The organism is Nostoc sp. ChiVER01 (assembly GCF_034531155.1).
Taxonomy (GTDB): Bacteria; Cyanobacteriota; Cyanobacteriia; order Cyanobacteriales; family Nostocaceae; genus Nostoc.
In genome coordinates this window covers 57,672-108,522 of sequence record NZ_JAVRBS010000002.1, presented here as the reverse complement: position 1 = coordinate 108,522, position 50,851 = coordinate 57,672, and the positions used below count along the sequence as shown (strand labels likewise).

Annotated in this window: 50 protein-coding genes (1 of these 50 running past the window's edge); 26 read left to right on the top strand and 24 right to left on the bottom strand. The window is 41.1% G+C overall.

From position 1 onward, the window contains the following. Nucleotides 1-237: 237 nt before the first annotated feature. From RMY00_RS02780 to RMY00_RS02765, 4 genes are all read right to left on the bottom strand, one after another. Nucleotides 238-507, bottom strand: coding sequence for a hypothetical protein (locus tag RMY00_RS02780; RefSeq protein ID WP_322646114.1), 270 nt, complete (start codon nucleotides 505-507; stop codon nucleotides 238-240). Nucleotides 508-623: 116 nt separating this feature from the next. Then, a complete protein-coding gene (locus RMY00_RS02775; RefSeq protein ID WP_322646113.1) occupies nucleotides 624-1,943 on the bottom strand; it encodes a hypothetical protein in 1,320 nt (439 codons plus the stop codon). 139 nt (nucleotides 1,944-2,082) lie between these two features. Next, nucleotides 2,083-2,211, bottom strand: coding sequence for a hypothetical protein (locus RMY00_RS02770; protein ID WP_322646112.1), 129 nt, complete (start codon nucleotides 2,209-2,211; stop codon nucleotides 2,083-2,085). 80 nt (nucleotides 2,212-2,291) lie between these two features. After that, nucleotides 2,292-2,417: a hypothetical protein gene (locus RMY00_RS02765; RefSeq protein ID WP_322646111.1), complete on the bottom strand. Its 126-nt coding sequence runs from the start codon at nucleotides 2,415-2,417 to the stop codon at nucleotides 2,292-2,294. A 21-nt stretch (nucleotides 2,418-2,438) separates the two neighbouring features. Between RMY00_RS02765 and RMY00_RS02760 the strand changes: the two genes are divergently transcribed. Next, nucleotides 2,439-2,702, top strand: coding sequence for a hypothetical protein (locus RMY00_RS02760; RefSeq protein WP_322646110.1), 264 nt, complete (start codon nucleotides 2,439-2,441; stop codon nucleotides 2,700-2,702). Nucleotides 2,703-2,895: 193 nt separating this feature from the next. Here RMY00_RS02760 and RMY00_RS02755 read toward each other — a convergent pair whose 3' ends face one another. Both RMY00_RS02755 and RMY00_RS02750 read right to left on the bottom strand, forming a co-directional pair. Continuing rightward, the gene (locus RMY00_RS02755; RefSeq protein ID WP_322646109.1) at nucleotides 2,896-3,162 is read right to left on the bottom strand and encodes a hypothetical protein; all 267 of its coding nucleotides are present in this window, start codon (nucleotides 3,160-3,162) and stop codon (nucleotides 2,896-2,898) included. A 135-nt stretch (nucleotides 3,163-3,297) separates the two neighbouring features. Then, nucleotides 3,298-3,420, bottom strand: coding sequence for a hypothetical protein (locus RMY00_RS02750; protein ID WP_322646108.1), 123 nt, complete (start codon nucleotides 3,418-3,420; stop codon nucleotides 3,298-3,300). Nucleotides 3,421-3,519: 99 nt separating this feature from the next. On the opposite strand from RMY00_RS02750, the gene RMY00_RS02745 reads away from it, so the two are divergent. Continuing rightward, entirely contained in the window at nucleotides 3,520-4,113 is a 594-nt protein-coding gene (locus RMY00_RS02745; protein WP_322646107.1) for a hypothetical protein, read from the top strand. Between the two features lie 579 nt (nucleotides 4,114-4,692). Here RMY00_RS02745 and RMY00_RS02740 read toward each other — a convergent pair. The 3 genes from RMY00_RS02740 to RMY00_RS02730 form a co-directional block, all read right to left on the bottom strand. Continuing rightward, on the bottom strand, nucleotides 4,693-5,016 hold the full coding sequence (locus RMY00_RS02740) for a hypothetical protein (protein ID WP_322646106.1): 324 nt from the start codon (nucleotides 5,014-5,016) through the stop codon (nucleotides 4,693-4,695). 273 nt (nucleotides 5,017-5,289) lie between these two features. Then, nucleotides 5,290-5,469, bottom strand: a complete 180-nt coding sequence (locus tag RMY00_RS02735) for a chlorophyll a/b-binding protein (protein WP_012407782.1) — start codon at nucleotides 5,467-5,469, stop codon at nucleotides 5,290-5,292. A 499-nt stretch (nucleotides 5,470-5,968) separates the two neighbouring features. Then, nucleotides 5,969-6,841, bottom strand: a complete 873-nt coding sequence (locus tag RMY00_RS02730; RefSeq protein WP_322646105.1) for an MBL fold metallo-hydrolase — start codon at nucleotides 6,839-6,841, stop codon at nucleotides 5,969-5,971. Between the two features lie 227 nt (nucleotides 6,842-7,068). Between RMY00_RS02730 and RMY00_RS02725 the strand changes: the two genes are divergently transcribed. After that, nucleotides 7,069-7,335 (top strand): Precorrin-3B methylase, encoded by a 267-nt coding sequence (locus RMY00_RS02725; RefSeq protein ID WP_109007230.1) that lies wholly within the window; start codon nucleotides 7,069-7,071, stop codon nucleotides 7,333-7,335. A gap of 181 nt (nucleotides 7,336-7,516) precedes the next feature. Then, the gene (locus RMY00_RS02720) at nucleotides 7,517-8,368 is read left to right on the top strand and encodes an alpha/beta hydrolase (RefSeq protein ID WP_322646104.1); all 852 of its coding nucleotides are present in this window, start codon (nucleotides 7,517-7,519) and stop codon (nucleotides 8,366-8,368) included. A gap of 38 nt (nucleotides 8,369-8,406) precedes the next feature. Here RMY00_RS02720 and RMY00_RS02715 read toward each other — a convergent pair whose 3' ends face one another. Continuing rightward, nucleotides 8,407-9,483 carry a WD40 repeat domain-containing protein gene (locus tag RMY00_RS02715; protein WP_322646103.1) on the bottom strand — a complete coding sequence of 359 codons (1,077 nt, stop codon included), beginning with the start codon at nucleotides 9,481-9,483 and terminating at the stop codon, nucleotides 8,407-8,409. A 255-nt stretch (nucleotides 9,484-9,738) separates the two neighbouring features. Between RMY00_RS02715 and RMY00_RS02710 the strand changes: the two genes are divergently transcribed. Together RMY00_RS02710 and RMY00_RS02705 are read left to right on the top strand one after the other, a co-directional pair. After that, nucleotides 9,739-9,921 carry a hypothetical protein gene (locus tag RMY00_RS02710; protein WP_109007232.1) on the top strand — a complete coding sequence of 61 codons (183 nt, stop codon included), beginning with the start codon at nucleotides 9,739-9,741 and terminating at the stop codon, nucleotides 9,919-9,921. Between the two features lie 278 nt (nucleotides 9,922-10,199). Then, entirely contained in the window at nucleotides 10,200-10,895 is a 696-nt protein-coding gene (locus tag RMY00_RS02705) for a pentapeptide repeat-containing protein (protein WP_322646102.1), read from the top strand. Nucleotides 10,896-10,941: 46 nt separating this feature from the next. Here the strand turns inward: RMY00_RS02705 and RMY00_RS02700 are convergent, their stop codons facing one another. After that, nucleotides 10,942-11,919, bottom strand: coding sequence for an aldo/keto reductase (locus RMY00_RS02700; protein ID WP_322646101.1), 978 nt, complete (start codon nucleotides 11,917-11,919; stop codon nucleotides 10,942-10,944). Between the two features lie 306 nt (nucleotides 11,920-12,225). Between RMY00_RS02700 and ilvA the strand changes: the two genes are divergently transcribed. Next, a complete protein-coding gene (ilvA, locus tag RMY00_RS02695; RefSeq protein WP_322646100.1) occupies nucleotides 12,226-13,737 on the top strand; it encodes a threonine ammonia-lyase, biosynthetic in 1,512 nt (503 codons plus the stop codon). A gap of 73 nt (nucleotides 13,738-13,810) precedes the next feature. Here the strand turns inward: ilvA and RMY00_RS02690 are convergent, their stop codons facing one another. The 4 genes from RMY00_RS02690 to RMY00_RS02675 all read right to left on the bottom strand — a co-directional run bounded on the left by RMY00_RS02690 (nucleotide 13,811) and on the right by RMY00_RS02675 (nucleotide 16,889). After that, on the bottom strand, nucleotides 13,811-14,848 hold the full coding sequence (locus RMY00_RS02690) for a hypothetical protein (RefSeq protein ID WP_322646099.1): 1,038 nt from the start codon (nucleotides 14,846-14,848) through the stop codon (nucleotides 13,811-13,813). Nucleotides 14,849-14,858: 10 nt separating this feature from the next. Next, nucleotides 14,859-15,104: a hypothetical protein gene (locus RMY00_RS02685; protein ID WP_094352238.1), complete on the bottom strand. Its 246-nt coding sequence runs from the start codon at nucleotides 15,102-15,104 to the stop codon at nucleotides 14,859-14,861. 354 nt (nucleotides 15,105-15,458) lie between these two features. After that, nucleotides 15,459-15,668: a hypothetical protein gene (locus RMY00_RS02680; RefSeq protein WP_322646098.1), complete on the bottom strand. Its 210-nt coding sequence runs from the start codon at nucleotides 15,666-15,668 to the stop codon at nucleotides 15,459-15,461. Between the two features lie 330 nt (nucleotides 15,669-15,998). Next, a complete protein-coding gene (locus tag RMY00_RS02675) occupies nucleotides 15,999-16,889 on the bottom strand; it encodes a hypothetical protein (RefSeq protein ID WP_322646097.1) in 891 nt (296 codons plus the stop codon). Nucleotides 16,890-17,167: 278 nt separating this feature from the next. Between RMY00_RS02675 and RMY00_RS02670 the strand changes: the two genes are divergently transcribed. Then, complete coding sequence (locus RMY00_RS02670; RefSeq protein ID WP_322646096.1) at nucleotides 17,168-17,698, top strand: pentapeptide repeat-containing protein; 531 nt, start codon at nucleotides 17,168-17,170, stop codon at nucleotides 17,696-17,698. Between the two features lie 845 nt (nucleotides 17,699-18,543). Next, on the top strand, nucleotides 18,544-19,308 hold the full coding sequence (locus tag RMY00_RS02665) for a hypothetical protein (RefSeq protein ID WP_322646095.1): 765 nt from the start codon (nucleotides 18,544-18,546) through the stop codon (nucleotides 19,306-19,308). 80 nt (nucleotides 19,309-19,388) lie between these two features. Here RMY00_RS02665 and RMY00_RS02660 read toward each other — a convergent pair whose 3' ends face one another. Further along, nucleotides 19,389-21,512 (bottom strand): tetratricopeptide repeat protein, encoded by a 2,124-nt coding sequence (locus RMY00_RS02660; RefSeq protein ID WP_322646094.1) that lies wholly within the window; start codon nucleotides 21,510-21,512, stop codon nucleotides 19,389-19,391. 431 nt (nucleotides 21,513-21,943) lie between these two features. Here RMY00_RS02660 and RMY00_RS02655 point away from each other — a divergent pair, with 431 nt between their 5' ends. Further along, on the top strand, nucleotides 21,944-22,204 hold the full coding sequence (locus RMY00_RS02655) for a hypothetical protein (protein WP_322646093.1): 261 nt from the start codon (nucleotides 21,944-21,946) through the stop codon (nucleotides 22,202-22,204). A 110-nt stretch (nucleotides 22,205-22,314) separates the two neighbouring features. On the opposite strand, the gene RMY00_RS02650 is transcribed toward RMY00_RS02655, so the two are convergent. The 3 genes from RMY00_RS02650 to RMY00_RS02645 form a co-directional block, all read right to left on the bottom strand. Continuing rightward, nucleotides 22,315-23,058, bottom strand: a complete 744-nt coding sequence (locus tag RMY00_RS02650) for a hypothetical protein (protein ID WP_322646092.1) — start codon at nucleotides 23,056-23,058, stop codon at nucleotides 22,315-22,317. A gap of 35 nt (nucleotides 23,059-23,093) precedes the next feature. Beyond that, nucleotides 23,094-23,279, bottom strand: coding sequence for a DUF262 domain-containing protein (locus tag RMY00_RS36045; RefSeq protein ID WP_416212026.1), 186 nt, complete (start codon nucleotides 23,277-23,279; stop codon nucleotides 23,094-23,096). Between the two features lie 108 nt (nucleotides 23,280-23,387). Beyond that, nucleotides 23,388-24,326, bottom strand: a complete 939-nt coding sequence (locus RMY00_RS02645; RefSeq protein WP_322646091.1) for a 1-aminocyclopropane-1-carboxylate deaminase/D-cysteine desulfhydrase — start codon at nucleotides 24,324-24,326, stop codon at nucleotides 23,388-23,390. 211 nt (nucleotides 24,327-24,537) lie between these two features. Between RMY00_RS02645 and RMY00_RS02640 the strand changes: the two genes are divergently transcribed. From RMY00_RS02640 to purU, 8 genes are all read left to right on the top strand, one after another. Further along, nucleotides 24,538-26,268, top strand: a complete 1,731-nt coding sequence (locus tag RMY00_RS02640) for a diflavin flavoprotein (RefSeq protein ID WP_322646090.1) — start codon at nucleotides 24,538-24,540, stop codon at nucleotides 26,266-26,268. Between the two features lie 123 nt (nucleotides 26,269-26,391). Beyond that, nucleotides 26,392-26,904, top strand: a complete 513-nt coding sequence (locus tag RMY00_RS02635) for a phosphate-starvation-inducible PsiE family protein (protein ID WP_322646089.1) — start codon at nucleotides 26,392-26,394, stop codon at nucleotides 26,902-26,904. 177 nt (nucleotides 26,905-27,081) lie between these two features. Continuing rightward, a complete protein-coding gene (locus tag RMY00_RS02630; RefSeq protein ID WP_322646088.1) occupies nucleotides 27,082-28,818 on the top strand; it encodes a diflavin flavoprotein in 1,737 nt (578 codons plus the stop codon). 643 nt (nucleotides 28,819-29,461) lie between these two features. Next, nucleotides 29,462-30,466, top strand: a complete 1,005-nt coding sequence (locus RMY00_RS02625; RefSeq protein ID WP_322646087.1) for an ABC transporter ATP-binding protein — start codon at nucleotides 29,462-29,464, stop codon at nucleotides 30,464-30,466. Beyond that, complete coding sequence (locus RMY00_RS02620; RefSeq protein WP_322646086.1) at nucleotides 30,467-31,279, top strand: ABC transporter permease; 813 nt, start codon at nucleotides 30,467-30,469, stop codon at nucleotides 31,277-31,279. A gap of 193 nt (nucleotides 31,280-31,472) precedes the next feature. After that, complete coding sequence (locus RMY00_RS02615; RefSeq protein ID WP_322646085.1) at nucleotides 31,473-33,212, top strand: GldG family protein; 1,740 nt, start codon at nucleotides 31,473-31,475, stop codon at nucleotides 33,210-33,212. Nucleotides 33,213-33,282: 70 nt separating this feature from the next. Next, nucleotides 33,283-33,906 (top strand): DUF4340 domain-containing protein, encoded by a 624-nt coding sequence (locus tag RMY00_RS02610; protein WP_322646084.1) that lies wholly within the window; start codon nucleotides 33,283-33,285, stop codon nucleotides 33,904-33,906. A gap of 26 nt (nucleotides 33,907-33,932) precedes the next feature. After that, nucleotides 33,933-34,787: a formyltetrahydrofolate deformylase gene (purU, locus tag RMY00_RS02605; RefSeq protein WP_322646083.1), complete on the top strand. Its 855-nt coding sequence runs from the start codon at nucleotides 33,933-33,935 to the stop codon at nucleotides 34,785-34,787. Between the two features lie 152 nt (nucleotides 34,788-34,939). On the opposite strand, the gene RMY00_RS02600 is transcribed toward purU, so the two are convergent. Further along, nucleotides 34,940-35,320, bottom strand: coding sequence for a signal peptidase I (locus RMY00_RS02600; RefSeq protein ID WP_118169937.1), 381 nt, complete (start codon nucleotides 35,318-35,320; stop codon nucleotides 34,940-34,942). Nucleotides 35,321-35,513: 193 nt separating this feature from the next. Continuing rightward, nucleotides 35,514-37,007, bottom strand: coding sequence for an energy transducer TonB (locus RMY00_RS02595; protein ID WP_322646082.1), 1,494 nt, complete (start codon nucleotides 37,005-37,007; stop codon nucleotides 35,514-35,516). A gap of 342 nt (nucleotides 37,008-37,349) precedes the next feature. Here RMY00_RS02595 and RMY00_RS02590 point away from each other — a divergent pair, with 342 nt between their 5' ends. Further along, nucleotides 37,350-38,003 carry a MotA/TolQ/ExbB proton channel family protein gene (locus RMY00_RS02590; protein WP_322646081.1) on the top strand — a complete coding sequence of 218 codons (654 nt, stop codon included), beginning with the start codon at nucleotides 37,350-37,352 and terminating at the stop codon, nucleotides 38,001-38,003. Further along, nucleotides 37,987-38,391 carry a biopolymer transporter ExbD gene (locus RMY00_RS02585; RefSeq protein WP_322646080.1) on the top strand — a complete coding sequence of 135 codons (405 nt, stop codon included), beginning with the start codon at nucleotides 37,987-37,989 and terminating at the stop codon, nucleotides 38,389-38,391. Before RMY00_RS02590 ends, RMY00_RS02585 begins: the two co-directional genes overlap by 17 nt. Nucleotides 38,392-38,520: 129 nt before the next feature. Here the strand turns inward: RMY00_RS02585 and RMY00_RS02580 are convergent, their stop codons facing one another. Continuing rightward, nucleotides 38,521-39,285 carry a thioesterase II family protein gene (locus RMY00_RS02580; RefSeq protein ID WP_322646079.1) on the bottom strand — a complete coding sequence of 255 codons (765 nt, stop codon included), beginning with the start codon at nucleotides 39,283-39,285 and terminating at the stop codon, nucleotides 38,521-38,523. 172 nt (nucleotides 39,286-39,457) lie between these two features. Here RMY00_RS02580 and RMY00_RS02575 point away from each other — a divergent pair, with 172 nt between their 5' ends. The 3 genes from RMY00_RS02575 to RMY00_RS02565 are packed head-to-tail and all read left to right on the top strand — an operon-like array spanning nucleotide 39,458 to nucleotide 43,457. Beyond that, on the top strand, nucleotides 39,458-40,762 hold the full coding sequence (locus RMY00_RS02575) for a S8 family peptidase (protein WP_322646078.1): 1,305 nt from the start codon (nucleotides 39,458-39,460) through the stop codon (nucleotides 40,760-40,762). Beyond that, complete coding sequence (locus RMY00_RS02570) at nucleotides 40,759-43,218, top strand: NACHT C-terminal helical domain 2-containing protein (protein WP_322646077.1); 2,460 nt, start codon at nucleotides 40,759-40,761, stop codon at nucleotides 43,216-43,218. Before RMY00_RS02575 ends, RMY00_RS02570 begins: the two co-directional genes overlap by 4 nt. A 41-nt stretch (nucleotides 43,219-43,259) precedes the next feature. Further along, complete coding sequence (locus RMY00_RS02565) at nucleotides 43,260-43,457, top strand: type II toxin-antitoxin system HicB family antitoxin (RefSeq protein WP_322646076.1); 198 nt, start codon at nucleotides 43,260-43,262, stop codon at nucleotides 43,455-43,457. Between the two features lie 354 nt (nucleotides 43,458-43,811). Here RMY00_RS02565 and RMY00_RS02560 read toward each other — a convergent pair whose 3' ends face one another. After that, nucleotides 43,812-44,285 (bottom strand): globin domain-containing protein, encoded by a 474-nt coding sequence (locus RMY00_RS02560; protein WP_322646075.1) that lies wholly within the window; start codon nucleotides 44,283-44,285, stop codon nucleotides 43,812-43,814. Nucleotides 44,286-44,476: 191 nt separating this feature from the next. Here RMY00_RS02560 and RMY00_RS02555 point away from each other — a divergent pair, with 191 nt between their 5' ends. The 3 genes from RMY00_RS02555 to RMY00_RS02545 all read left to right on the top strand — a co-directional run bounded on the left by RMY00_RS02555 (nucleotide 44,477) and on the right by RMY00_RS02545 (nucleotide 48,117). Continuing rightward, nucleotides 44,477-45,910, top strand: coding sequence for a carotenoid oxygenase family protein (locus RMY00_RS02555; protein WP_322646074.1), 1,434 nt, complete (start codon nucleotides 44,477-44,479; stop codon nucleotides 45,908-45,910). A 136-nt stretch (nucleotides 45,911-46,046) separates the two neighbouring features. Then, the gene (gene miaB / locus RMY00_RS02550) at nucleotides 46,047-47,411 is read left to right on the top strand and encodes a tRNA (N6-isopentenyl adenosine(37)-C2)-methylthiotransferase MiaB (RefSeq protein ID WP_322646073.1); all 1,365 of its coding nucleotides are present in this window, start codon (nucleotides 46,047-46,049) and stop codon (nucleotides 47,409-47,411) included. Nucleotides 47,412-47,547: 136 nt separating this feature from the next. Further along, a complete protein-coding gene (locus tag RMY00_RS02545) occupies nucleotides 47,548-48,117 on the top strand; it encodes a Uma2 family endonuclease (RefSeq protein WP_322646072.1) in 570 nt (189 codons plus the stop codon). Between the two features lie 111 nt (nucleotides 48,118-48,228). Here RMY00_RS02545 and RMY00_RS02540 read toward each other — a convergent pair whose 3' ends face one another. Then, nucleotides 48,229-50,851, bottom strand: partial view of a beta strand repeat-containing protein gene (locus RMY00_RS02540; RefSeq protein ID WP_322646071.1) — the 3' portion only. 167 nt of this gene lie beyond the right edge of the window; only the last 2,623 of its 2,790 coding nucleotides appear in the window; its start codon lies off the right edge, out of view; the stop codon is at nucleotides 48,229-48,231.

Genomic DNA, 50,851 nt, shown 5'->3' with positions numbered 1-50,851 from the left:
ATGAGCATGCCGAAATAACAAATGGGTACGCCGAAATAACAAATGGGTACGCCGAAATAACAAATGAGTATGCCGAAATAACAAATGAGTATGCCGAAATAACAAATGAGTATGCCAACCTACTCAACTAAAAACAGCTATAAGCATCATTTACTCAAATACTACTGTCCTATTACCATAGACTAATACACGATTTTGCAAGTGCGATAAGCAAAGATAAGTCTGTAAGCAAGGCGATTAAACAATGGCGCATTTACTGAGAATGACTTCTAGCCCATTCTGTACCTGCTCAAGTTCTTGGCGCTTTTGGTAAATCCACATCTTTTCAGCCTCACGTTGTTCCAGGGTTTCGTTGTGAGCTTTTTCCTGCTGTTCGAGGAGATTTTCGTAAAGTGCGATCGCTTCTGCAATTACTCTACTGGATGATTCAACTCGGCTATTAAAATCTGATACCAATTCTGTATGAAGATGCGCGGATAGTGCAAGAAATAAAGAACGTAGACGCAAACACGAGAGCGCCAAGTACGCCAAGAAATAATAAATTAAGAGATTTGGCGCAGCTTCATAAAGAAAGGGATAACAAGATAGTGCAGGTAGGCAACCAAAAATTCAACGTCTAGAAGTTAGGGAGCAGGAATCGATGAATCGTTCTGTGGTGGATTAGCTTGTTCTGGTGGAAGCGGTTGTGCAGAAGAATTATCTTCTATGGATGTAGATTCTGGCTCTTTAATCATACCATGCTGCTCTTGCCCTCTAAGCCCAAGATATGTTGCGGCACTAATTCCTTGTAGTGTAAGAAGTGTGTCATCGAATTCCGGCATTGCCAGATTTTTAAAGACTTCCCAAACAAAAAATAGTCCGAGCGCAAGTGTCCAAATAAATGTTTGGAAGCGATGAAAGTTGACTCCATTAATGTCCGATAATATATCGTAGAAAAAACCTTCAGAAACGCGTTGACTACCTTTTTTATTCTTCTCATTCCCCTGCCCATCAATTAACGAAGTACCAACGGTAGTTACAGAATTGATTCCCAATAATATTAGTGATTGTTGAGTCAAAATATTCGTATAGTCTCCTGTTATGCCATAGATAATCAGGTAAGAACCAAAAATTATAAATGTCCAAAAAGCAAGTTGAGAGATCGATAAACTGAACGGATTTCTATTCAGTTTTTTTCTGCCAAGAAAAAATTGAGCAATTCGACTTTGACGATATTCGTTTTTAAGAGCAACCTTTTTAAGATCAACCTTTTCTGTGGTCAATCGTTCCTGTCCACCAATCACCTCTATTTCAGAGTAAACCCCTTCTATTCCAGAGCTACGAAGAGTGTTTCGGCAATACCTAATGAACATTAATACAACAGCTATAAGTAGAAGTAGACACAGCCAAAATCGCCACGAAAACAGAACTATTGTTAATTGAGGAGGTGGAAAGCGATCGCTCACCGGAATTGCAATCTTTTTGGGACAGCCTACTCCTGCTATCACTTTAATACTGTATTTGCTTCCTCTACCAAGAAGCGCATTCCATGCAGCTTGAGACGAGTCGGTGCGTTCAAGTCGAAAGGCTAACCAATCATCCTCAAGAACTGTCTTTTGATCTTTACCCGAAACATTGACGATGACTGGTTCTCCGTGGACATCCTCTAGCTCATAGCCATCCAGGTACAACACTAATTGTCGAGGATCAAATGAATTGGTTGCATTAACCGTTGCTTTTCTGGTCGCTGCTGATAATCCTTCAACTTTTATCCTAATGCGATCGCCCATTTTGACTTGGTTACGATCATCGTCGGCAATGACTTGTTGAGTTTTCAGTCCAGCAGGCACTGAACATAGCTGAGGCGCAAAATTTACAGAAGGGCCATCTGAACTATCTTGAGCAATTACTGCAAAGTTGATAGTAACAATCAACAGAAAAACCAACAGAAAAATAGCAGTCAATCTTTTAGCATTTCTATACATCGCTCGGTATTCCACCAACAGTTATTACTATGTCGGTAGTGTAACCACACTTGAGTCACTCCGGGTAACTGAAAGTTTAAAAGTTTAGGTTTCAAAATCCTTCGTTTGGTGTCGCCAGCTATACGGCGAACTGTGATTTCCCCATTTTTGCGATCGCATCACGGTAAAAGCAGGAGTTGGAGATTGCGATCGCTGCAATAGCAATTTTGACTCGCTTAAATTCTTTAGGATGAGGCTTTAGACTCAATTTTTTAGTAGTTTAGCCCAGTTTGTGCCGATTTATCTTGCCATTCTTGCTTACAATAACGTAATCAAGCCAAAAAGTGACTAATCATTCAGATTTTCATTGACTACGAACCGACAATCATTAGCAGGAGTTGCTACTGCATTTCCTGGTGATTCCAGCTTTGACTTTGAAGAATTGGCTGGTATCGACTTTGTTATGGTCTTCATTTTAAAGTTTGATGGTTGTAGATGAATATAGGAATAATCCAGCCTTACAGTAACGGGTTTTTAGAAATTGTACCAGAGAGCGATTATTGGCAAATTGCAGCTATACACATCAATGGTCAAGCCTACTGCCCTACTCCTCGGCTTTATCGATCAGAAAAAGTGGCATTAGCAAAAGCTGCACTAATTTATGATTGGCTAGCTGACCACGAAGGAGAAATTAGTAGTGGGGGTTGCTACTGCTCTGAATTGAAACTCATTCTATGGCAACAACCGAAAGTATCTTAGTTGGTCTTGTATAACCTGAGTTTGGGATAAACTGAAACCTTGATTATGTCGTTAGTTTTGACAGGGTGAAAGCCTTATTATTTCGTCCAAGTAATCAAATTTGAGTCCTTAACCCGAACTGACGTTAATAGGAATTTTAGGTAATTGCAATATAAATCTCGTTGCATTCCAAACTCTCATTCATTGGACAAACTTAGTTTCTGTCAGTTGGCTCAGAGCCTGGGGTTTGAACTTGCAAGTTCTCTCCTTGCTTCCTCACTGAAAAGTCAGGCTCATTTTTGCTACTCTGAGCAAGACCAGCAGCACCAGCGATCGCCGTTCCAGCCAGTCCAAGCCCAGCAGACCATTTGGCATCAGTGATTTTTGGCGAGACTAAAACAGCAACACCAATAACAGCTCCAATAGTTGCCATAAACATGGGAGTTATAGCCCGAATTATTTCTGGGGTGGAAGATTTCATAGAGGTAGATTATAAAATTGGTTTGTTCGTGAGGTAAATACACGGCGTCAAATTCCAATTCCAGAAATCGCTATTAGATAAAAACTTCTATAAATAGCCTTTGGGGAATATAACGCCATCCAAAGCCCAGTTATCTTAACTGGGTTTTTGGTAATAGAGCGATGCTTGCAGCCGGTAAACTACGCTCATTGACCAAGACACGCGACGCCGATAGCGTAGCGTTAGCGAGGTACGAGCGTCATAGCCCGTCGCAGACATTGCCTTTTTTAATTAAGCATTAACCAAAATTTACCAAAAATATTTCTTGTTTCTGTATATTCTAAGTAGAGTTTCATAAATTCTTTACTACTGTTTATCATGAAAATTTGTAAAACTTTGCTTGGATTAACAATTGGTGTACTTTCCACAGCGAGCATTTTGGATATTTGCAACATTCAAAAAGTGAAAGCTGACTCTTTAATTAATAGCAATCCTGAACTGTCTTTAATTAATAGCAATCCTGAACTGTCTTTAATTAATAGCAATCCTGAACTGAAAGTTTGCAGTAAATTTGTCGCTGGTACATACCTCACGACAATTAAAGACAAAGCAGGAAAGTTTGCTTCACGCGCGCTTATCACTCTTACTGAAGAAGGGAACTTGATTAGTAGTGACTCAAACCAAGGTGGTGTTACGGGTCAGTTTGATCCCTTTACCGCTTCTCAGGGTACTTGGGCGTGTAATGGGAAGAAGGCGATTACAGGTAGGGCACTCAACTTTAGTCTCTCAAACAAGGGTGGTAGCGGTATTGCAAGAAATGATTATAGAGCTACTTTTAATCCGATAACTCAAACAGTAGAAGGGACAATTGAGCTTCGTCTGTTTAATAATCTACAAGGGAATCCACTACAGGGTAATGGACAAAATGGAGGGTCATTCTTCTTTACAGGTCAGCTTGTCACTGCTAGATAAGATGATAAGTTAACTTAATATATAGCGTTATTAATGCGATCGCTCATCATCCTCGCTTGAAAATAGGGAAGCGATCGCATCATTCAAATCCCAGTCACGACGACCGGGTTTTTTAGTTTGAGAACAGTTCTCATTTTTTCAAACGTTCATTTAGTGTTTCGTAAAGAGGAAAATACTGAGTCTTAACATCTACCGCCGATACGATTGTGGATTACTTATCAAAATATTATTGTGCAAAACATGGTTTCCTAGAATGGTTTAGAAATGCTTACGCTCTCAAGTTCTTGCATATAGGGCAATTTAGCCATTTTTGGCATCACTCCTTACCGAACACCTACCCATCCGCGCATTCAGCGAAAAAACTAATCTGATGCGAAAGCTGCTTGCTTATAAATATCCTATAGGTTATACCGTTTCACTTTAAGGTTGATACATTTAGGCAAGCAGGGGAGCAGAGGAGCAGGGGAGCAGAGGGGAAAGAATTTGTATCAGGATTTTAGTGAAATGGTATTAGCTGACTTCAGGACGATGCCTGGATTAGGCTACGCTTACGCAATACCAGCACCCTCATAACCAACCTTACTTGCCAGCGTCTTCAAAGTCTGTTATTGCACAAGCAAACTCTCTAAAAGCTGTTTTAATCAAAACCTCTTTCGTTGCCCTTTCCAACGATGAATTGCGTATGAGGTCTGTTAATTCTATGAACAACAAAGAAAACATAAAACGATCTTGGCGGTCAACTTGTTTCAAACAAGACGATATAAACTGATAAAGCTCTGTTTTTCTGGGTTTAGTTTGTTCTTCCCATATTTGTAACCCAAGCCGAAAAGTTCTCAAACGGATTTCATTACTGTTGAAGGACGCGTCTTTGTAGCGGACTGATACGCGTTGGGGTATATCCATGAGTTTTAGCTATACATATTCAATGTAAAGTAATTATTCACTTATATTTTGACTCAACCGGAAAAATCTAATATTTTGCACCAATTCCAACAAATACCATAGGTTAGGGACTTCCAACCTATCGCGGTGTAGGCAGCAGGGAGCAGGGGAAAAAGAAAAATATTATCTGAGTAAATTGGATAATTTATTTTCTGTGAAGTTCCTTAGAAACGAATGACTTGCGTAAACTTCCAGCTAAGGGTAGCACGGGTGTGCTACCCTCCTAGCATCAATTTAGAGGATGCCCCAGAAATGGAGTAAGCCTTGACCAGAAAAAGCTTCAATTAAAATCGCAGATAAAAAACCAATCATTGCAAGACGACCGTTCCAGTTTTCACTCTGAGGAGTGAAGCCAAAACGCACAGCATTAGGATCTTCTGAAACAATAGGCGCAGGATTCTTAAAACCTGTCATCAGTAAAACTCCAAAATTCAAGTGTTGTAGCAGTTATAACTGTCTGTAAAGTAATGTAACAGATGTTAAAAAAAATGCAACATTGAGTGAATAAAGAAAATCTGAAGAAAATCTGCTCAACATTTTTTCATTTCGATTCACGTTGTAGAGTAAAAATGCTTTCTGAAATTTTGCGTAGGCGTAACCCATAACAGGCATCGCCCATAGCACAAATTCTGCTGTTTCTTGCTCTTAATGCTTATTGAAATCCACTTGAGTAGGTTAGGACTTACGCACACTCTACGAATTCTCGGCGCTCTTGGCGTCTTCTCTGCGAGACGCGAAGCGCGATGGCGGTTCGAGAAATTAAGCTTTTTAGCAATTTTTGCGTAAGTCCTATAGGTATTAAAAGCTTGACAAGCTTAAGCAAGATATTTTACTTTGAATTAAAACTCATCGACGCATCTCAGCAGAACCTTAAAAACCCCATAATTCCGTTGAGATGCATTGAGTTTTTGAGCTAATTAGAAGCTGTTGAGCGCAAATTGTCTTTCTGCAATTGCGAATTATCTTGGTCAGCGAAGGTTTTGAACTCGATCGCATCATGGCTACAAAAGAGGCGCACATCACTACTGTGGTCGAGCGATAACGCACGTAACTTATCTTGATTAGAAAGTCGAGCCTTGCGGTCTACCTCCATGAACGACTGGTAGGCACGTAGACCAGGTGTGCAAACTCGTTTAGGAGAGCCGATTTCGTGTCGGTAAAAATAAGCATCGCCTGCATGTAAGAGCCAACCTTCGGATGTATCAATAGCGATACCTGCATGACCCCGTGTGTGACCGACGAGCGGTATCAGGAGAATTTCGGGCGGTAGTCCTTCGAGGTTACGTACTGCCTCAAAGCCGAACCAAGGTTCACCACCAAGCGAATAATACTTCCAATTTTTCACTTCGTCCCACTGACCAGGGCGGTAACGTCGAGATGAGACAAAGCCTTGCCGTTCTCTGGCTGCTTCAATCTCACTGAGCATTACATGCACGGTTGCTTCAGGAAAATCTTCCAACCCGCCTGCATGATCAAAATCGAGGTGAGTAAGCACTATATGGCGGACATCGCGCGGGTTCAAGCCAAGCTGCTCAATAGCTGCAACCGCCGTGTATTTTTCTTCAAACTTGATACGATTCAAATTCATAAAGAAAGGGCTGAGTCTTGATAATGGCGCTTTGACATCGCGCTGACCAAAGCCTGTATCTATGAGAACGAGTCCCTGATTTGTCTCAATAAGCAAACAGTGACAGACAAGACAGGCTGTTAGCCCACGACTAAAACCGTCGAATAGTGCCCCACCAATCGGGCACATACAACCGCAATTAAGATGATGAATACGCATAAATCATTCTACCGAGCATCAATCTCTTTTAAAGACGAAACAATATGAATAATCACCATACTTAGGAGTGAAGAAATATATGTCTTTACAGGATTTAATTGCTGAGTTACTTTTGCAGTCTGTGTCTAAAGTATAGTGACGATTTGTGAGTTTTACTTGTTTAGGTTGTAATTGCGAGAATGAGTCTGACTCGCTACGATCGCATTAGAAATTTATCACATCTGAGTATGGCAAACCAGGACGCTCCACTCACAGGAGAAGCGCTAATTAAGGAAGTCTGTCGGCGGATTCGGGTAGCCCGCAGCTATTGGGATGCTCACAATAACGCTGCCTGTAGAGGGGAGCGCGATCGCGCAATCTTCCTTTACAATACACTGAGCAAAGAACAAAAAGAGCAGATTCCGCAAGTGTTGCGGGTATGGCTGCGCTATCGCAGTGAGAAGTATTTTGGTGCACACCGAACACCGCCCAAATCGGCACGAAAATCAAAATAGTATTAATACCAATTCTCCAAAAGGAGCCAACAGATACAAATCACAAAAGTCTTACTACATCTAAGTTTCTTAATTGCGAATTGGTACAAGTATGATATTCAGTGCATCACAACTACAGCAAATACAAAAACCTTTTGATTTGCTGTAGAGCAAAATATTTTTACCCAAGAAATAAAATTTAATGGAAAAACAGCAACTTATAAAATTGCTAATTGGTGATTTGACTTGGCTACGATTGCTTAAATCTTTAATATTTATTTATATTTTTTTTAGCGGATATGTATATTTTCGGGCAGATAGCATGATTTTTCTGTCTCAACCTTCTACCTATGAGGATAATCCAAGAATTATTAAGTTAAAAAGTGGGGAAAATACGAATATTTCAGCTACATATTTATTAAACAATAAAGCTAATTATACCATTCTTTATTCTCATGGTAATTCTGAAGATTTAGGAGATATCAAACAGATCCTAGAAAAATTACATGACTGGGGTTTTAGTGTCTTTGCTTATGATTACCGTGGTTATGGTACGAGTCAAGGAAAGCCGACAGAAAGTCACGCTTATGAAGATATCAATAGCGCTTATAATTATTTGACGCAAAATCTAAAAATACCACCTGAAAGAATTATAGTTTTGGGGCGTTCGGTTGGCGGTGGTTCTGCGGTAAACTTAGCAATGCAGAAACCAGTAGCTGGTTTAATTATTGAAAGTTCGTTTATTTCCGCTTTCCAAGTAATAGTACCTTTTCGGATTTTACCTTTTGACAAATTTTCCAACTTGGAGAAGATAAAAAAAGTAAAATGTCCAATATTGGTGATTCATGGAAAAGCAGATGAGATTATTCCTTTTGCTCATGGAGAAAAATTATTCAATGCTGCAATATCTCCAAAACTTTCTTTATGGGTTGAGGAGGCAAATCATAATAATTTATTCTGGATAGCTGAAGAAAAGTATCAAAAAACTTTGCAAAAATTTACTAACATTGTAAAGGCAAATCAGAAATTATCTCATCATACTATTCTGCCTTAAATACCATTTACGCCTAATGTAAATTATAACTAATGCAGTTAGTTAATTTGCCAAATATGGATAGTGCCATCCTCATTGCTACTAGCGAGGGTTTTACCATCTGGGCTAAGAGCAAGCGCTAAAACGGAACTGGAACTATCTTGAAAGGTGTGCAAGAGTTTCAAAGTCTGTAAACTCCACAGTTTAATACTGCCATCAAAATTACCGCAGATCAAAATTTTTCCATCGGGGCTGATGGTAAGAGATTCAACTGAACTAAAATTGTCAGGAAACTCATGCAGCAATTTTCCAGTTTGAAGATTCCATAACTTCAGAGTGCTAATTGCACGATTTCGAGAAACTAGTTGACCAAAACTCCCAGTGACGAGCTTTTTGCTATCTGGAGTAATGGCAATAGCATCAATTCCGGTTTTGTGTCCTTTGAGAATATGGCGTGTTTTTTTAGTTTGCAGATTAATGAGCCTAATTGTATTGTCATCGCCGCCACCCCCAGCACTTACAAGGGTTTGCATATCAGGGCTAATTGCAACCTTACTCACAAAGCCTGAGTGTGCAGCAATTGTATCAAGCAGTTTAAGCGTGTGTAAATCCCAAAGTTTGATTGTGCGATCGTCACTGCCACTAGCAATCAATCTACCATCTGAACTAATAGCAACGGTTTCTACTGGCTGGGTATGTTCACTTCCGATGTTAAGCATTAATTGAGTGTGTAAATCCCAAACCTTCATTGTTGGGGTAGTTATCCCACCACTTACAATCAGCTTGCCATCTGGACTAATAGCAATTGATGTAACACCATCTGAGTGAGCGTCTAAACTACGCAGCAATTTTCCAGTACGTAGATTCCAGGTTTTAATTGTATCATCTCTACCTCCACTAATCAGGGTTTGCCCATCGGAGCTAATGGCAATTGCTGGAACACCAAAAATCGCTTTTTTATGTCCAGTTAGTGTATGAATAAGTTGAATATGTATTTGAGGCTGAGTAATTCTACTCTTGATAATAGGGGTATTTGAACCGGAAGAATGTACATCAATGACAATCACAGTAATGCTGACTGCGATCGCTAAGGCTGTAATAGCTAGTTTGGATTTGAGAAAATTTAATAATTTCATGACAGTGAGGAACGCAATTATATAATAGGGTTCCCATTTGATGGCATGTGATGACTACGCCATTGCATCCTCACCACATTTGATAGATGGCAGTATGGTAAATGCCAGTTGAATAGATAACTTTTAGCAAAGTTCGTTAAGCACGTCAAATTTAGGTCGGTTGCTACACACACCAGTCTGATTGTGATTAGTCATAATGTAGTGTAGTAGTGCAATATATCGCGCTGTTACAAAAGCTAAATACAGAGGTAAACTATGTTTCCTTTTTGGGGTAATGCCTGTTATGGAAGCGAACCCATTTCGCGCAAAGCTGGCTTAGAGCGGAAATTAAAATTCTTGATTTGGATGCGAGATGATTTAGAGTCCAGATTGGCTGGCATTAATGCTTCTATTGAAACCATTCGCCAGCAAATAGAACGCTCAGACTCAGCTGCTTAGAACTTAGTTCTTGCAGAGTTTAGACCTAATCCGGTTGTAATTCCTTAGTGACTGGGCGCTGTAGATGGGCTGCATCAGTGTTGTAAGTCTTTGTACAGCGTTCTGTCACTAGCTAGCGCATAATAGAGAAATCTTAAAAAATGAAGCCCAGTTTTTTGTACGTGTGTCTGGTAGAACTAACTCTGAATAAATAATTTAAGGCAGAGATAGAGTAAGCATTTATAAATATCTTGAAGTTAGAGCCGTAATCGTCACTCAACGCGCCAAAATTTATAGAAATGAAAAATATTATCCCGATTGGTTGGAATAGCTGGTTAAAAGGACATAAAGAATCTATTTTACTATTTGACTCAATTGCTGCTGCTAGTGAAATTGCCTTTATGCTTAACGGTCAGTGGGATGGCTGCAATGGTGTGATAGTAGCCAAATGTGATGAGGTAGCTGTTAATACTGTTACCAAACTTTTAGAAGCAGCATGGTGTTATCAAGGCGCATCAAAAGCTGTTTTAGATAGAGTAGCATCTGATGAAATTTTACGTCGTTATGCAATGGGAGAAAGAAATTTTATTAATGCTAATTTGAGGTGTGCAGTACTTGCATCAGCGAAACTGAATGAAATTAATCTAAGTTATGCAAAGTTGAGTTGGGCAAACCTAAGTCAAGCCAATCTAAGTAAAGCTGATTTAACAGCAGCAGACCTAAGTGAAGCTAATTTAAGTGCAGCCGACTTGAGTAAGGCATACTTAATGAGGGCAAACCTAAAAGGGGCAGACCTGCAATTAGCAGATATCAAAGGGACTAATTTAAGTAGTGCTAACTTAAGTGAAGTTAACCTTACTAATGCAGATTTAACAGGAGCTAATCTATTGCTAGCTGACCTCAGAGGCGCAAATTTTCACTTATGCAATTTGAGTGGGGCTAACCTCACAGGTGCTAAGTTAATTGAAAGTGACTTGGCTTTTGCTAGACAGTAACTAACGATAATAATGATTCATATTCAAATTTAGCAACCTTGAAATTTTACTTAGTTTGAAAGATATTTTGTACCATTTTTTTGTCTGCATTTGCTGCTGCCCTATCCAACTCAGCAATCTCACTGGCGTCTAATTGCCAACCCAATGCACCAATATTTTCTTTTGCCTGTGCCACGCTCTTTGCTCCAGGGATAGGGATGGTTCCTTTACAGATGCACCAATTAATTGCTACCTGAGACATGGTTTTGTTTCTCGACTGTGCCACCTCTTGTAAACATGCCAAAAGCGATCGCATTCCTGGTAATATCTGCCTAAATAGCAGACCTCGGATACCTTTGGGCAAAGGGCCTTGCTCAGAATATTTCCCAGTCAATAGCCCCAAAGCCAGAGGGCTGTAGGCAATAAGTTTTATTCCCAACTCATCACAAAGGTCTTTGAGCTTTAGTTGGGTGACAGGATATGTAGACAACAAAGAGTATTGAACTTGCAAAGTACTAATAGAAACGCCTCGTTCAGCAAACTTTTTCTGCACTTGCTTAAGCCGTTTAGGCCCATAATTGGATAGTCCCACTCCTTTAACTAGTCCTTGCTCATACACATCGGCAAGACCATCTAACAGCCCTTCCTCTTGCCAAGGAGCATAATTCGCTGTAGACCAGTGCATCTGTACCAAATCTACGTTTCTTCCCAGACGTTGGGCAGATGATTTACAAGCCCTTACCATTGATTTACGTGTCCATCTCCACGGGTAAGCAGCAAGCTTAGTCGCAATACAAATATTTTCTTTGCCTAAACCTACATATTCTTGGCTGAATCGTCCTAAAAGTAGTTCACTGCGACCATTCAATCTCCCAGTTCCGTAAGAATCACCTGTATCAAATAAAGTCACACCGTTGCTTACACAAAGGTTAAACACCGCTTGCAACTGGTCATCCATACTTTCGTCATATCCCCAAAGCAATTGGTTGCCCCAGGCCCAAGTCCCGCAGCCCATACTTGGGAGTGTGATTTGGAGAGTCTGCATCTTTGCTCTCTGTAGATTGCCTTATTAATTATCAGGCATATAGTCAGTAGACCGAAAAATTTTGTGATGCAAACTCTACAAGAGGCTGACGCTCGTGACGCTCTATGACTCGCTAACGCTGCGCTATCGCATGATTGCGTCTCTCCTTGGGAGAAGACTCGTTAATGTTAACGGTGGACGTAGCAACAGTAGTAATTTGTAAATTTTATTCACTCAATTTGAGAGAGTGCAATTAAATAAAACCAGTGCGATCGCTTGTAACGTAAAATTAGTTTCCATCCGGCATTTGCTAACACCTTGACGCCCATGTTTTGCGACTACCTCATCCAAATCCTGACTGCCCGTGTGTACGATGTTGCCCAGGAAACACCATTGGAGTATGCCCCAAACTTGTCTGCGCGGCTGAATAATCAACTGCTGTTGAAACGTGAGGATATGCAGTCAGTATTTTCTTTTAAACTACGGGGTGCTTATAACAAAATGGTGCAACTGCCACCAGATATATTAGCGCAGGGTGTAATTGCCGCCTCTGCGGGCAACCATGCTCAGGGTGTCGCCCTTGCAGCCAGTCGCTTAGGAACCAAAGCGATTATCGTTATGCCAGTAACTACACCCCAAGTCAAGGTGGACGCGGTTAGAATGAGGGGCGGAGCAGTTGTCTTACATGGAAACACCTACGACGATGCTTATAGCTATGCCCGTGAATTAGAAATAGAAAAAGGTTTGACGTTTATTCATCCTTTTGATGATCCTCATGTAATTGCTGGACAGGGAACAATTGGGATGGAAATTTTACGACAATATCAGCAACCCATCCATGCAATTTTTGTCGCAATTGGAGGGGGCGGATTAATTTCTGGGATTGGGGCTTATGTAAAACGCTTGCGTCCCGAAATCAAGATTATTGGCGTTGAGCCAGTAGATGCTGATGCGATGTCTCAATCGCTAAAAGCCGGACATCGCGTGCGCTTGTCTCAAGTAGGGTTATTTGCTGATGGTGTGGCGGTGCGAGAAGTAGGTGAAGAAACCTTCCGTTTGTGTCAGCAGTATGTAGATGAAATTATTTTGGTAGATACAGATGATACTTGTGCTGCGATTAAAGACGTGTTTGAGGATACACGATCAATTTTAGAACCAGCCGGTGCATTAGCGATCGCAGCTGCCAAAGCCTACGCAGAACGAGAGCAAATTGAGGGACAAACCTTAATTGCTGTAGCCTGTGGTGCAAATATGAATTTTGATCGCCTCCGCTTTGTTGCAGAACGGGCAGAGTTGGGCGAACGCCGCGAAGCCATCTTTGCAGTCACGATTCCAGAGGAACGGGGAAGTATTCGCCAGTTTTGTGAATGTATTGGCAATCGTAATCTTACCGAGTTTAATTATCGGATTGCTGATGAAAAAACAGCCCATATTTTTGTCGGTGTGCAAATTCAAAATCGTGCTGATGCTGCAAAGATGGTAGAAAACTTTGAAGCTCAAGGATTTGAAACTCTAGATTTAACAGACGACGAACTAACTAAATTACATCTGCGGCACATGGTAGGTGGGCATTCTCCCTTAGCTCATAATGAATTGCTCTACCGTTTTGAGTTTCCCGAACGTCCTGGCGCATTGATGAAGTTTGTTACTTCCATGAGTCCCGACTGGAATATTAGTCTTTTTCACTACCGCAACAACGGGTCAGACTACGGTCGAATCGTTGTTGGTATCCAGGTTCCCCCGCACGAGATGGGAGAGTGGCAAGCTTTTCTCGACAACCTGGGCTATCGCTATTGGGATGAGAATAAGAATCCGGCATACAAGCTGTTTTTGGGATAGGGAGTGGGGAAGAGGCAGGGGGCAGGGGGAGAAGAACTATATAGTCATGCATGCCCAATCCCCAATCCCCAATCTAACGAGAACTACCCTCCAGTATCATATTGGAGTCCCAAGTATAGAAGCCAATTTGGTTAGGAACCCTAGAGAATCTGCCTGTTCGATAGCCTCTAGATAATTCATTCAGCACCTTATTTTTGACCTCTCGAAGTTGCTGAGAATCTAGTTCTCCATAAATTCCAGCGATGACTTCAGCAACGCTGAAAACTTTACCTGGATTTTCTTCAAACAGAGAGGTGAGGGCATCAATTAAGAATTGACCCTCAAAGGCTGTGAGCATCGGTACTGCTTTTGTCGGAGGTACAAAAGGCTTCTTGTTTTTGCTTTTGATGCTCCTAGAAGTACCATTGCGCTTACTTGGAGCTACCAAACTGAGATCCAGAGTATAACAACCTGGCTCATCAGGAATAGTTACCCAGTAATTCCTTTCCCTACCTTGGGTGAGGGAAGATTGAACCCTACCTTTAACTACTTTGAATAGATTGGAATCTAACTCTCCATAAAGCGATCGCACGATAAAATCGATATGACACACAGTACCTATCTGCTCTTGTAATAGCTGTTTTATGGCTTCCATTCGGGAAACAGCGTGATTATACCGGGGTAGCATAGGGATTTCGGCCACCTTCATTGAACTATCGTTGTTCTCTAGGGCGATATTTTGATCTGGCGATGTCGTTGAAGGTTGACTCTCTTTTGTATCAACAGCAGAAAAGGAATTATCGATCTCAACTAAGTCTTTGTCTGCAAGTTCTGACTGTACAGACTCCACCAAGTTAACTTCGTCGATGTCGTCAAGAGGTGATAAAAACCGCAAAGAGCCTTCTTGGGAAACATCTGAGGTTTCATCAGCCGCCGTCAGACTTGATATCTGCTTGCTGCTATCAGAAAAAGACCAGTTAGACAATAACGCTTCTACATGATCCAGCTGCTTTCGCGCCTGCACAAAGAGGCGTTCATACTCTTCTGTGAGGCGAGCATAATAGTCTCGTAATTCTAACAATGGTGAGAGAAAAGTACCTGGTGGTGGTTCTAATTGTCCATTTTGAGTCATAAGGCTTCAATTAATTTAAATCGATGTCACTTTTGTAAGACATTGCTCTGGGTTTTGCTTTGTGAGATGCTGGTTGGGATTTCTTGGGCGCTTGGGGAGGGCGACATCTCTCACAATATAAGGGTCGAGGCCCGAAAGTCTCGCGCTTTGTCAGATCGTTACATTCTTTACAGACAAACTGAAAAACACGAGTATGAATCTGTCTTTTGTGCGCCCTGACAGTATATTCTCTAACATCAATGAATTTACTTGCCATAATCAGGATTGTGAATTGCTCTCGTATCAATGTCCTATCAATATAGCTATTCAAGCAAATCAAGCTGCATCAGTGTGTGTTTATGTAGAAGTTTTATTCAATTCATTGAATTTGACACCTACCATAAAGTGCAGATGAGGAACTTGATAGTTAGCTATTAACTATCCTCTCAGCATATAATTGGTGATGAGCAAACACCACTACCATTTTTTAGGTGCAAGCAATTTTCATTGCCATTATCAAAGAAATTGGGAATGAGAAGTGCGGGATTATTCACTTCCACTGTTTTTAAATCAATTTATTGACAGTGTGTCTAATTAACTATGATAAAATTATTGTTCTCCTTTATGGTAGCTACGGTGTACACACAAGTAGACCTAGAGCGAGTTTCCACCCAAAAAAGGTAGACTTAAATTGCTCAAGACTGCGAACCAAAGTAGTAATACCAAAAGGTTTCTGAGACTTGTAACCAGACCAACCACCAAGCCCTTGCATAATCCAAGTAGCCAAAGCTTGGGTTTGAGGAGGATAGGCATTTTGTTGCAGTCGAGTTTTGCGTTCCAACGTAGCAACAAGAGTAGATAAGCATTGCTGTACAACTCCTTCTCTTATTACTTTACTTGAATTTGTGTGTACACCGTAGCCAATTGCTCAAAGAGGGTTAGGGTAAGATAAAACTTTGTTGTTTAATCAGCTATTTCAGACTTGTATGTACACGGTAGCCTTATAAAGGACAGAAAAGCTAGATACAGGATGAAGTTTTGCATTAATTCGTAGCGTTTTTAATGCAAGGGGGCGCATTGGTATTGTTAGTTGATGCATTGGCATTGCCAAATTTAAGTTGCAAATGGATACTCCCCTATTAATCTTTAGGGGAGAATGGCTCAATTCAAATTAATTTGCTAACCATAAAGCGACGTTACGCACATAGGTTTTTATATCTTCTAAGGCGCGTGGCTCTTTTTTCATACCATTTCCTGGTGGCTCATCTACAAAAGTGGGACAGCCTTTGTTAATATCCCAGTTGTAATCTACTAAATGATGAAAGCTGGAGTTAGCTACTGCTCGTCCTAGTATATTACCCTGTTCATCTTGATGATGCTCGATCGCTACAACTAAATTGAATTTACGATCTGTAACTAAACTTTTACCCAAAGCAATTACTCGCGCATTGGCATTGCCGGAAGGTGCGCCAATACCGCCTTCGTGGGGGTGTGCGGGGAAAAATTCGATACTTCCCGATGGGGAATTAGGGTTTTTTAACAGTTCGTGAATGGGTTCAACAATGGTAATTTTTTGATAATCACCATTAGCTCCAGAATGATAGTTGGGCCAGGAGATATAAGTTGTGTATGAGTCATCTCGGCTCCAGCGAGATTCATCGGGATCGGGATTTTTGGTGTTGAAATAGTGGATATCACCAATGTCAACTAAACCACACATCGAACAACCCATATCCTGATGATCGCGTGTCGTCAAAATACCGCCACCGCGTTGCCGAAAAGCATTAATTCCGGCAATGTCTTTTTCGGTTAAACCCTTATCCACCTCTAATCCAAATAGCCAAAGTTCATCAAAATCTGACTTGTCGAGACTACTTAAAACTGGGTCACTACCTACTGCATCTGATTCGTAATCGCGTCCTGTAACTTCAAATAAGGAGTTTCCTGTTTCGTCTTTAATCGATGCTAAGTAATCTTGTAACATCGAGAAACGAAAAATGCTCCAGTCATCTTCAGTCGTAGGAATCGTAGTCTGCAAAAGAATACGAATTGGTTTTGCCATAACCTTTGCTAGATGAACACCACAATTGAGTATAGCGATCGCTTTACATTAATGCTTAAGTTTTTAAATCCCTCAACATCCCTCTTAAGTATGAAAAAAAATCATAACTCTAGGTAGTAGCGCCAGTAATTGAGGATAGCTAATCTAGACAAAGGTAATTTGATATTGACTTCGGTTTGATTCACTACACCAATCCTCCGTGGCGCGGGCTGAGGATTTACTGCTCTCTGAGTAAGCTGGATAGCTTCAATTAAACGTTCCTTAACACAGCGACAGATATGAAAGCAGATCAACTCCTGAAAAACTATGCCGCAGGTGTCAGAGACTTTACTGGTATCAACTTGAGCGAGGCAAACTTAAGGGAAGCCAATCTCAATGGCATAATTTTGGATAAAGCAATTTTAGATGGAGCTAATCTAAGTCACGCTAATTTAGCCCAAGCCAGTTTGATTGAGGCAGACTTAAATGGGGCAAATTTGAGCAATGCTGACCTCAGTAGTAGCAACTTAAGCGGAGCTATTTTGGATGGAGCTATTTTAGATGGAGCTATTTTGGATGGAGCCAATTTGAGTCAGGCTGATTTGACGGTTGCTAAACTGATTGATACTAACTTGAGTGAAGCAGATTTACAGCAAGCAAGTTTGATTGCGGCGAATTTAGATGGAGCCGATTTAAGTGGTGCAGACTTAACTGTAGCCGACTTATCCCAGGCAAATCTCAATCAAGCAGATTTGAACCAGACAAATTTAAGCGGAGCAAATTTGGATGGAGCCAATATAGAAGGAACAATCTTGGATGAGAATGTATGACACTACTAGCCAGATAAACCCATGACCACTGTTTCTCTATGAGACGCTACGCGAAGCTCTAATTTACGCATTCATGTATTTTAAAAAGGGATACAGTAGCCCTAAATTTATCAAACAGAATTCAGAAGTCAGGAGCCAGAATTCAGTATGAATTCTGAATCGATTTAGCGGATGAATAAACGGGTCTAAAACCCCCTCCAAATCTCCGATTTGGAGGTCTTCAATTCCTGCGCCGGTCTGAATCCCCAACTGATTAATTCTGACTGCTGAATTCTGACTTCTGAATTCTTCTTCAAGGGATTCTTAATTTTGAATCAGTGAATGTGTTGTTTTTGACTTTCCAGCTTGCGTAGCGACTTTTAGAGAAGGAGCTGATTCGCGTCTAGGATGTAACTCTGGTGGCGATTGCTCGCTTTTAACCCATTTCCCAAAATCTCAGTACCTGATTTTACAGACCTACCCAAGAATTTTTGGGCTTATAGCGATATTTTAGAAGTTTATAACGATTTTCATAGCATTTTCGACTATGCCGGAAAAGCTGTTGCCTCTAAATTAGAATAGGAGACATTTGTCAATTATCCAGATTCCAATCTGCTTGCATCTTCACATTCGGCAATACGCGCCGAAGTTGCAGCAATGGTTTATCAGGCATTAGTAGCCATTGGGCAAGAATCTGCGATTAAATCAGTCTATGTAGGGTTGCATTCTGGAAGTTGACAAGTAAAATAGGAAACACTGCTTATCGGCTTGTACTCTTGGGAAAAAAACCATGTAGTTAAAAGCACGTTAAGTTAATATGCGATGGGTGACAAATCTTAGACCTATTGCCTAAAGCTAATAGCCCCATGTTAACAACACTTCCAGACACCTCTGCCAACTTAGCGATCGCCTTGTTAATTAACTATAGTTTCGATCTCAGTGGCTATACTGCCAATGAGCTAGTTGAGCGTTGGCAAACGCAATACCCGCTCAATTGGTTACACCTGGCAGTGATTGAGGCACTATATCAAGGTCGTTATAAAGCTGTTTCCGTGCAGCAAATTTTAGTATTTTGGCAGCGCCGGGATCAGGCTACATATCATTTCAACATGGAATTTGAACGGATGATTTGTAGCAAATTTCCCCAAAGTTTAACTTCATCGCCTGCGCCAGCCCTACCGCCAGCGAAGAAAAACCCCACTGTAGAGAAAGTCACGAGTCCTCAATTACCACCTGCTAAGACTCGTAACGGCTATCAACACAGCAATACTGCAACTCTACAACTGAAAAGTTCCGAACAAAAAACATCTGTAGATGAGGAAGAAACGAAGGAGGAAGCTAAGGACAATAAAACTGTCCTGAAGTCTCCCGTTTCGGGAAAATCTGTTTCTTCAACAGCGTTTCAGTTATCGTCTGCTATCAGCCAAAGGCAAGCTTCACAAGAAAGTCCACCGCCTTCACCATCACCAATTCCTCATCAACGACAGCCAAAACTGCTCCCACCTGCTCCCATTCATGCCCCAATTGGGCAATTTACTCCAGAAAAAAGCGATCGCTCTGAATCTTTTACATCTAAACTCAAAGCGATGTCTGGGGAACAGAATCGGCCCATTAGGGGGAGTGGGGAGTAGGGAGTGGGGAGTGGGGGAAGAGGAGCAGGGGGAGCAAGAGTGGATTGACTAATGTCTAATGCCCAATACTTTTTAGATTTTTATTGTTCAACTAACTCTTTAAAGCGCTCATCATCGGCAATATCATCGAAATCTAGGTCAGTTACTGCGTCTTCTTTATACCTGGGATTAAGTTCAATTGCTTGTTGTAGAGTTAACAGAGATCGGTCAACTTGTCTTTGTAGTGCGTAACAGGCTGCTTTGTTGTAATAGGCACTGGCATAATCTGAGTTAATTTCTAAAGCTTTGTTAAAACTAGCGATCGCTTCATCATCGCGTCCCAATCTTACCAAGGTATAACCGTGTTTATCCCAGATTTTGGGAGAATTAGGTTGCAATTCTAGGGCTTTTTCAAAAGATACTATTGCCTCTTCGTATTGTTCTAATGCTACTAAGGAAAGACCGCGATTCAACCAAGCAATTGCATCATCAGATTTAATTTGTGTAGCTTTGTCAAATGAGTCAAAGGCTTGCTGATGCTGTTGTAAGTTCCCAAAAGCAACGCCGCGATCGCACCAGGCTTGATGATAATCTGGTTGAATCGCAATAGCTCTATCGTATGATGCGATCGCATCTTTGTAGCGTTTCAACCTCCCTAGAGTTAGACCTCGTTTTAACCAAGCCACAGGTTCATCAGCTTGGATTTTAATCGCTTGGTTGTAAGCTGCGATCGCATCTTCATAGCGCCTTTGGGAAAATAGCTCATCTCCTTGTTTTACATACTCATCAGCAGTAAATTCTGGTTGTTGTAGCTGTTCTTGTATTTCTTCCTCAACTTCAGAATTTATAACCTCTGGGATGGATGCAGCTTTAATCTCAACGTCAACTTCAGAATTCACCGCCTCTAGAATAGATTCAGGTGTAATTTCAGTTAATTCCTGAAGGATAAGATTCTTTCTTTCTTGGGCATCCAATTGTAACTCAGAGAGTTGAGAGACAAACTCTGTTTCTAATCTTTCTAACTTCTCCAAAATGAGAATCTTTTGTTGTTGAGCATTCCATTGTAAATCTGAGAATTGCGAAGTAAACTCAGAACCAGATTTTTCTAAATTTTCAATGATTAACTCTTTACGTTTTTGAGCATCTACTTGTAATTTAGATAATTCTTCTGTAAATTCTGACTGCAATGCTGCTAAATTATCAATAATTTTGTTCTTTTGTTGTTGAGCATCTGCCTGTAATTCAGATAATTGAAATTTCAATTCTTTATCTAATATTACTAAATTTTCAAGTGTGATATCTTTTTGTTGTTGAGCATTTCCCTGTAATTTAGATAATTCTTCCGCGAATTCTGACTGCAATTTTGTTAAAGTCTCAATAGCTATATCCTTTTGCTTTTGAGCATCAGATTGCCATCCAGAAAGTTGAGATGTCAACTCAGAGCTTGATGCTTCTAAATCAGCAAAGGTTATTTCTTGCTGTTGTTGCACACCTAACTTTAAATTAGACAGTTCTTCTACGATGACAGATGCTACTTTTTCTAGATTATCTAGCGCTATATCTCTTTGTTGTTGAGCATCTAACTCTAACTTAGATAGCCCAGAAGCAAATTCTGACTCTAAAGTTTGTATATTTTCTTGAGATTTTTTAAGTTCAGTTTCTAATCGACTTAATACCTGTGCTTTAGCTAAATCTAGTTCAGATGTAAGGTTAGATAAATATTTTTTTTGTTCGTTTTTAATCTGCTCTTGTAAACTAGTAGTTTCCTCTTCTAATTCATAATTTATTTTTTTAGCTTCTTGAATAAGATTTTCAGCCTCTTCTTTAACGGTGGCTAGCTGATTTTGCAATTTTTCTATTCCCTGTAATTGTTGCATAGCTCTATCAACAATTTCACGAATTACCACCCGTCGCAGGAGCCAAAATAAAGCAATAATTGCGACTGGAAATAGACTTAATATAACTAGCCAGACATTGAGTAAAATAGTTGTCCGGCTAAAAGCGCTATTAAAATCAGATTGGATTTGCTGTTGAATTCGTTTTTCCGCCCTTAGTCGCGCTAATTCTTCCCGTTCCTGATTCGATAACATCAAAACAGAAGTTAGTGCTGGCGAAGGTGATGGTGCAGATTGTCCACTGGCAATTTCAGGGGACAGCAGTAAGGGTAAAAAGACAATAGTGCTTTTTACAATTAAAGCGAAAACAGCTTGATTTTTGCTCTTCATAACAACCATCTCAGTCTGTTGGTCAGTTTTTGAAGCGGCGTGCCTCTCTCCAATCTATAACAGAATTAAGTAGTAAAATGTTGTAGAGGGAGTGGAAAATGCTGAACAATCCTTAACTAACCTGTTCGCCCTTACTGTACGTACAACTTCAGTCGTGGAGCGCAGTCAAGTTTTTAACATTTTTTAGAGATATCATTATAACATTACTAGGTGAAAACAAAGCACCACAAACAATAATTTATCAACTTACGGAAGACAGATTGCAGCAAATTCGGCGCTTTCTGAGAGCATTCATCGAACGAAGTTCGGATTTTGTTTCTACAGATAGCACTATGCAAAGTGTCAGATGTGCGTACTTCGCACTAACATTATGATTATCTAGGGTAAGCAGATTACTTGTCCTACAATTAACTTAACAAAGGCGGTAGAAAATGGGTCGGATAAATCCTTACACACTGCAATTGCAGATTACTCGAATGTTTGAGCAAGGGCAATCATTTTTTGCCACAACCAAGGTACAGGAATGGTTGAAAGAACACAAACACAATCCAGAAGATTATGACATCCTTTTCCATAAAAAACCCGCGCCTCCTGGTTCCAAAGAAGTGATGGTGGTAGAAATTGAATTACGCCGCAAAGATGGGCAACCTGTAGATCCTTGGTTGCAAGAACAAGCAAATCTCCATGCCTAATTTTAAGAATTAGCAATTTTCAATTTAAAGTCATATTATCGTAATAGAATTTATCAAAATATAGCGTTCCCAATTGCGGAACGCTATATGTTATTTTTTATTTAGGGATATTATGTATTGTTTGTGCGATCGCCCATATCAAAAACATTAAATTCAATCCCTTCTAACTTCAGCCTCAAAGCCTCTAATAAGAGGTTTATCCTTTCTTCAATAAAAATTGTTAGGGCATTTTCAGGAAGTGCATCGGCTCTTGACCATTTAAGAATCATCGTTGGTATAAGATGAGAGCGTAGCACTGTCTCCAAACCAGGATCATCATATTCTTTAAGATAATCTAATGGATTTTTATCGCTAATTTTCAAATTAGTTATTTGAGATAGATAGGCAATATTCATCAAGCTGTCACATTCTATTTGGCTAGCAATGCCACTTTGCTTAATAAAGTTAACTGGAAATATATGGTGTAAGTTAGGCTTATCTGTTAACAAATAATAAACATCAGACAAAATATCTCTATGAGGTTTTGCCCAATCTTGCGGCTTGTGGTTTGCATAAAGTGATAGTATTGCTCTGGATAAGCGACCTCTATAACTGTAGAAAGATTTTCTTATCGAATTTTTATCAATATCAAATTTATTAAATGAGTAAGTACTATTAGCCTTTTGTTGATTAACAAAGTATATATGTTCCCAGAGGTGAGTAGTGTTTGTTAGTAAATCTGCATTATGAAAACTATAATACCAAAAATATTTATTTAAAAAACTATAATCTGGTTTATCATTTCGATAAAAATATGCTGTAATAGTCAGGTATAAATATCTGTAAGGGATTAATCTTCCACCTTTAATATGCAAAATATTATCAAAGAAATCAAAAGTTTTAGCAACGGCTATTTTAAAATTAGACCATAAGGATAAAACTTATAAATACTATCCCAAAGTTTTTTTACATTCTCTTTCTCCCAGACAACATCTCTTTGAAAGGTTGGAATTTGATACTTGTTTGATAGAAGACTTTCCAAATAGAGAGCAATACTCTGAGAATCCGGTTTAATGCGTTCAGTAGATGTAAACATTGAGTTAACCTTACCTAAGTTCGAGTAAATATCAAGATTGGTATGTGAATTTCACTGCTTTTAGTAAAATTCCATACAAGGCTAACTGATATTTAATTAAGTGGCAACTCAGATTTTAGAAACTCTTTGCAATCTTTCTTCCATACCAACGTTACCCTGTAAGCCGCCTGTGTGTACCAGCAACAAACGATCGCCTTTACAAAAAAATCCTTGCTTTAGTAAATCCATCACTCCGTAAAACATTTTGGCGGTATATACGTAATCGATGGATACGCCATGTTCCTGTGTGAACTGTTGGCTGAACAGTAGTAACTCATCGTTCACCTTTGCATAACCGCCGAAGTGATAATCACATACCAATTCCCAGGAAGCGGGAGAATTATATGGTGCGGGTAAACCAGAAGTGAGGTAATTTGTCAATAGATTTTCGATTTCTTGGGCGAGAAATGCGCCATTTTTTAGAACGGGAAAAGCGATCGCTCTTTGTCCTTTATGCAACGAAAGCACAATACCTGCTAGTGTGGTAGCTGTACCGCAGGCTACGCATATATGATCAAATGCGATCATATCAGTAATTATCTCTGTGCAGCCGCGCACACCATTTAAATTACTCCCGCCTTCGGGAATGATAAACACCTCGCCGAAACGTTGTTGCAGATATTCTTCTAACTCGGGTGTGTTGCGCTGTCGATACATCTCGCGGTTCAGATACACAAGCTGTATACCCTGTTGTACAGCAAAACTCAGCGTCGGATTCAACGGTAGCCTCTCCTCGCCACGAATTACGCCGATGGTACGAAAGCCGAAAAGACTACCAGCCGCCGCAGTTGCATAGATGTGATTGGAATAAGCACCGCCAAAGGTTAGCAGCGTCGTGAAATTTTTCTCCTTGGCCTCTAAAAGATTGTATTTCAGCTTAAACCACTTGTTGCCGTTAACCCACGGGTGCATAAGATCAAGGCGCAGCACATAGAGATCAACACCAGCATGACGGGCAATTTCGCTATTGATTTGCTGTAGAGGAGGAGCAATAAAGGTTAACGACATGTGTCAAGATTCTAACTTAGAATTTACATTCTCTCAGTTGAACATAAAAGTAATGATAAACATTGAGAAATTCAATGGTAAGTCAATCAAAATAAAGAATAAATCTTTCTGATGATTAGCTTTAGAAATTGGCATTTTACTAATTGAGTGTTTCAGGTAAATATAAGAACATAACACTCGCTCCAGATAATATTCTTTTTGGAGAAAAGAAATGGTTGCACTGACACAGCTTACTCAAGTTATTGCCAATCCAGGACGTTTGACGATTGAAACTGTTGAAATTGCTCCTCAAACGACTGCTATACGTTGTCTCGACTGGGATCGAGAACGTTTTGATATCGAGTTTGGTTTAAGGAATGGTACAACCTATAATTCTTTCTTAATTCAGGGAGAAAAAGTAGCTTTAGTTGACACATCTCACCGCAAATTTGAGGATCTATATCTTGAGATAGTGGCGGGATTGATTGATCCGGCTAAGATAGATTATTTAATTATTAGCCACACGGAACCAGACCACAGTGGCTTAGTGAAAGATATTTTGCAGTTAGCTCCCTCAATTACTGTTGTCGGTGCAAAGGTAGCTATTCAATTTTTAGAAAATATGGTTCACCAGCCTTTTAAATCAATGCAGGTGAAAAGTGGAGAGCGATTAGATTTAGGTAACGGACACGAATTAGAATTTATCTCTGCACCTAATTTACACTGGCCTGACACAATATTGACTTATGATCACAAAACTTGCACTCTTTACACTTGTGATGTGTTTGGAATGCACTATTGTGATGACCACACCTATGATGAAAATATTACTTTAATAGAGGAAGATTTTCACTATTACTATGATTGTCTCATGGGCCCAAATGCCCGGTCTGTCTTGGCAGCTTTAAAGCGGATTGAAAAGTTAGATATAAGAACAGTTGCCACGGGACACGGCCCTTTATTACAACACTATATCTCTGAATGGCTTGGACGCTATCAAAACTGGAGTTTAGAACAAGCAAAAACAGAGACATTAGTGGCTCTATTTTATGTTGAAGATTACGGGCATAGCGAGCATTTAGTCCGTTCCATAGCGCATGGATGCGCGAAAACAGGTGTGGCAGTAGAATTAGTAGACCTCAATAGTGCCGAACCTCAAGAAGTTCGAGAATTAGTTGCACAAGCTTCTGGTTTAGTAATTGCAATGCCACCGCAATCTTCGGTGATGATTCAAGCTGCTTTAAGTACAATTTTGGCTGCTGTTCATAAGAAGCAGGCAATTGGTTTATTAGAGTCAGGAGGGGGAGAAGATGAACCTGTTTATCCTTTACGTAATAAGTTTCAAGAACTGGGATTAACTGAAGCTTTTCCTCCTATCTTAGTTAAAGAAATTCCTACACAAGCAACGGAACAACTTTGTGATGAAGCGGGGACAGATATGGGTCAATGGTTAACCCGCGATCGCACCATTAAACAAATCAAATCTATCAATACTGAGCTAGAAAAAGCTTTAGGACGGATTAGCACAGGATTGTATATTATCACCGCCAAAAAAGGAGAAATTCAGAGCGCCATGTTTGCTTCTTGGGTAACACAAGCGAGTCTTGAGCCTTTAGGAGTAGCGATCGCAGTATCTAAAGATCGGGCAATTGAATCCTTGATGCACGTTGGCGATCGCTTTGTTTTAAATGTTTTAGAAGAGGGCAAGTATCAAGGATTAATGAAACATTTCCTGAAGCGTTTTGCTCCTGGTGCAGACCGTTTTGCTGGAGTGAAAACATATCCAGCGAAAAATGAATCGCCCGTTTTAGCTGAAGCTTTGGCTTACATGGAATGTGAAATTACTAGCCGCATGGATTGTGGCGATCATTGGGTAATTTATAGCACAGTCCAAACTGGAAGAGTTGCCAATCTACATGCGCTTACTGCCGCTCATCACCGCAAAATTGGCAATCATTACTAATTTGTCATTTGTCATTGGTCATTGGTCATTGGTCATTGTTTCTTCCTGCTTCCTACAGACGCGATGAATCGCGTCTCTACCCACTCTTGTACAGACGCGATTCATCGCGTCTCCCAAAAAACTATGTATAAATCTGCTGAAAATACCCCGATTACCATGTACGAAATCAATCGTGGGCGCGTTGTCCGAAGCTTGGAATTTATCCAAGATGTAATTGTAATTTCTTTGTGTATCGGTTTATTTAGCTTCATGGTGCTTCAGGTAAGAGATATGTTTCTCTCCTTACTTCCACCTTTAGATTTTCATGCTGTTACTGCCGATATTCTCTTTTTACTTATCTTAGTTGAGCTATTCAGACTGCTGATTATTTACCTACAAGAACATCGAGTATCTATTGGGGTAGCTGTTGAAGTTTCCATCGTTTCTGCTTTGCGAGAAGTCATTGTTAAAGGTGTTCTAGAAACAAGTTGGAGTCAAGTATTAGCAACTTGTGCCTTTTTATTAGTGTTGGGAGTATTATTATTTCTCCGAGTTTGGCTACCACCTACTTTTGAAGGTATCGACCCGGAACAAGAAGTATCTAAACGCTATAGAAATCGAGCCAAGTCTGAATTAATACAAAACAATGGTCATTAAAAATAGGGAGTAGGGAGCAGAGAGGACAAGGGGACAAGGTGACAAGGTGACAAGGTGACAAGGTGACAAAAGTTTAGAACTTCCAACAAGTCTTTCCCCTTGTCCCCAATTCTCCTTGTCTCCAATTCCTCTTTCCCATGCCCAATGCCCAATTCCCCATTATTAACAGAGGTTATTATGTCTGCTGCCACATTAACGTCCAACCATAGCAGAGATGTACAAGTTGTTGAAATTGGTAAAAATACTCTGATTCTCCGATCGCGGACTTGGGACAGATTAAAATTTGAGGTGGAGTATTCCCGCCAACGGGGAACTACAGCGAATTCTTATCTAATTCAAGCTGATAAAAAGGCTTTAATTGACCCTCCTGGCGAATCTTTTACCGAAATTTACCTTGAGCAACTTGCACAACGTCTAGACTTCATTACCCTAGATTACATTGTTCTCAGCCATGTCAATCCCAACCGCAGAGCAACCTTGCAAGTATTGCTCTCTCTGGTTCCTCAAGCGATACTCATTTGTTCTCGCCCCGCCGCTAATGCTCTCAAAACCGCCTTTCCCGAATTGGAATCACGCATCCAAGCGGTGCGATCAGGGGATACTCTAGATTTAGGACAAGGACATCTTCTATCATTTGTCACCGTACCAACTCCCCGGTGGGCGGATGGACTTTGTACTTATGATGCCGCTACAAAAATTCTCTACACAGACAAACTTTTTGGCGCTCATATTTGCGAAGATACTTTGTTTGATGAAGATTGGAAGGGGTTAGATGCGGAACGTCGTTACTATTTTGAATGTCTCCATGCACCCCAAGCTAAACAAGTTGAAGCAGCCTTAGATAAGTTGTCGGTTTTGGGAGCTAGATGTTATGCCCCAGCACACGGCCCAGTTGTGCGTTATAGTCTTAGCCGTTTTACCTATGATTACCGTCAATGGTGTCAAGGGCAAAAATCTCAAGAATTGAGTGTCGCTTTGCTTTATGCTTCTGCTTATGGAAATACAGCAATTATGGCGAATGCGATCGCTCAAGGTTTGATCCAAAATGGAATTAATGTAGAATCAATCAACTGTGAACTAGCCGATTCTGCCGAGATTAACCGGATTGTAGAAACTTGCGATGGCTTAATTATCGGCTCACCCACTTTAGGGGGACATGCGCCTACTCAAATTCAAACTGCTTTAGGAATAGTTCTCTCAGTCGCGGCTAAAACTAAGTTAGCAGGGGTGTTTGGTTCTTACGGTTGGAGTGGCGAGGCAATAGATTTAATCGAAAGCAAGCTTAAAGATGCTAATTATCAACTAGGGTTTGAAACACTTCGGGTACGTTTCAGTCCTACTCCTGAGATTCTTCAGCAGTGTCAAGAAGCAGGTGCTTCCTTTGCCCAAAACTTGAAAAAAACCAAAAAACTGCGTTCTTCCCGCCAAGTTGTGACAGAAGCCCATGTAGATCGTACCGAACAAGCTGTGGGGCGGATCATTGGTTCTCTGTGTGTTGTGACAACTCGTGATGAAGAAACTCATAAAGGGGTTTTAACTTCTTGGGTATCACAGGCAACTTTTAACCCACCAGGAATTATGATTGCGATCGCTAACGAGCAAAATGCAGAGTTAATGCATCATCCTGGTGATAAATTTGTGTTGAATATCCTTAAAGAAGGAAGAAATGTCCGACGCTATTTTTCTCGTCATAGCACTTTAGGAGATAATCCCTTTGCAAATATTGACACAAAAACTGCTCTTAACGGTTGTTTGATTTTGAATGAGGCATTAGCCTATTTAGAATGTACAGTGCAAAATCAACTTGAATGTGGCGATCGATGGTTAATTTATGCCGTCATCGATCACGGTGAAGTGTTGGAAAATGAAGGTGTTACTGCTTTAGAACATCGTAAATCTGGCAGCTATTATTAAGCTGACTTTTCACAGTATTTGAAAAACCTCTCTAAATCTCTCTCTTAAAAGGAGAGAGACTTTGAATTTTCCCCCTTCCCGCGTCGGGAAGGGGGTTAGGTTTTTTGTGGGCTTTCCTAACTCAATAAAGTGAAAAGTCAGATACACACAAGCCTTTTAGAGTTGCAATTGCATTGTTTCGACTAACAATGCAATTGTTTCGCTTAAATAAATCTCACACTGCGTTTCTATTCCGCCTCGGAATGAATTCCGAGTCTCAGAGCTACTTAAATAATTTAGGACTTACGCAAAAATTGCTAAAAAGCTTAATTTCTCGAACCGCCAAGACGCCAAGAGCGCCGAGAATTCGTAGAGTGTGCGTAAGTCCTATAATTAATTCAGTCCACTTGAGTGGACTTGAGCTATCAGCCCTGAACTTCAGTTCTGGGCGGGATGTCGGTAAGTGCAACAGTTTCACTCTGACAAAGCTTTACAAAGAGAAAGGCTTTAATTTTTCCCCCAACCCTTGTAGGGAAGCTTGCTCGGTGGTTAATTTTTCAGGAACTTTACTCATTGTCGGCGAATCTTAGTGCCAATCCCCCATACCCAACATCGTGATCTAAGATTATTGGGTATTCTATAAATTACGATCGCCACTATACCGATGATCGAAGTTGAGCATCTGAGTAAAATATACGGTTCTACCCCAGCGATTACTGATGTCACTTTTAGCGTCGAGCCTGGGGAAATTTTAGGGTTGTTGGGCCCCAATGGCGCTGGTAAAACCACAACTATGAGGATTCTGGCTGGTTATTTACCGGCAACTAATGGAAATGCCCGAATAGCTGGCTATGATGTCCATGAAAATTCCCTAGCTGTACGCCAACGCATTGGTTATTTACCGGAAACACCGCCGTTATATCCAGACATGACGGTGGAGGGATTTTTGCATTTTGTCGCCCGAATTAAGGGAGTATCAGCAGGCGATCGCCCCAACAAGGTAACAGCCGCTATCGAACGCTGCAACTTAGAAGATAAGCGGCGGGTGATTATTCGCAAACTCTCTAAAGGATATCGCCAAAGGGTAGGAATTGCTCAAGCGATCGTCCACGATCCACCAGCGATCATTTTAGATGAACCCACCGTTGGACTCGATCCCAGACAAATAATTGAGGTACGGAATTTAATTAAAAGTCTCGCTGGTACTCACACAATTATTCTTTCCACGCATATTCTGCCAGAAGTAAGCATGACTTGTAGCCGCGTCGCCATCATCAATCGCGGTAAAGTTGTGGCAACTAATACACCAGAAAACTTAATGACTCAGTTGACAGGTGGCTCAGGGTATGAGTTGGAAATAGAAGGAGAAGCTGCCCTAGCGAAACAGGTATTGCAAAAAGTCGCGGGTGTGAGTTTGATAGAATCAATTCCGACAGCTGGAGGCCATCAAACGCAGGCAAATCGCGCTTACCTGCGGGTAATATCGCAACCGGGAAAAGAACCAGGATGCGATATTGCCACAACATTAGTACGTGCAGGATTCGGTTTACATGAACTGAAGCGAGTTAACGCCACCTTAGAAGACGTATTCTTGCAATTGACCACAGAAGAGAAAAATTTCGATACTGAGGTAGACTTAGCAGCAGACAACGAAGGAGAAGCAGCGTAAATGGGTATAGTGCTGAGTAATATTATTGCCATTTATCGCCGAGAGTTACAGAGTTATTTTGTATCACCTTTGGCTTATGCGATCGCAGGCATATTTTGGTTCATTGCGGGGTTATTCTTCGTGATGATTTTGCTAGGGCCAGATGGCATTTTGGTAGGAGTTGCAGCGATAGATGCACAAGGGCAACAACTCGGAGTGCCAGTACCGCCGATAGATGTCCCCTATGAATTTATCCGGGCATTCTTGGATCGTATGGGGTGGCTATTGTTGTTTATCCTGCCAATTCTGTCGATGGGACTCTATGCCGAAGAACGTAAGCGCGGCACTTTAGAATTATTAGCCACATCACCAATTACTAATTGGGCAGTAGCTTTAGGTAAGTTATTGGGTGTGCTAACATTTTTTACCACGATGGTCGTACCTATGCTAGTGTTTGAAGCGATCGCCATCAGTGGCTCAAATCCACCAATGGCACTCTCAATTCCCTTACTAGGTCATTTTGGATTAATCTTGCTAGCAGCAGCAATTTTATCTTTAGGAATGTTTATTTCTTCATTAACAGATAGTACAATTTTGTCTGCTGTTTTCACATTTGCAGTAATTTTATTATTGTTATTGATTGATTTAATCGCCAAAATTGTCCCTGGCCCCGTGGGCGAAGCATTAGGTTATCTGTCATTGCTAAAACATTACAACACCTTAATTCAAGGAATTTTTGATACCAGCGCCTTAATTTTATTCGCTAGTTACATTTTTTTTGGTATTTTTCTCACAGCTCAATCAATTGATGCACTGCGCTTTCAAAGGCAATAGTACCGCATGGCGGAAGTCAAAAGTCAAAAGTCAAAAGTCAAAAAGCTTATATAGCAGAGTTTTTGACCATTTGAAATGGGTGGTTTATTTACGCTTTACTGTAGTAGTTATATAAGTTATGAGTAAAAAGTTAGGAGTGAGGAGTTCAAACTTATAACTTATAATTCCTAACTTCTCACTTTAGTCTAATAATATGAAGATAGTTGCAAAAAAGAAACTGTGGAAATATCTGTTTTGGTTGGGCCCGTTCCTAATTGCTGTCGGCTTAACAGTTGGGTTAGTCTCTGAACAGTGGGGATTAATTCCATTAGTATTTCTGATTACAGGAATTGTTATTAGTGCGTTAGGGATAATATGGCAAAGCTACGAAACTAACTGGTGGAAGCGTCGTTCTACCCAAGCTGGCACTAATGCCTTAGTGGCAACTCTGGCAGTGTTGGCAATTTTAGGATTAATTAACTTTTTGGGAACTCGCTACCACTTGCGGGCAGACTTAACAGAAACGCAATTGTTTACCCTTGCACCCCAGTCACGCGAACTAGTAAGGGTTTTACCACAACTAGTTAAAGTGTGGGTGTTTGATGTTAACCAAAATCCTCAAGACCGGGAATTGCTAGAAAATTATCAACGCCAAAGCTCAAAATTTAAATATGAGTACATCGACCCCCAAACTAGACCAGGATTGGCAGAAAAGTTTGGGGTCAAAGATTACGGGGAAGTTTATTTAGAATCTGGCGATAAACGGCAATTAGTACAGACGATAAATGAAAATGAGCGATTATCAGAAATCAGATTAACTAGTCGCCTACAACAACTAACAAATTCAACCACAGCCAAAGCTTACTTACTCCAAGGTCATGGCGAACGCCAACTTTCACCTGGTAAAGGTGCAATATCACAAGCAGTTCAGGCATTAGGTGATAAAAACTTTACAACATCACCCCTGAATTTAGGAGAAACTTCTAAAGTTCCTCAAGATGCGGCTGTAGTGATAGTAGCTGGCCCCAAGCGAGGACTGTTTGAAGGTGAAGTCAAAGCTTTGCAAGAATATCTTAATCGCGGTGGTAACTTACTGCTGATGATTGATCCTAACACCGATCCTAAATTTAACAGCTTGCTGCAAGAGTGGGGTGTTCGTCTGGATAATCGTTTAGCAGTCGATGTCTCTGGCGGAAGCGTGGGACTTGGCCCTGCTACGCCCTTAGTGACAGAATACGGACAACATCCGATTACCAAAGATTTCGGTAACGGTAATTCTTTTTATCCGATTGCCCGACCACTGGAAATTACCTCTGTGCCTGGTGTTCAGGCTACTCCACTGCTACGAACCAAACCCTACCCCAACAGTTGGGCAGAAAGCGACCTGCAAAGCGAAAAATTGGAGTTTAATGAAGGTAAAGATATGAAAGGGCCTTTGACCTTGGGCGTTGCCTTAACAAGAAAACAAGCAGCTAAACCTACTTCAACTTCCCAAACTGTACCCACACCTTCACCCTTACCATCACCAACCACTCAAAGCAAGACTAGCCCTACTCCTTCCCCTTCAGCCAAAACTCCGCAAGCGTCACCCCTACCATCACCAAGTACTCAAAGCAAGGCTTCCCCCACTCCTTCATCTCCCCCATCTCCCCCTGCTTCCTCCACTCCTTCATCTCAAACAGCCACCGAGTCCCGGTTAGTAGTTTTAGGAAATTCTGATTTCGCCACTGATGGTTTGTTTCAACAACAATTAAATGGAGATGTATTCCTCAACTCAGTTACTTGGCTGAGTCAACAGGATCAGCAACCCCTTTCCATTCGCCCCAAAGAACCGAAAAACCGTCGAATAACTCTGACAACCACACAAGCCAATCTTTTAATATTGTCATCTTTGTTACTTTTACCTTTAATTGGGTTTGTGATCGCAGTTATTATTTGGTGGAAACGACGCTAAGAAGTAAGTTAGGAGTTATAAATATTAACTCTTTACCAATGACAAGTGACAAATGACAAATGACTAAAAAATGAAATTGTCGAAAACAACTTTAATTTTGATACTGCTAACACTGGGTTTAGGCAGTTTTGTTTACTTCCATGAAATTCGGGGTGCGACTGTACGAGAAGAAACTAAAGAGCAAAAGCAGCAAATTTTCTCTTTTGCAGAAGATGATGTGCAGTCTTTAACAGTTACGACAAGAAAGCTCACCCTGAATCTGGAACGTAACCCTGAATCTAATAACCCCAAGTGGTTAATTAAATCTCCGGTATCGGGGCCAGCAAATGATGCTATTGTTTCTTATTTAATGGATTTATTAGTCAAAGGTAATAGTGAGCAGACTTTATCAACTCCAGCAAAAGACCTTAAAGAATTCGCCCTAGATCAACCCCAAGCTACCATCAATATCACTCTAAAAAACCGAAAAAGCCATCAGTTTATTTTGGGTAAATCTAACTTTAATGGTCGTTTCTTGTATGCTCAAGCTGACCCTGCTGCTAAACCCGATGGTAATATAAATGTGCTGTTGGTATCTACAGATTTTGCAAATGCCGTAAACCGGGAATTATCAGAGTGGAAACAACCTGTAGATAATAGCCAGAAACTTCCTCCGCTCACGATTCCTAAACCAACTCCGACAAAAAGCAAATAATTAATTCAAAATCTGGCGATATTATTATGACAAATCCGACAGCAACATTGCTGATTTCCTGCCCAGATCAACGAGGATTGGTGGCGAAATTTGCCAATTTCATCTATTCTAATGGTGGTAATATAATCCATGCAGATCAGCATACAGATTTTGCTGCTGGATTATTCCTTACGCGCATTGAATGGCAATTAGATGGGTTCAATTTGCCACGAGAATTTATTGCTCCTGCATTTAATGCGATCGCACAACCTTTAGGTGCTAAGTGGGAATTACGTTTTTCTGATACAGCACCACGCATTGCTATTTGGGTAAGTCGGCAAGACCATTGTCTATTTGATTTGATTTGGCGACAACGCGCTAAAGAATTTATTGCTGAAATTCCTTTAATTATTAGTAACCATTCTAATTTAAAGGTAGTTGCAGAGCAATTTAATATTGACTTCCAGCACATTTCCATCAATAAAGATAATAAAGCAGAACAAGAAACTCAACAATTAGAATTATTACGCAAGTACAAAATAGATTTAGTTGTATTGGCGAAATATATGCAGATTGTTAGTGCAAATTTTATTAGTCAATTTCCACAAATTATTAATATACATCATTCGTTTTTACCAGCTTTTATCGGAGCAAATCCCTATCACAGAGCTTTTGAACGTGGGGTAAAAATTATTGGTGCAACTGCTCATTATGCCACGGCTGATTTAGATGCAGGCCCAATTATTGAACAAGATGTAGTGCGAGTTAGCCACCGTGATGAAGTTGATGATTTGGTGAGAAAAGGCAAAGATTTGGAGAGAGTTGTATTAGCAAGAGCAGTGCGATCGCATTTACAAAATCGTGTATTGGTATATGGTAATAGAACAGTGGTATTTGAGTAAATGATACTCAAGTGACTAGAAGGTTTTGACTGATTTTCACCTTCTTTGTAAAAAATTGGGATGCTCCCGCTTTCAGTTGCTTATATGAAAGTAGATAGTTACTGCTTTATTCCCAAGAAGTGCCGAATGTGGGTTGAAAATTATTATTATTATTATTGTGGCGATCGCACTGCTACACTATCGCCTGGTGTTGAAGGCCATCTCACCGTCAGAATAGTACAGTCAGACTGAGCAACCCAACAATGTGGCACACCCGCACACCACAGCACATAATCACCCTCACGAGATAGAATCATCTCCCGATCTTCAAACTGAAGGCAAAATTGGCCATTAATCAAAATCGAAAGAGTCGCGGCTGTGTCATTTACTCCCCACTCGGTTCTACAGTCTCCTGCTTTATGGACACCCCACTTTATTTCTAGTGCTGTGGTTGAGCGAAGATCATCATCCGGGGTAATGAAGTAACCCATAAACCAACCCCAGCGATTTGCACCTTCGCTAGCAGCATTCCCAAAAATAACTTTAGGCTGCATCACTCACCTTCTTCATTCATAACTAATCAAATCAAAATAGATGAACACAGATAATTAATTATCAAAATTATCTGCGTCCCTCTGCGTCCATCTAGGGATTTAGATTAACGTGAGTTCGACTAACCTCTTTCTTTAGAAGAAGATCAAGCTGGCTTTGCAAGGTAATAGATAAGTAAGTTGGCGTACAGCGTAGCTACTCTTGACTGGGAGCAGCAGGTTGCGATTGAGGTGATTGAGGTTGTTGGCGTAAACGGCGCAAAGAGTCCCGCAACTTGTTCTGGCTAGTGTTATCTCTTCGCCGCCGCCGATTTGTGGTTGATTGTGGCTTTTGTGATGAATCGGTAGCCGTTTGCTCACGTTGGATGTTGCTTTCTTGAGTACGAGTTGTCCTAGTTCCAGATGATGAATTTGTAGGAGGACTTTCCGCTCTTTGAGGTTCTAGTCGCCGACTAAATCCAGATATTGCTGGTTTTCTGACTGTAGCTTCATTAGGTGAAGGTGTTAACTCTCTGCGCCTACGTCTTGGAGTTTCCTGTGTGGAGTTAGCAGCCGTTGTCTGCTGGGTTTTTTCTTCTGCTTGTCTTTGTGCTTGCCGTTCTTGAACTTGGCGCGATCGCCTTGAACCTTTGATGGCAAATTCAGTGGCTATAGCTACCCCTTGTCTACCACCTTCTGCGGGTTTTAATTTCCAGTCACGCGCTTGTCTCATGGTTTCTTGATCCAAGTCGCGGTTTCCACTGGAGCGAGCAATCCGCACATTGGTAACATTACCTTGTGCATCAGTATCAACAGCTACTTCTACTCTGCCTTCAACTCCTCGCCGTCTTGCTGCCTCTGGATATTTGGCATTACATTCGCGGCAGGCTGCACGACCATTACCTGGACTGTTAATTTTAGGAGGTGTAGGCGCTGTTGCTACTGTGGGACGGTTTCCTGTTTCATTGCCAATTCCACTGCCAGTGCCGCTACCAGTGCCACTACCAATTCCACTACCAGTGCCACTACCAATTCCACTACCAGTGCCACTACCAATTCCACTACCAGTGCCAGTGCCAGTACCGCTACCAATGCCTCCGCCAGTGCCAGTGCCAGTACCTCCACCAGCGCCAGTACCACTGCTTGTACCCACAGCAATACCACTACCTGAGCCTAAACCAACACCAGAGCCGCCACCACCGCCACCACCGCCACCGCCACCCGCCGAACTTGCTTTGGAATCTCCAGATAAAACTGATCGTGGAACGGATGCAGATTTTACAGGAACTTCTGGCGCTAATCGTGGAATGGGTGCAGACTTCACAGGAACTTCTGGCTTGCTAGCAATTGCTTCTAGCGGTGTATTTGTCAACTGTGGTTTCTGAGCAACTGCTGTAATCTGTTCTTGCTGCTGAACTTTTTCTACTGGTAGAGTTTCTATAGGCTGTTTTTGGACAACTTCTGGTTCTTTTTTTATTTCTTCTGGAATCTGTGCGATTGGTTTTTCTGATTCCGCAGTGGGAGAATCAACGATCGCCACCTCTATCGGTTCTTCTTCTCCCGTAGGGACTCTCGTCAAATAATTACCTATGCCTAAGGACAGTACGCCGATATGCAGCGCCAGTGAACCTATCAGACTGTAAGTCAGAAAAGACTTGAGAGCCTCAACTTCTTTGGAACGTTGCTCGACAGTAATGCCAGAAAAGCTCATAGCTATTGCTACCTATTCTCACTAACTTAGCTATCTTAGAATGCAAGGTTACAAATATCAAGTAAAAAATTAAAATTACTGGCGATCGCTTTACGGAACCCTGCAATAACAAAAATATCTTTTCAAACTACTAATATCAGGGCTTTTGGACAAAATTAATTTTTGTTGCAATCCAATTAAATTATTTTATGTAAAACAAACGGATAAGTAAATAAAAGTCATGAGCATTACATTTGAAAAATTTATCATTATATTCTATATTTTATTGAGAAAAAGTTTCAGCTTTTCTCTAGATTCTGGTAGTCTGATTTTGTATTGTGGACGACGTTATAGAGGCACTACATGGGAATTCAGAATTTGTTTGCAGCAGGTGGTATCGTCATGTGGCCCCTGTTGGCGTTTTCGGTATTAGGTGTGGCACTGATCATCGAGCGGATCAGATTTTGGGTACGGATCAATCAGCGCCAAAACCGGGTGGTGCGAGATGTTTTGAATCTCTACCGTCTCGATAATGTTGTCGGTGCAATGGATAAACTTCAGAAAAACGCAGATTTGCCACTCGCCCGGATTTTTCTAGCGGCTTTAGAATTGGAGGAGCCAAATCCAGAGGAATTTCGTTTGGCATTAGAAAGCGAATCGCAGGCTGAGATACCTGTGTTGAAACGTTTTCAAAACCTTTTCGAGACAATTATTAGTCTGGCACCACTGCTGGGTCTTCTCGGCACTGTATTAGGATTGATAGCTTCCTTTGCCTCCCTAAATCTTGGTGATGTGGGAGGTAGCAAAACGGCAAGTGTTACAGCTGGGATTAGTGAAGCCCTAGTATCAACAGCATCAGGATTGATCGTTGCTATATTCATACTCATGTTTGCCAATACCTTCCGGGGACTGTATCAACGGCAAATTGCACTAATTCAGGAGTATGGGGGACAGCTAGAATTACTTTACCGCCGTCGTTATGAACGAGGAGAAAAAACCTATGCGACTACCAGATGAGCCAGAACTTCCATTACAGATCAACATCGTGCCGATGATTGACGTGATTTTTGCAATTTTGACATTTTTCATCATGTCAACTCTGTTTTTAACGCGTTCAGAAGGTTTACCAGTAAATTTACCAAAGGCAACCACAGCGAAGCAACAGCAAGTTCCCACTAAAATTACAATTACGGTAGATGAAAAAGAACAAGTAAGCCTGAACCGTAACCCAGTTGCAATTGATGATTTGACAGCGCAAGTACGTACTCTAGTTGGTTCAAACCCAGAAGTGTTGGTAATTATTAATGCTGATGAAAAAGTTGATTATGGTCGGGTAGTAGCGGTGATGGATCGGGTACGTCAAGTTGAAGGAGCAAAGTTAGCGATCGCTACCCAAAAACAATAACTAGAAATATTGTACATAAGAAGTTTAGCGAGTCAGAAAAATTTTTTATTCTGACTCCTAACTCTTTCTTGTGTGATCACAGAGCAAGTAAATTTATTTATGGGGATTATTATTTGATTTTTGACTTTCCTAAAGGTGCTGACGCATCTGTAATTCTTGAGATATAAGTTTTAATAATAATTCTTGCTGTGAATGAATAAAAAAGTGGTCACTGTTGAACTCATGTAATGAGAAAGTAGCGATCGTCTGCTCTCGCCATGCTTGCAATTCTTCATGATTAACTTCTTGGTCTTGCAAACCACCAATAACAGTAATTGGACACTCCAGAGGCTGTTTTTGAGTGTAAATATAAGTTTCCAGAACGGCAAAATCTGCCCGTAAAATGGGGAGGAACATTTGCATCAATTCCGCACTTTCTAGTACTGCTTTGGGTGTACCGTTAAGACTGCGTAACTCGTTGAGTAAATCAAAGTCTGATAGGATATGGAGCGGTAGTTTTGTGGGCGGGATTTGCGGGGCGCGACGAGCGGATATGAAGAGGTGAAAGGGAGCAAGACTATATTTAGAGCGAAGTAGATGGGTCAACTCAAAGCTAACTAATCCGCCCATACTGTGACCGAAGAAGGCGAATGGTTTGTCTAAGTATGGTAACAAAAATGGAGCGATCGCTTCAACAAGAGATTCTAATCGCGTTAAGGGTGCTAACTTAATCTGTCTTCCCCGTCCCGGATATTCTACAGCACAGACTTCGACATTATTAGGAAGATTATTAGGCCATGTGCGAAAAATCGCCGAGTTCCCACCAGCGTAGGGGAAGCAGAATAAACGCAAGTTGGCTTGAGGATTTGGTTGAGGACAGATAACCCAGGAATTGAAGCTTGGTGTAGTTGTCATAATAGACCCTGCATTAGCTGTTTAACCTTTTGTAGCTCATTGTTAGAAGCCGCTTCATATCATACCAAATGCTTGCACAAAGGCAGGTATTTACTACTATGAAAACTGTAAAAAATATAATAGTATATTCGTGAGGCAGACATCTTGCTTATTTTATAATAAGGAGTCTTTGATGAGCGTTTATATTATTCGACCCAAAGCAACATTATTAGCGCGATCGCTAAAACTTGCATCCAGAAAATTTACACCAGAAAGCCGTCAGGCGCAAGTTGCAGAAGTTGTAAATTTTTGGCAGGAAAATCCACTACACCAAGAAATTGAAAGCTGGCTGGAAGATGCACAAAACACAACTAGCCAAGTTTCAAAGCACCCAGATTACTCAGGAATTACTGGGGCAAGTATTGTAGAAATGCCCGATGATGAAGCTCAAAGGATGCGTGAGGAGTTGCCTAACGCTTTAATTTTACGCGATCAGCCGATTGAGTTGATTAAGCCACAACGGTATACAGGTATAGTGTTTCCTGACTTGGTGAAGTACGTTTTCAAAGCGATTAATAACCTTGGTAAAAAAGATTTGGATGTACCTCAGTTGCTTAGGAAACGCCGCTATAAAGATAAACTCACCGCAGATGACTTGTGGCATTTGGATGCCATCGCTCTCAACATAGCACGTCAAAATGGATTTACAGGCACTGGCAAAAACATCACCATTGCTGTTCTCGACACAGGTATCGATTCAACCCACCCAGAATTACAAGGCAAAGTAACTGAATCTTATAGTTTTAATGATAGAAGTAAGCAAATCCAGTTAACAACTTCTCAAGATACTAATGGTCATGGTACTCATGTAGCTGGACTGATTTGTGGTAAACAGGTTGGCGTTGCACCAGAAACTAAATTAATTAACGCTGTATTGATCCCAAGAGGTACTGGCAACTTATCAGGCTTAATTTTGTGGCTGGACTGGCTGGCACTCCGGACGGACGTGAATATCGCTAATATCTCCGCTGGTATTCCCAGATATTTCGATGAAATTAACGATTTGATTGATACCCTGCTGGCAGTGGGAATACTGCCTGTTTGCGCGATCGGTAATGATGGATTTAACAATCATCTTGCGCCAGCAAATTGTAAGAATTCGCTTTCAGTTGGTGCTGTTAACTCAAATAATCAAGTAGCCTCTTTTAGTGGCAATGCCACAATGAGCGTGAATAAACAGTTATATAACGTTCCCTATTTGGTTGCACCTGGAAAAGGGGTTTATTCATCAGTTCGAGATGGTGGCTATGAAGCTTGGGACGGAACCTCAATGGCAGCCCCAATCGTTTCTGGTGTAGCAGCGTTAATCTTAGAGAAGTATAGCAAGCAAATTACAGTTGAGAGTTTAATTGACGGACTGCTCACAAATTGTCAAGATTTGGGACATGACAGAGAACGCCAAGGTAAAGGTTTAATTCAGGTAACCGCAGCCCTATGAAACTTAACGAAAGCCAAATTACCAAAATTGATCCCCTGCTTGAAGAAGTTCTGATGCGGGCTAAGGGAGATGAGGTAATTCGGGCAATTATGAGTTTAGGCGACGAAAATCAACTCAACTCAAATGCTAGCAATCCACCTCTAGAACCTCAGCAATTTACATCATCAGAGGCTTATCGACAAGCGTTGATTGATCGGCGCAAAAGCCAACTTACCGAAGTGCTGGGTGATACTATCCAAGCACTCCAGCAACTTTCTTTGAAAACTCTTGGAGGTGGACTCAGCCGCGTTGTGGTTGTTGAAGGTTCGGCTGATGCAATTTTGCGCTCATTAGCACTGTCTGGAGTTAACCATGTCACTTTAGATCAGCTGATTGCACTGCCGGAAGTTGCACCAGATGCAGCAGTTAAACATTTTGCTGATATTTATATAAACACTCTTAACCGCCCTTTAGATAAGAAAACCACAAAATTAATTTATCAAGCATCTGAGCAATATATTATTAACTACCACAAGCGCCATAACAAGTTGCAAATATTGGGAATGCAACAGCCTGTAGATTTGGATTCAATTTTCACACCTGTGCAATGTTTGCAGCCAGATGATATCCGGCCATTTGAGTCAATTGAAGCCTTACAGAATCATTTCAGCAAAGCTGGAAAACGTGGCTTTCTAGTTGAAAAGGCTGGTAAGCAAGAGGGCATTAAAGTTGCCAATCAGCAGCAATATTTGATGGTACTTGGCGCACCGGGTGCTGGTAAGTCTACATTTTTACGGAAGATAGGACTAGAAGCACTCAAGGGCAAATCTGGTGAATTGCAATATGAATGTATTCCGGTTTTTATTGAATTAAAACTATTTACCGAGAGCAATATCAATATTGAGGAAGTAATTAGAGAAGCATTCCGGTTATGTCAGTTACCATTCTCTGAAGAATTTACTAATAAAGCATTACAACAAGGCAAGTTATTAATTTTGCTGGATGGTTTAGATGAAGTGTCAACGGGAAATACCGATTTAGCAATTAGGAAAATTCAAACCTTTGTTGAGCAATACAAAGAAAATCGGTTTATTATATCTTGCCGGACTGCTGCCTATAAATCGCAGTTTAGGAATTTGATAGAAATTGCGATCGCAGATTTTGACGATGCTCAAATTCAGCAGTTTATTCAAAATTGGTTTACTTCAGAGGTAGATAGACAAGCCGGAACTGCTGACAAGTGCTGGAATTTAATCAAAAACCAAGAATCAACTAAAGAATTAGCTAAAACTCCTTTATTGCTAACTTTTCTCTGTTTAGTGTATGACGCATCTCAGGACTTACCTAAAAACCGAGCTACGCTTTATAGTAAAGCTTTAGATATTTTACTAGAAAAATGGGCTGCTGGAAAACGGATTCAAACCGATCCAATTTATCGTCAGCTTGGCATCGATTTAGAGAGAATCATGCTAGCTGAGATTGCATATCACAGCTTTAAATCACAGCAGCTATTCTTGTCTCACCAAGAACTTGTGAGTCAAATTAAAGAGTTTCTGCACAATAACGACAATGCACCCAAGGATTTAGACGCTGAAGCAGTTTTAGATGCGATCGCTATTCAGCAAGGAATTTTAGTAGAACGGGCAAGGAATATCTATTCATTTTCGCATTTGACACTACAAGAATATTTAACAGCACAGTATGTTGATGACCATCGTCAAATTGAAAAGTTAGTTACTGAACATCTAATAGATGAACACTGGAAAAACGTGTTTTTGTTAGTAGCTGGTTTAATCCGGGGTGGTGCAGATGATTTGATGTTGCTAATGGAAAAGGAAGCGCAAAAGTATATTAACACCCCGAAGTTACAAGCTTTATTAAACTGGGCAGAACAGGTAACAGTTGGCTCGACAGGAGATTTTAAACCTATGGGTAAACGTGCAGTTGCGATCGCCAACGCCTACACCAACACAATTACCGCCAATGCCTATACCTACGGAATTATAGCCAACGGCACCGCTTATAGCATTGCTGCCAACACCAACTTCAACTTCAGCGTCATTTTTTCCATCTTGCTTTCCGACTTGACCTACGCTATCGCCATCGTCAATGCTAATGCTGACGCCATCACCCATGCTAGAAACTATACTCGTGAACTTGAAAAATTAAAAATCTTCAATAAAGTCAACTTTACTACACTAATAGCCCAATTAGAAGCACTGGAAGCTCAAGTTCCTAATGATGAACAATCATGGGAACTACGTTGGACATTTGCTAAACACCTCAGACAAACCTTACTCAATGCTTTCAATCTCACCTCAGAAATGGTCAAATTATCTAAAGAAGAAATAAAAGCACTGGAAAATTATCTCTACGCCAATTACCTCATAATCCAGTGCAAACAAGCAGCAGTGCGGGTGTCACCCCAAACCTGGGAAGCGATTGAGGCGCGGATGTTGTTGGCTCCGGGTGGTTAAGCAACAATAGAAAAATGAAAAGGTAGCCAGATAAACGCTCCATGAGTTCATTACAACAGGCTAAAGATACAAAAACTCAAACTTTTACAGCAATCTTGCATTGGGAAGAGGATGTTTATGTAGCTGAATGTCCAGAGGTAGGAACCGCCAGCCAAGGAGAGACGATAGAAGAAGAGTTCCCACTTTCTGAGACAGCACGTCGTCGGTTGCTAACTACATTTGAGGTAACTAGTGCCTAAGCTACCAAGAGTTCGAGCTTCTGAAGTTATACATGTTTTAGAACGCTTAGTACAGTTTTGCATAAAAACGTAGCGTTTTTAATGCAGGGGGACGCATTAACATTGTATCGGGATGCATTGGCATTACAGACGGACACATTAACATTGTATTGAGATGCATTGGCATTGTATCGGCACGCATTAGTATTGCAGACGGACACATTAACAATGTATCGGAATGCATTGGTATTGCAGAGGGATGTATTAACAATGCATCGGAATGTATTAGCATTGTAGGATATTGCCAAATTTAATTTACTACGAATTAATGAAATACTCTACTAACTTCTGTTGTTATGACACTAAGTTCTGTGGTTAGGAATGCAAAAGCTGTGGTTTTTTCTCTTTATTATATATGTCATGTTCTCTGTTAATAAACACTTCAGACAATGCTTGATAAGCTTCAGTCCAAGCAGCCATAACTTCTTCTGTAGCAGCTTCTCTTAAAACATCTTTCATTGCTTGCAGTAAACTTTCTCCAACAATAGGATATTGCTCTGGTGTAACATGGGTCTGCACATGACGATGGGCAATCTTTTCCACCATCGGCTTTAAAGCTCGTAGATTATCAATCTGGGCAGCATAGCTATAAACTGCTGTAGCCAACCTCGCAGGCTGAGAACCATTGGCTTGAGCAGACATATCAAATTGCTCTCTGATTTCTGGATGGTTTTGAAACATAATTTCATACATCCGAGTTGTAATTTGCTGACCGTTCTTTTTCAAAACAGGTGCTGTAGATTTGACGATATCTATTGTTTGTTGGCTAATCATAGTATCTTGAACCACTTGGAATGTTGATTGACTTCAATTTAGTGGTTATTCCTATTGGTTACTATGAGCTAGCTCAGTTAACGAGTAATATCATGTCAAAGCCTGTATACATCTACAGCCAGAGGCATTGTTAAAAAATTGCAACAAAGAGAAAAATGTAAGAATGCAACTATGTACATTGATAATTTATCAAACAAAACTTTAACATGCGTACTATTGAGAAAAAGTCAAATACAAAAGCTTGGGCAAGTGCGATCGCTAAACCAGCTACAGAATTTTCCTCTACCCAACTGCCAATTATCTCTGGCAAAATTCCAGATGGCTTGCGTGGCACACTTTACCGCAATGGCCCCGCACGGCTAGAACGCGGTGGCATTCACATGGGACACTGGTTTGATGGAGATGGAGCAATTCTGGCTGTAAATTTTACCGATGCAGGTGCAACCGGAGTTTATCGCTACGTGCAAACCTCTGGCTATCAAGAAGAAGCCGCAGCAGGTAAATTACTCTACGGCAATTATGGCATGACTGCACCAGGGCCAATTTGGAATCAATGGCAAAAGCCCATAAAGAATGCCGCTAACACCTCGGTGCTAGCACTTCCAGATAAACTTTTGGCACTGTGGGAAGGTGGTAAACCCCACGCCCTCGATTTACAAACTTTAGAAACTTGGGGCGAAGATGATTTAGGGGGGTTAACTAAAGGATTAAACTATTCCGCACATTATAAGCGTGACAAGCAAACAGGGGAGATTTTTAACTTTGGCATCAGCCCTGGACAAAATGCGACTCTTAATATTTACAAAAGCGATTCAACTGGCCGGATTATCCAACAAGCCGCATATCAGCTAGATGGTGTACCACTGGTGCATGATTTTGTTTTAGCAGGACAGTATCTGGTATTTTTCATTCCGCCAGTGCGGGTGAATGTCTTACCCCTGCTAATAGGGATAAACAACTATAGTGATTCGTTAGAGTGGCAACCTAGATTAGGAACTCAGATTTTAGTTATTGATCGAGAAACCCTATCTGTAGTGAGTCGTGGAGAAACCGAACCTTGGTTCCAATGGCATTTTGGTAACGGTTATGTAGATGCTAGCGGCTCAGTAATTGTGGATATTGCCCGTTATGAAGATTTTAAAACTAACCAATATCTCAAGGAAGTAGCTACAGGTGAGACTCACACCCCAGCTAAAAGTACACTAAGGCGAGTTCATCTACATCCCCAAACTGGTAAAGTTACGTCAATTCAGCAACTATTAAACCAACATTGTGAATTTCCCAATGTACCACAGCAAAACGTAGGACAAGCTTCACGCTACACATATATGTCAACATCCCGTTCAGAAACAGACATTAGCCAAGAAATATTAAATGCGATCGCTCGCTTCGACAACAAAACCGAAACCCTCACTGAAGCAGACTTAGGAGAAAACCGTTATCCTTCTGAACCTATCCCCGCCCAAGACAGACAAAACCCTACACAAAGTTGGGTACTAACCGTTGTCTACGATGCTAATTCTCATACTAACGAAGTTTGGATATTTGATAGCGATCGCCTGGATGCCGAACCCGTCTGCAAACTAGGATTACCCAGCGTCATCCCCCACAGCTTCCACGGCACCTGGAACCCAGCCTAATAACCCCTTTGCGTTCCCTCTGCGTTTCTCTTAGCGTTCCTGTGCGTTAAAAAACATCTCGCACTGGTCACTACATTACGCGGGTTAGAATAGAAATAAACCTTAGATACATTAGCCTGATTAAGTAGAATTGCCCATGACCACTTCTAAACGCCACTACCACATCACTACCTTCGGTTGTCAGATGAATAAAGCTGACTCAGAGCGCATGGCTGGCGTTTTGGAAGACATGGGCTTTGAATGGTCAGAAGATCCGAATAATGCAGATGTGATTCTCTACAATACTTGCACAATTCGGGATAATGCCGAGCAAAAAGTATATTCCTACCTCGGCAGACAAGCAAAGCGCAAACATGAGCAGCCTGATTTAACCCTCATTGTTGCTGGTTGTGTTGCCCAGCAAGAAGGTGAAGCCCTGTTGCGGCGAGTTCCAGAATTAGACTTGGTAATGGGGCCACAACACGCCAACCGCCTCAAAGATTTGCTGGAGTCAGTCTTTGACGGCAACCAAGTTGTCGCCACCGAGTCAGTTCATATTATTGAAGATATCACCCAGCCGCGACGGGATAGTAAAGTAACAGCTTGGGTAAATGTAATTTACGGCTGTAACGAACGCTGTACCTATTGTGTAGTTCCCAACGTGCGCGGTATTGAACAATCGCGCACACCGTCAGCTATCCGGGCTGAAATGGAAGAATTAGGACGGCAAGGCTATAAGGAAATTACTCTACTCGGTCAAAATATTGACGCTTACGGTAGAGATTTACCAGGAACAACAACAGAAGGACGGCATCTGCACAACTTCACAGATTTACTTTATTACGTTCATGATGTACCAGGAATTGAAAGGCTAAGATTTGCTACTAGCCATCCCCGTTATTTTACAGAGAGATTAATCAAGGCTTGTGCTGAGTTGCCCAAAGTCTGCAAACACTTTCACATTCCCTTTCAATCTGGAGATAATGAACTATTGAAAGCGATGTCGCGGGGTTATACTCATGAAAAATATCGTCGGATTATCGATACCATTCGGCGGTATATGCCAGATGCTTCCATTAGTGCCGATGCGATCGTCGGTTTTCCCGGAGAGACAGAAGCACAGTTTGAAAATACCCTGAAACTGGTGGAAGATATTGGCTTTGATATGTTGAATACAGCAGCATATTCACCGCGTCCAGGGACACCAGCTGCGCTATGGGACAATCAGCTAAGTGAAGAAGTTAAAAGCGATCGCCTCCAACGCCTGAATCATTTAGGAAACTTGAAAGTCGCCGAGCGATCGCAACGTTACTTTGGGCGTATCGAAGAAGTCTTAGTAGAAGACCAAAACCCCAAAGATCAAACCCAGGTGATGGGACGCACTGATGGTAATCGTTTGACATTCTTCAGTGGCGACATCAAACAATTAAAAGGGCAGTTAGTAAAGGTAAAAATTACCGAAGTTCGCCCTTTTAGCTTGACAGGTGAACCAGTTGAAGTTAGGCAAGCTTTATCTGTCTGAGAAAATAGACATAGGAGTGAAATTAAATATGCGTTATCCATAACCCTTGTTTTGACGTAGCACTGCTGCGTCAAAACAATTATTTTTCACTCATATCTCTAGAATTGGTATAAGCACAACCTCAATATTAAAGCTTATGAACGCCATCACTTTGAATATCCCCAATCTGGGTATCGAGGGATTTTATGAACTTTGTCAAGCTAATCAAAATTTGCAGTTAGAACGTACTGCAAGTGGAGAAGTTATAATTATGCCTCCAACCTATCCATCGACAGGTAAGAAAAACTCTGGTTTGAATGCTCAACTATGGAACTGGAACGATCGCACAAATTTAGGTATTGTATTTGATTCCTCCAGTGGTTTTACTTTACCTAATGGTGCAGTTTACTCACCCGATGCTTCTTGGGTAAGTAATGAAAAATGGGAGGCTTTAACTCAGACTCAACAAGAAGAAGAATTTTCTCCTCTTGCACCTGATTTTGTAGTCGAATTACATTCTAGTAGTGATTCTCTGAAAAAACTAAGAGAAAAGATGCAAGAGTATATTAACAATGGCGTTCGTTTAGGTTGGTTACTTAACCCGAAGAATAAAACAGTAGAAATTTTTCGTTTACAGAAAGAGGGAGAAATATTAAAATCTCCTACAACTGTATTTGGTGAAGATGTTTTACCTGGGTTTGAATTGAATTTAAATAAAGTATGGTGAAAAGTGCAAATTCAATCTATTAATTTGCGTTATCCAAAACCCTTGTCTTGACCTGGTATGTCCTACGTCAAAACAATTATTTTTTATATGATTTCTCCCTGCCCTCTGCCCCTATTTCACCTTGGCGCGGAAGCGAACAAAGCCATAAGAATTAATTGGAGTCCCAGATGCATTTGCTGGAGGTAGATTTGATAAATCTGGACTCCGCGTGATATTCACCACCACAGCCCCATTAGTGTTACTACCACACGATGATGGTATGCCTGATTCATTAGCTGTATAAAAATGTCCGCGATCGCCATCTTGTGCATTGGTAAGATAAGCTGTAGGAGTGCTAGAACCAAGCCCAAGGGCAATACCTTGATCTGCTCCTGGTAAGCCACCATCATTAGGAGTCATACCATTAAAAGCAGTGGGAATAAAAGTAGTATTGGTAGGTATTAAGTCACAGATTTGCACACTAGTTACATCACCCTGACCATTAGAAAGGAAATAGATGGTGTATTCTAGCTCATCTCCTGGCTTGACTGTCCCACCGTTAATCAATCCGCGCAAGTAACCACTAGGCCATGGGTTACTGCTATCATCATCAACGTCATTAGGAGATGCTACGTAATTGGTAGCGTCAGTAGAAACATCGCTGCGACCATCCACAATATTAGTTAAGTCTTGGTTATTAATACGGGTGATGCGTTTAACTAAAACTAGCTTAGGTTGGCCTGTTAATTTCACTGCATAATCTTCCACCTCACCAGCTCCTCCTGAACCTGTTGGGCTAGGTGTTGCAACTGTACTAGTCGTAAACCGGAACCGAGCAAAGCTACTACCAACGGTTGCATTGCTAGGTACGGTAAAGGTTAAAGTATTGTTTCCGGCATTGAGTGGAACATTATTAACCGTTGCAGATGTTGCATTAGTGACGTTGGTCAAACTCAGCTGTTCACCACTATCAAACACCCCATTTTTATTAAAATCGATCCAAGCATTAAGAAACCCTGCTGTCGAAGCGTTAACGGTAATTGATGCAGACTTTCCTATAGTTAGTCCTGAAGGTAAAGTTACACCATCATCGCCACTATCGCCATCCGCATTAGCACTGTAGGACTGATTGTATTCTCCAGTTACAGTTGCGCCGAGAGAGGGATTGCCACAACTAATTGCGTGTGAGGCCTCACCATAACTGCTCGGTGCATCGCCGAAGTCAGAGACAAAATCAGTACTCACTACAAAGCCACCAATATTGTCATAGTTCGATAAGCGAATCTCAATGATATCACCAGCATTGACAGAAACTGTAGATACCTTGTTTGCTGGTAGGTTATTAGTAAAAGCTAAAACTGGATTTCCAACCCGCACTCCATTAAGATAAATCTCCATTGAATCATCAATGTAAGCTCCTGCTTGCCCCAAGGTAACTCTGCCTTTGGCAAGTGCCTGTCGCTTAAACACGATTGCCCAATTGGGTTGATCGCTACCATTTCCTGGTGAAGTGTAGTCTCCGTTAATTGGAACATAACCTGAAGAAGGAAACGTACCGTTAATAATTGTTCTCAATGGATGGGCATTTGCAGCTATAGATTGATCGTTAAAAGTAAATCCGGAACTTCCCGCTCCAAATTTCGCAGTGCCACGCAGCGTTGGTAGTCCAGTTGTACCGAAGAGGCCAACCGCTCCAGTATCGATCGCCTGCGTTCCAGAAATTGGAAAATGTCCACTGTAGATTTGAGCGTCCCATTCACAGCTAGAAACAGGATAGAAGCCAAAATCTTGTCCGGTAATATTGGTAGTGCTAACCGTAACTGGCAAATTATCAGGAGTACCCAGCGTGTACCCTACAGGCACATCTGTATCAGCAATGTCTACTTTGATTTTGTAAGTTCCAGCAGCGATGTTGGTAAATTGATAAGTCCCGTCAGCAAGAGTTGTTACTTGCTGGATGATTTCACTAGTAGCAAGTTCACGATTGTTGTCGGTATCTTGGTAGAGAATCACACGCACATTCGCAATCCCAGGCTCACCATTATTCGTACTGTTGCGATCGCTATCCCGGTATATCGTCCCACTGACAGTGTTTAAAGCCGTTGCAGTCTGGATTGCACTGGCTTCTTGGCGGTGATTTGTTGCATCTCCATTAATCGGTGCGCCTGCCGATTCACCGGAAATGTTATCGGCGTTATCAACAGTGTATAAATCCTTGCTTCCAGTTCCATTTGCACCCAGAATATATGGAGTGTTACTATTGCTGGGTTGTCCATTAGTATTACCTAGTGTCACACTTACAGTTTGTCCACCAGCTGCCGTCACTGTTACTGGAACCCGTACAACAATCGAACCACCTACGGGAATCGAACCATTATTAGCAGAAGCGATCGCACTTAACAATGTCCCCGTATTTTGACCACCATTCGGAACAGTAATATTGTTGGCAGTAAGGTCAACTGCTGCTCCTGGCCCACTACCATCTGGGTCATAGGCAACAATTTGCAGAGCGCCAGCTGTACCCCCGCTAATCACCGAAGGTGCATCGGGAATAAAGAACTGCGTCGGATCATTACCAACATTGGTCACTGTAAAATCAAAGTTGACAGTAGTACCAGTTGTCGCGCCGGGTGTATTGGCTGGTGTAATTGTGATCCCTGCAACTTCTGCCACAGTTACTTTAACTATATTTGATTCAACCTGTTTTTCAGTATTATCTGTAGAATCAGTAAAACTACCAGTTACTTGGTTATCA

Excerpts from the sequence above, each read along its gene's own strand:
- RMY00_RS02765 (WP_322646111.1), bottom strand. The coding sequence starts at position 2,417 with ATGAAGACCATAACAAAGTCGATACCAGCCAATTCTTCAAAGTCAAAG.
- RMY00_RS02760 (WP_322646110.1), top strand. The coding sequence starts at position 2,439 with ATGAATATAGGAATAATCCAGCCTTACAGTAACGGGTTTTTAGAAATT.
- RMY00_RS02755 (WP_322646109.1), bottom strand. The coding sequence starts at position 3,162 with ATGAAATCTTCCACCCCAGAAATAATTCGGGCTATAACTCCCATGTTT.
- RMY00_RS02750 (WP_322646108.1), bottom strand. The coding sequence starts at position 3,420 with ATGTCTGCGACGGGCTATGACGCTCGTACCTCGCTAACGCTACGCTAT.
- RMY00_RS02745 (WP_322646107.1), top strand. The coding sequence starts at position 3,520 with ATGAAAATTTGTAAAACTTTGCTTGGATTAACAATTGGTGTACTTTCC.
- RMY00_RS02740 (WP_322646106.1), bottom strand. The coding sequence starts at position 5,016 with ATGGATATACCCCAACGCGTATCAGTCCGCTACAAAGACGCGTCCTTC.
- RMY00_RS02735 (WP_012407782.1), bottom strand. The coding sequence starts at position 5,469 with ATGACAGGTTTTAAGAATCCTGCGCCTATTGTTTCAGAAGATCCTAAT.
- RMY00_RS02730 (WP_322646105.1), bottom strand. The coding sequence starts at position 6,841 with ATGCGTATTCATCATCTTAATTGCGGTTGTATGTGCCCGATTGGTGGG.
- RMY00_RS02725 (WP_109007230.1), top strand. The coding sequence starts at position 7,069 with ATGGCAAACCAGGACGCTCCACTCACAGGAGAAGCGCTAATTAAGGAA.
- RMY00_RS02720 (WP_322646104.1), top strand. The coding sequence starts at position 7,517 with ATGGAAAAACAGCAACTTATAAAATTGCTAATTGGTGATTTGACTTGG.
- RMY00_RS02715 (WP_322646103.1), bottom strand. The coding sequence starts at position 9,483 with ATGAAATTATTAAATTTTCTCAAATCCAAACTAGCTATTACAGCCTTA.
- RMY00_RS02710 (WP_109007232.1), top strand. The coding sequence starts at position 9,739 with ATGTTTCCTTTTTGGGGTAATGCCTGTTATGGAAGCGAACCCATTTCG.
- RMY00_RS02705 (WP_322646102.1), top strand. The coding sequence starts at position 10,200 with ATGAAAAATATTATCCCGATTGGTTGGAATAGCTGGTTAAAAGGACAT.
- RMY00_RS02700 (WP_322646101.1), bottom strand. The coding sequence starts at position 11,919 with ATGCAGACTCTCCAAATCACACTCCCAAGTATGGGCTGCGGGACTTGG.
- ilvA (WP_322646100.1), top strand. The coding sequence starts at position 12,226 with ATGTTTTGCGACTACCTCATCCAAATCCTGACTGCCCGTGTGTACGAT.
- RMY00_RS02690 (WP_322646099.1), bottom strand. The coding sequence starts at position 14,848 with ATGACTCAAAATGGACAATTAGAACCACCACCAGGTACTTTTCTCTCA.
- RMY00_RS02685 (WP_094352238.1), bottom strand. The coding sequence starts at position 15,104 with ATGGCAAGTAAATTCATTGATGTTAGAGAATATACTGTCAGGGCGCAC.
- RMY00_RS02675 (WP_322646097.1), bottom strand. The coding sequence starts at position 16,889 with ATGGCAAAACCAATTCGTATTCTTTTGCAGACTACGATTCCTACGACT.
- RMY00_RS02670 (WP_322646096.1), top strand. The coding sequence starts at position 17,168 with ATGAAAGCAGATCAACTCCTGAAAAACTATGCCGCAGGTGTCAGAGAC.
- RMY00_RS02665 (WP_322646095.1), top strand. The coding sequence starts at position 18,544 with ATGTTAACAACACTTCCAGACACCTCTGCCAACTTAGCGATCGCCTTG.
- RMY00_RS02660 (WP_322646094.1), bottom strand. The coding sequence starts at position 21,512 with ATGAAGAGCAAAAATCAAGCTGTTTTCGCTTTAATTGTAAAAAGCACT.
- RMY00_RS02655 (WP_322646093.1), top strand. The coding sequence starts at position 21,944 with ATGGGTCGGATAAATCCTTACACACTGCAATTGCAGATTACTCGAATG.
- RMY00_RS36045 (WP_416212026.1), bottom strand. The coding sequence starts at position 23,279 with ATGTTTACATCTACTGAACGCATTAAACCGGATTCTCAGAGTATTGCT.
- RMY00_RS02645 (WP_322646091.1), bottom strand. The coding sequence starts at position 24,326 with ATGTCGTTAACCTTTATTGCTCCTCCTCTACAGCAAATCAATAGCGAA.
- RMY00_RS02640 (WP_322646090.1), top strand. The coding sequence starts at position 24,538 with ATGGTTGCACTGACACAGCTTACTCAAGTTATTGCCAATCCAGGACGT.
- RMY00_RS02635 (WP_322646089.1), top strand. The coding sequence starts at position 26,392 with ATGTATAAATCTGCTGAAAATACCCCGATTACCATGTACGAAATCAAT.
- RMY00_RS02630 (WP_322646088.1), top strand. The coding sequence starts at position 27,082 with ATGTCTGCTGCCACATTAACGTCCAACCATAGCAGAGATGTACAAGTT.
- RMY00_RS02625 (WP_322646087.1), top strand. The coding sequence starts at position 29,462 with ATGATCGAAGTTGAGCATCTGAGTAAAATATACGGTTCTACCCCAGCG.
- RMY00_RS02620 (WP_322646086.1), top strand. The coding sequence starts at position 30,467 with ATGGGTATAGTGCTGAGTAATATTATTGCCATTTATCGCCGAGAGTTA.
- RMY00_RS02615 (WP_322646085.1), top strand. The coding sequence starts at position 31,473 with ATGAAGATAGTTGCAAAAAAGAAACTGTGGAAATATCTGTTTTGGTTG.
- RMY00_RS02610 (WP_322646084.1), top strand. The coding sequence starts at position 33,283 with ATGAAATTGTCGAAAACAACTTTAATTTTGATACTGCTAACACTGGGT.
- purU (WP_322646083.1), top strand. The coding sequence starts at position 33,933 with ATGACAAATCCGACAGCAACATTGCTGATTTCCTGCCCAGATCAACGA.
- RMY00_RS02600 (WP_118169937.1), bottom strand. The coding sequence starts at position 35,320 with ATGCAGCCTAAAGTTATTTTTGGGAATGCTGCTAGCGAAGGTGCAAAT.
- RMY00_RS02595 (WP_322646082.1), bottom strand. The coding sequence starts at position 37,007 with ATGAGCTTTTCTGGCATTACTGTCGAGCAACGTTCCAAAGAAGTTGAG.
- RMY00_RS02590 (WP_322646081.1), top strand. The coding sequence starts at position 37,350 with ATGGGAATTCAGAATTTGTTTGCAGCAGGTGGTATCGTCATGTGGCCC.
- RMY00_RS02585 (WP_322646080.1), top strand. The coding sequence starts at position 37,987 with ATGCGACTACCAGATGAGCCAGAACTTCCATTACAGATCAACATCGTG.
- RMY00_RS02580 (WP_322646079.1), bottom strand. The coding sequence starts at position 39,285 with ATGACAACTACACCAAGCTTCAATTCCTGGGTTATCTGTCCTCAACCA.
- RMY00_RS02575 (WP_322646078.1), top strand. The coding sequence starts at position 39,458 with ATGAGCGTTTATATTATTCGACCCAAAGCAACATTATTAGCGCGATCG.
- RMY00_RS02570 (WP_322646077.1), top strand. The coding sequence starts at position 40,759 with ATGAAACTTAACGAAAGCCAAATTACCAAAATTGATCCCCTGCTTGAA.
- RMY00_RS02565 (WP_322646076.1), top strand. The coding sequence starts at position 43,260 with ATGAGTTCATTACAACAGGCTAAAGATACAAAAACTCAAACTTTTACA.
- RMY00_RS02555 (WP_322646074.1), top strand. The coding sequence starts at position 44,477 with ATGCGTACTATTGAGAAAAAGTCAAATACAAAAGCTTGGGCAAGTGCG.
- miaB (WP_322646073.1), top strand. The coding sequence starts at position 46,047 with ATGACCACTTCTAAACGCCACTACCACATCACTACCTTCGGTTGTCAG.
- RMY00_RS02545 (WP_322646072.1), top strand. The coding sequence starts at position 47,548 with ATGAACGCCATCACTTTGAATATCCCCAATCTGGGTATCGAGGGATTT.